Genomic DNA, 57671 nt, shown 5'->3' on the forward strand with positions numbered 1-57671 from the left:
TTTTTGATCGTTTTTAGAGAAGGTTTGGTTTTCAAATATTTATAGAAAAACTTTTTTTGTTTTTTTATGTAATGGATGATTTTTCTTGAGGATTTGTAGTTTTTGGTGTGTTTGATTTCTTTTATACTATAATATATATAAGGTAGGTTTGGCTTCGGCTACGCTCAACTACCGTTTTTTGTTTACTTATATTATGTAGTGAGTGATTTTTGTAAATGTTAGCTTCGGCTACGCTCAGCTACCTTTAGATTTATACATTGAAACTAAGCATCAATTATAATTCACTTCTAATAAATATTTAAGTTTAATAGAAAAAACACTGATTAACTTTTGTAAATAAATATCTTGAAAACCTATTTAATATATTATTCTTCAATTTTAAAATCAATTGCGTGTCTACTTTGCCAACCTGTTTTATCTGTTAAGCGAACTTCAAAATGATAATCGCCTATATCTATATCATCAGGAATTGAAATCTCTATAGTTGGTTCCAATTCCTTTACATTTCCTTCAATAGTGAAATTTTGCATATAAATAAAAGGTTTCACAGGTATTTTAATTGGGTCCATATCACATTGTACTTCATAATTATCATGTGTATGGTGATCAAAATTATGGTGAATATCTATAGCATATGAACCTAAGATATCATTATCAGAAAACTTTGCGTGAAAATTTAAAGATGTTCCTCTTTTGATTTTTGAACAAGGTTTAGGAAATGAAGAGTTAAAATTAAAATCAATTGTAGGATTTGTTTTATCTACATTATCTTCATCTTTTGAACAGGCCGTTAGAAATATTATTAATACAAAAAATATTGTTGCAAATTTTATATTTTTCATCTTTAGATTACTTTTTATTATTAAAAAAATTGAAATGATTAAAGAAGCTTTCTTCAATAAAAATATTTAAAGAAAGCTCTTTAAGTTTTAAAAGAATGATTTTTTATTTTTTAATGATTATGCCCATCATGTTCATCTTCATGATTATGACCTTCTACATGCTCTAAAATTTTTAATTCTGCTTCTTCTTCAGCTTGATTTCCTGATAAATCTTTTACAACTAAATGAAAATGATAATCTCCAGGAACAGCATCTTCAGGAATTAAAATATGCTCATGAAATTCTGTATTAATTGCATTTACATATTTCCCTGTAAAATCTTGTTCTAATTCCCAAGTTCCTCCATTTTCACTGTGTAATTCAACAATAATCATCGCAACCTTATCAGAGGCATAAACTTTAGCAGCAATATGTAAATCTCCTCCAGCTTCAACTTCCACTACTTCTTCTGCATGATCATGACCTTCATGACTTTCTTCTTCGTTATGATGTCCAGAACCTCCAAGTTCTAATTCTGTAATTTCAATTTTAGCTGCTGCTGTAGCATCATCATCATTGCTACAAGATGCCAAAGAAAATAATGTAAATACGATAGCTGAGATATAAGTTAGTTGTTTCATTTTAAATATGTTTTTTAATTTTTTTAATAGAAAGTTATTAGTTAATGTTTTGTTTGATGTTTTTTATTTAAATAAAAAATAACTTAAAGGAGGCGCTCTAGAATTAAAAATTGAGGATTCCTTTAAAATGTATTTTAATTCAAATTCAATTGGTATATATTTATTGAAAACAAATCCTATGAATTCTTTAGATTCTCCTTTAAATTGACTAAAAAGTTTTAAATCGTAGAAGCAATACAAACATTTTTCAAGAAGATTATTATCATTCCAATAATCCGTATTCTGTTCTTGATTTGATAATTCATTTTTAGTATTTGAAACATGAAACAATGAAGTATGACCAATCCTTAGCACTAAACCAAGCATTAGTATAATCATATAGATTGATTTTCTATTTATATGTCTCCAAATTGTTTTCAATATCTTAAGTTTAGAAAGGAATTCGAATTTCTAATGAAAAGTTTCTACCAGGTTCTGGTACTTCAATAATTCTATAAAAACTAGTGTGGTTAAAATATTTAGTGTCTAGAATATTATTTACTCTGAAGTATAAATCCGCAAACCTTTTATCATTTCTAAACAAAGAAGTCGAAAAAGTAAAATTCCCAACAGTATATCCATCAGTAGGACTTTCAGGTGGAACAATTTCATTTTGTTTATTCGTAAAACGCCAATCAAGTTCAAACTTTGTATTTTTAAAACTTTTATAATTCTTTAAAGAATAAGTAGCTCCAATTGTTCCAGAAAGTGGCGGAGAAAATGGTAATGTAAATCCTTTTTTATCTCCACTTAATTGTCTACCATAAATATATTCTCCAGATAGATTTAAGGAAAGTTTTTCAGATAGTAGAAAGGAAGAAGTAATTTCTCCTCCAAAACGAAAAACCTCAGCTTCTTGAAATTTATAAATTTGCAAAGCTTCGTAATAATCTGAAGTTGGATTTAAGTAAATATAATTTGGAAAATAGTTAACAAAAGGACTTACTGAAACATTAAATTTTGGTTTGAAATAAGAATATTCTAAATCTATTTGATAAGATTCTTCTGCTTTTAAGTTTGCATTCCCTAATTCATATCTGTACATATGATAATTTACACCATCGGATGTCAATTCATTTGCCAATGGCATACGGAAACTTTTTCCAAGATTGAATTTAAACATATGCGTATCCAAATCGTACACTCCTCCGAAAGAAGCGCTAAAATCACCAAATTCAAAATCTTTCGCGGTAGCTCTAATTAAATATTCTTCAGTGATTATTCCATTTTCATTTACAGGAGATAAAAACCAATCTTGGTATTGTTCTGTTTTTAAAGTTCCATAATCATATCGTAAACCTGTGTGTAAATATAATTTAGGAGAAATTTCAATTTTATCATACACAAAAGCACCAACAGAAAATCGATGATACGCTGGAATAATATATCCCCAACCACCAATAGAATTATCTTGAAATTCAGATTTCACTCCAAATTTAAACGTGTGTTTATTTTTTGTGTATAAATCAATAAAAACATTCAAAGAATAGGTGTTTTTATTAAATTCTCTTTCTAAACTACTCGTAGGTTTTGGCATATAACCATGTTCTGATGGTTCAGAAAGTTCTTGTCTTGCATTATTTTGAAATCCAGCATTAATTCTTAGAGTAAAATTTTCTTTATGAATTTCTGTTTCATTTGTAATTTTAAAATGATTTAATTTATGCTTAGGTAAATCAATATCTCTACTACTTTTATCATAATCTATTTGAGAAACACGAATTTCTAAACCATGAGCATTTGCGAAAAATCCATTTTCCTCATTCACATTACTTATGATTGTACGATTTAAAAAATCTTCTTTTGTATAACCAATCGTTCCTGAAATATTTAAAACTCTACCAGCAGTATTTCTTAATTGATTATTATGTAAATCGAAAACATAACCATTATATAAAATTTTATCTGTTGGCACTTTATAATCTCCATAGCTACTTGCTGTAATTGTATTTTTAAAGAACCAATTCTCTTTTCTTCCATTTAAAAAAGTAGAAACTCCAAGTAAATCATTATTTGTTCTACCTAATAAACTCACATTTCCTCCAAAAGAATTCTTTTTAGGAATAGAAACTTCTTTAATATTTATAACACCTCCAATAGCGTCCGATCCAACTAATAAAGACAATGGACCTTTATAAACTTCAATATGTTCTACAGCATTTTGATCAATCTCCAAACCATGATCTGCTCCCCATTGCTGTGCTTCATGTTTGATTCCATTTTGAACTACAACTACCCTATTAAATCCAAATCCTCTAATTGTAGGTTTTGCTTGACCAGAACCGATACTTATAGTGCTTACTCCAGCAACATGTTCTAAAGATTTTGCTAAACTTGTTTCCTTATGTTGTTGTAAAACATCTTGATTGATAACTGTTGTAGATAAAGCTGATTTTTTCTGAAAAGCTTTTCTTTTATTTCCAGTGATTTCAACTTTTTCAAGTTCTTCAATGGAATGTTCTAATTCGAAAACTTTTTGAATATTTTGTTGATTAATTGTTATTTCATTTGTCAATGGTTTACATTCAAAATGAAAAACTGTAACTGTATAAGTTCCTGGACAAAGATTTTTAAATATAAATTCTCCTTGTGGATTGGTAGAAACTGTTTTATTAATTTCTTTAATATAAACGGAAGCTTCTAATAAAATGGAAGAATCTTCTGCATTAATCACCTTTCCAGAAAAGGTTTGATGACAGTTTTGACTAAAGCTTAAAATATTGCTTAAGCATAGCAAAACGAATAGATAAGTTCGCATGTACTCGTCTTTAATAGTAAATAATTGGGTGAAAATAAATTTGATTCTGTTTTTGTAGAATTAAAGCAATTATGAAAAGTAAAATTCTTAATTATAAACAACAGAATATTAAGGATAAATCGTATTCGTATGAAGATTTAATAAAAAACATTAGACACAATGCTTCCTATCAAAAAGAAAATAACAAATTGATTTATAAATTAAGATAATACGGGAGGGGCTCTGAGTTGGCCTGAATCTATTTTGTAAGAAAAATATACAAAATCAAAAAGAATTTGAGGCTTTGTATTAAAATTTTGAGGAGGAATTTCCTCTAAAGAAGCAATATTAGAACTTTCTAAATATTCCGATTGTGAAATATTTAAATGACAAATAAAACAAGATTCTATTTCTAGTTCACTTGCATATTTTTTGAATTGTGTTCCTTGAAAATTATCGCTTATGGATTCTTCAATATTTGTAGAATTATGATGGTGATTATGAAAAGAAGAAATTAAAATAGGAAATACAATCAACATTGTAAGAAACAATGCGACGATTGAATTAATTCTATTTTTATTTACTGTATTCTTCATTTTTAAATCTTAATTAATTGCTAAAATCAACTAATTATTCAGTCGGCTAATTTAGATAAATTTTAAATAAAAACACAAAGCTTTTCGATTTTAAATTTCCTGAAAATTGTAAAATATTTAATTTGAATCATTTAGTTAGATTTTTCTAAAACTTTTTTGTTAAGAAAATAAAAGGTTTTGAAAAACAAATTTGCGTTAGGGATTGAAGTGAAAAGCTTTTGGTTTTGCAAAAAATAGAATTCTAGGAAACGGAGGCGACAAGAAGAAGCCCACGGATGACGTAGAAATTCTTTTTTACAAAATCAAAACTTGCAACGAAAAGCCCGACCCGAAGTTATAACGAAGGGAAACGCCCAAAAAGAATAATAATTAAAAGTAGGATTACACTTTGTTTTGGTTTCTAAAAAATTTAATTTCACAAAAAGAAAACAATTGACAGATGGGACTAAATGTAAGTTATATACAAACTTCGATTTTTTGGGAAGATAAGGAGAAGAATTTGGAATTATATTCTGAAAAAATTGATTCGATTGGTAAAAAAACAGATGTAATTATTTTACCAGAAATGTTTACAACAGGTTTTTCGATGGATCCAGATTATTTTGCAGAAGAAATGAATGGAAATTCAGTTTCTTGGATGCGAGAGCAAGCTGCAAAAAAAGATGCTTTAATCATTGGAAGTTTAATTATTAAAGAAGAATTTAAATATTACAATCGATTATTAGCAGTTTTTCCAAATGGAGATATTTTGCATTATGATAAAAGACATTTGTTTACATTGGCTGGGGAACATAGAGTTTATAGTGATGGAAAAAAGCGATTGGTTTTTGATTTTAGAGGATGGAAAATTTGTCCGTTGATTTGTTATGATTTGAGATTTCCTGTTTGGAGTAGAAATACAGAAAATTTTGATTTATTAATATTTGTGGCGAATTGGCCAGAAAGAAGACGATTTGCTTGGAATCAACTTTTGATTGCAAGAGCGATTGAAAATATGTGTTATACGATTGGTGTAAATAGAATTGGATATGATGGAAATAAAGTGAATCATTCTGGTGATTCTGTCGTATTGGATTATTTCGGTCATTCGATGACAGAAAATAACTCGAATAAAGAAGAAGTTCGAACGATTACTTTATTAAAAGATCCGATGAAAAAAGCTAGGAATAAACTGCAATTTTTGAATGATCAAGATAATTTTACTGTTTAAAAAATGAAATCAGAAAAAGAAATTTTAAAAGCTATTTTAGATAAAGTTATAAATCCGAAGAGAGAATATCGAAATCAGGCAGCGGAAGAAATTATGAGTCAGCCAAAATTATTTTCGAGTTTAATTTCGTTGGTTTATGAAAATCATAAAAAATATAGTAAAAAGGCAGCTTGGTCATTAGAATGGATTAGTAAGGAGCGATTGGATTTTGTTTATGAAAATATCGATCTATTTTTAGAAAAGATTCAAGAGCCAAAAGAAGATTCGATTGTTCGACCTTTGGCAAAGGTTTGTGAACTTTTAGCATTTGATTATTATAAGAAAAAAGGAAAAACAGAATTAAAAGAAGAACAAATTGAAAAAATTGTAGAGGCTTGTTTTGATTGGTTGATTTCAGATCGAAAAGTTGCTGTAGAAGCCTATTCTATGCAGACTTTATTTATTTTTAGAAAAAAAGCAGATTGGATTGAAGAAGAATTGGTGAATATTTTAGAAAAAAATATGCCAACTGGTTCCGCAGGATATAAAGCAAGAGGACGAAGAATTTTAGAACAAATTGAAATAGAGAAAGAGTTGCAATAGTGTGACTCTTTTTATTTTATATATTTTTTAAGGAAGTTTTTTAAAAAATTATAAATTTTGAAAAGATTTTCAATACTTTATCTATTTAATTAAATTTAAAATTATAATCTTCCTAAATTATTTTTTTCATGGTCTTTTACGCTTTGGCATTTCTTTTGTTAAAGGAAGGTTAATTTGTATAAAACTTATATATTTACAAACCATTTAAATTAACAATAATCATGAGAAAAACAATTACTCGTATTTCAATACTTTCATTAGTTATAGCATCATTTGCATCTTGTAAATCTACTCCAACAGCAGTAAATCAACCAGGAGAAGTAGAAATTATCGTACACTGTTCAGGACCAGAATATTACTCAACAAATCAAATGATTAGAGGAAATTCAATTGGAGAAAGTTCAGACATGACACTTTCAAAAAAGAAGTCTAGAAACAATACTTTACAAGAGTTATCTTCTAAAATTTCGACTACAGTAAAAGCTGTAATTGATAATTATGAAAAATCAGTTGAAACTGCTTCAGGAGAAGATATTGAAAAAAGATATGAAGCTTTAACAAGAGAAGTTATCAATCAACAAATTAGCGGTTATAGAACAATTTGTGAGAAAGTAACGAAAACAAAAGAAGGTAGATATAAGACGTATTTAGCTTATGAAATTTCTGTTGATAATTTAATCAATCCATTAGTTAAGAAATTAAATAGTGATGATAAAATCAAAGTGGATTATGATTATGAGAAATTCAAGCAAACTTTTGAAGAAGAATTAAAGAAAACAGAAAGAAACTAATTTCATACTATTTTCTAAACAAAATTTACAAGTGAGGTTGCTAATTTAGCATCCTCATTTTGTATAAAAGAATTTCTATTAAATAAAAAACTTCTTTACTTTTAGCCAAAAATTACTTTTATAATGAATCAAAAATACTTTTTTAAAACTTCCTCAATTCTTATCATTTTTATTTCCTTTTTTTTACTAACGGGATGTGCAGCAAAACGCTATCGAAAACAAGCAATGGAATTAGAAAAAGCTGGATTAGTTGAAGATGCTGCTGAACTTTATAGAAAATCGCTTACAAAACAACCAGATAATATTGAAGCTAAATTAGGTTTAAGAAAAAACGGTCAAATTGTTTTAGATAGAAAAACCGATGTTTTTTTGAAAGCTTATAATACTGGAACAAACAGAGAAGCAGTTTATACTTTTAAAGAAGTTGAAGATTATTATGATGCAGTTAAATCGGTTGGAATTACTTTAGATTTTCCAACGGAAAACAATGCATATTATGAAGAAAAGAAAGAATTGTATTTAAATGAGTTATATGTAGAAGGAAAAAATTTATTTGATAAAGATAATTTTAAACATGCAGAATTAAAATTTAGTGAAATTGTAAAAATTGATGCAAATTTTAGAGATAGTAAAATTCAAGTAAATAAAGCGAAAGCAGAACCGATTTATAGAGGAGGAATTGAAGCTTTAAATAATGAATTACCAAGAAAAGCATATTATCGTTTTACTTCGGTAGAAGGTTATATTTCAGATTATAAAGATGTTGCACAATTAAAAAGTGAAGCTTTAGAAAAAGCTACTATTAATATTGTCGTGATTCCTTTTAAAAGTGAAGGAAGAAATTCTTATAAGAATATTTCAAAATTAGAAGCAATTGTAAAAAATGATTTAAAATCGATTAATTCCCCATTTTATAAAATAATTGATGGAAGTTCCATCGCTTATAATGATCATAAAAAATTAGAAAAAGCTAGAAAATTAGGTGGTCATGCTATTTTTTCAGGAATAATTTCTAAGAATACTTATAGAACAGGACAATTATATCGAAATTCTAAAAAAGGATATTTAAAGAAAAAATATAAGCATAAGAAAAAAGACGGAACTACAGAAACGATTACAAAATATGAAAAGATTGAATATTATGAATATTCAATGACAAATCAGGCTTCTTTGGAAGTTCGTTATCAATTAATTGCTACAAAAAATAATGAAATCTGGGTTTCAGATGAAATTTCTATTTCTGCCCAAGATGCAATTCGTTATGCAAAAAGTGATCATAATTATAAAAATATTGTAAAAGGTTATTGGAAACATTCGAAGAAAAAATCAGAATCTGATAAAGTTTATGATAATTATGATAGCAATCGAGAGATTAAAAATTTATTTACTTCTTCAAGAGAAATTACGGCTGCAACAAGTTTATTAAAAAATTTAATGGAAAATGCAGGAGAAGAAATTAAGCAAAAAATAGAATCTTTTAATCCAGAAAAATAATCTTATGAAATTCAAAAACTACTTTCTATTTTTTATTAGTATTTCCTTATTTATTTCTTGTGGTTCTCCAAAAGAAGTTGAAACACCACTTCCTACTTGGATACAACAAAAACCAATTGATGAAGCTTATTTTTATGGAATTGGAAAAAGTAACAAATTTGGAGATGCGACGCGATATATTGCAAAAGCAAGAAGAGAAGCTTTGAATGATTTGGCTCAAGAAGTTTCTGTAAATATTTCTTCTAAAAGTGTTTTGTATAAATTTGAAAATGAAGCTGGAATTTCAGAATATTATCAAGATCGAATTAAGACAAGTTCACAGGAATATTTAGAAGGTTTTACGCCGATTGATTCTCATGAGAATCAAACTTCTTATTGGACGCTTTATAAAATTAAAAAAACAACTTATTATAAAATTAAAGAAGAAAGAAAAAGAAAATCACTTTCAGATGCTTATAATTTATATTTAGAAGGAAAAAATGAGGAGAAAAGTAACGCTTATATCAAAGCTTTAAAAAATTATATTCTAGCTTTTGAAGGAATAAAATATTATTTAGGAGACGATACAACTTTTGATTTAGAAGGAAATGAGTTTGATATTTCAAAGGAAATTATGTTGGCAATTCAAGAATGTTTGAATAACATGAAATTGCATATTGTTCATTCAAACGTACAAAGAAATCGAGGAGATCAAATTGAATTAAATACGCATTATTTTACTTTAAAAAATAAAGCAGGAAAAATTTTAAAAGAATATCCAATTATATTGAATTCAAAAGCTTTAGAGGTTTATGATTTTGCTTTTCAAACAAATGAAAAAGGAAGTTCTACTTATGAAGTGATATTAAATTCTACAAATTCTTCTGAAAAATTAGAGATTGCTTTAAACTGGAAAAATATAGTAAATTCTACAACAAAAGATTTATTAATTCGAAAGATTTTAAGTTCGATTAAATATCCAAAAGAAACTATTAATTTTAAGATTGTGCAACCTTCAATCAGTTTAAAATCTAAATATTCTTCTTCTTTAAATAAAAAAATCGAAGAAAGTATAGTAGCTTATTTTGGAAAGAAAAAAATTAAAGAATCTTCTAATTCAAAGAATTTATATCGTATTAATTATTCTGTAAAAGAAAAGAAATCTAGAGAAAATATCGTTTTTGAAATAGTGTATTCTGTAAAACAAAAAAGCAAAATTATTTTAGAAAAAACTTTCCGAAAGGATTTTGACAATAATATGTATGGGACTTATAGTTCGGAAGAATTATGGAAAAAAGTAAAAAATGAATTTGAACGAAAGCATTTAAATTCTATTTATAAAAAAATCACACAGCAATAAAAAAAGACCACTTTAAAGTGGTCTTTTTAGTTTTATATTTTTCTTACTTATGATAAAGTAGAAGCGTATTCTAATAAGTCAACGATTTTTGTTGCATATCCATATTCATTATCATACCAAGAGATAATTTTGAAGAAATTTGGATTTAATTCCAATCCAGCTCCAGCATCAACTACAGAAGTTCTTGGCTCAGACAAGAAGTCTTGACTAACAACTTCATCTTCTGTATAACCTAAAATTCCTTTCATTTCATTTTCAGAAGCGTCTTTCATCACTTGCATGATTTCTGCATAAGTTGTAGGTTTTTCAAGACGAACAGAAAAATCAACTACAGAAACATCTGGAGAAGGAATACGGAAAGCCATTCCTGTCATTTTTCCTTCCAATTCTGGAATAACTTTCGTAACTGCTTTTGTAGCTCCTGTTGTTGTAGGAATAATATTATTTAAAGCAGAACGTCCTCTTCTTCTATTTCCAAGTGGAGCATCTACTGTATTTTGAGAAGCAGTTGCAGCGTGCACTGTTGTCATAAATCCTTCGATGATTCCAAAATGATCATGTAATAATTTAGCAACTGGCGCTAAACAATTTGTAGTACAAGATGCATTTGAGAAAATAGTTGTATCTGCTTTTAATTCTTTATGGTTAACTCCCATTACGAACATAGGAGCATCTTTAGAAGGAGCAGAAATAATTACTTTTTTTGCTCCAGCTTTTATATGTGCATTTGCTTTTTCTGTTTTTGTAAATAAACCTGTTGCTTCAATTACAAAATCAACATCAAGCTCTCCCCAATTAATATCTTCAGGATTTCTTTCGGCTGTTACACGTATTTTATTTCCATTTACGATTAATGCTCCATCAACTACATCCACAGTTCCATCAAAACGACCATGAACAGAATCGTATTTTAATAAATACGCCAAATAATCTACATCTAATAAATCATTAATAGCTACTACTGTTACATTTTCTCTTTTCACTATTGATCTGAAAGCTAATCTACCGATTCTTCCAAATCCGTTAATCCCGATTTTAATCATTTGTTGTTTAATTTATATTAGTATCATTTTACAATGACATTATTTCACTAACCTTTAATAATTCTTTATTAATATTTGTATGTTCTTTTATTGCTTTTTCAAGATTTGTTGTTTGAACGATATTATTGATTAAACCAACCATTAAGTTTGTTTTACCATCCAAAGCAACTTCCACAGCTCGCATTCCAAGGCGACTTGCTAATACTCTATCAAAACAAGTAGGTGAACCACCTCTTTGCATATGTCCTAAAACAGAAACTCTCACATCATATTCTGGTAAGTTTTCTTCCACATAATCTGCTAATTCAAAAACATTTTTACCAGTTTTATCTCCTTCAGCAACAATTACAATACTAGAAGATTTTCCACTTCTTTTACTTCTTTGAAGTGATTCCAACATTCTATCTAAACCTAAATCTTCTTCAGGAATCAAAATTTCCTCTGCTCCTGCTCCAATTCCAGCATTTAAAGCGATATGACCTGCATCACGTCCCATCACTTCTACAAAAAATAAGCGATTATGAGAACTTGCAGTATCACGAATTTTATCCACAGCTTCAACAACTGTATTTAATGCTGTATCATAACCAATTGTGAAATCTGTTCCGTATATATCATTATCAATAGTTCCAGGAATTCCGATACATGGATATCCAAATTCTTTATTGAAAATCATACCTCCAGTAAAAGTTCCATCACCTCCAATTAAAATAAGCGCATCAATTTTTGCATTTTTTAATTCTTGGTAAGCTTTTTCTCTTCCTTCTTTTGTCTTAAATTCTTCTGAGCGAGCAGATTTTAAAATCGTTCCTCCTTTATTTATGATATTATTTACAGTTCTTGGCCCAAGTAATACATAATCTCCTTCGATTAATCCTTGGTAACCTCTATAAATTCCATAACATTCAATTCTATAATGTGAACAAGCACGAACAACTGCACGAATTGCTGCGTTCATTCCTGGTGAATCTCCACCTGATGTTAAGACTCCAATTCTTTTAATTTTTTTTCCCATATTTTATTAATACAATACTTGAAATTTCTATTATTGAAAATCAATTTAACCAAACGAATTCTTTTTAAAAAAGAGGATTTTAGAGGAAGTAAGAACTAAAATAAATATCATTTTTTAGATACAATAAAAATACAAATCTTTCCGCTTTTTTCACATGATTTTTCTCATAAGAATCACATCAAAAACCATTTTTAAATTGTCTTTCAAAAAAACATAATTAAAATATAATTATATTAAAAAAATAGATATTTCGTCAATAATTTAGAATAAAAATCCACTTATATTTAGCAAAACACAAGTGGACTTCTTTATTCATTTTTAAATCGTTTTTTAGTTCTTAGAAGGCCAAATCGGAATCTCTTCATCTTGCCATTGAACTCCAAGTTGAATCTCGGTCAATTCATCATTTGTAAACCAAAAAAACATATTGCTTTCATCAACATCAAACAATTCATGATTTGGTAATTCTTCCGATGAAAAGTCTTCATATTCTACTTCTCCTAATTCTAATTGTGCAATTAATTTAGCAACTTCTTCTTTGCTTTTTCCTATGAAAGTTCTTCCTTGAATTTGGAAAAAATCAGAATACACTGTAATGGTTTCTAATTTCCAATCTTCTTCTTCATCAAATGTGAATGAAATTCCAATTTCATCATAATCCCAAGTTTCAGTAGCATCTCCTCCATCTTCTGAATGTTCTTCTAATTCTTTGTGTGAAGGCTCTCCTAATAAAAGTTTTATTTCGTTTTTAAGAAATCCAAATTTGATAATTCCAACTCCTTGTCCTACTACGATATCTCGAATTCGTTCCATTTTTTTCAAAATTATTACCAAAGATACTTCTTTAATTTTAGATAAAAGACGTTCTTTATTCAGTTATATTTATTTTTTAACATTTAGTTTTCAAATTTCTCATAATCATTTCTTGCTTTTTGTGTTTTAATTTTTCATATTTATTTTTTAATTTAATACATATGAACTTAAAAATCAATTTGTTACATGAGAAGATCAATAATCGATTATGGAAAAATGACACCTGAAATTTTCAAGGTTTTGCAAAAAAAATATCCTGATGGATATGGAGATAAAGACATTGTATATTTCAAAAATGCTAAGAATACGTTAATTGAAGCATTAGAAGTAAAGACGAAAGAAATTATTTATTTAATTAAAGTTTGTCCACTATTGGAACAAAAATTAAATATGTCAAATTAAAGGCTAACCGAATTTGTTAGCCTTTATATTTTTTAAGCTAATTGCTTTAATTTTTTTATGGTTTCAGATGGATTTTCACTATTGAAAACAAAGCTTCCAGCAACAAAAGCATTTGCTCCAGCTTCTCCAAGTTTTTCAATATTCTGATCTGTAACTCCACCATCTACCTCAATGATTAATTCTGGGTTGAATTCTTTACGCATCGCGTCTAATTGACGAACTTTTTTATAAGTTGTCTCAATAAAAGACTGACCTCCAAATCCAGGATTTACACTCATGATTAAAACTAAATCAATATCCGCAAGAATATCTTCTAAAACAGAAACTGGTGTATGTGGATTTAAAGAAATTCCAACTTTCATTCCTTCAGCTCTAATCGCTTGAACTGTTCTATGTAAATGTGGACAAGTTTCGTAGTGAACAGTTAAGATATCTGCTCCTACTTCTTTAAATTGTTTAATATATCTATCTGGATCTACAATCATTAAATGTACATCCATTGTTTTTTTAGCATGTTTATTAATTGCTTTAATCACAGGCATTCCAAAAGAAATATTTGGAACAAAAACGCCATCCATTACATCAATGTGAAACCAATCTGCATCACTGTTATTTACCATTTCAATATCTTTTTGCAAATTGGCAAAATCAGCTGATAATAAAGACGGTGCAATATATTTTTTCATAAATTTTAAATTGTTGTGTTGTTTTGGCAAAAATAATTTAAATCCACTTAATTCTATAAAAAAACTCCCGAAAAATCGAGAGTTTTATTTTTTATCCTAAATATGTTTTCAAGATTTTACTTCTTGAAGTATGTTTTAATCTTCGGATTGCTTTTTCTTTAATTTGACGAACTCTTTCACGAGTTAAATCAAATGTTTCTCCAATTTCTTCTAAAGTCATTGGGTGATTTCCTCCTAATCCAAAATATAATTGAATTACATCTCCTTCTCTTGGAGTTAATGTTTCAAGAGCTCTTTCAATTTCCACTCTTAATGACTCATGTAATAAATCTCTATCAGGATTTGGTGATTCTCCAGAACGAAGAACATCGTATAAATTAGAATCTTCTCCTTCAATTAATGGAGCATCCATTGAAACGTGACGACCAGAATTTTTCATAGATTCTTTTACATCACTAATAGACATATCTAATTTTGCAGCAATTTCCTCAGCAGATGGCGGACGCTCATTTTCCTGCTCTAAGAATGCATACATTTTATTAATTTTATTAATAGAACCAATTTTATTTAATGGTAAACGTACAATTCTTGATTGTTCTGCTAAAGCTTGAAGAATCGATTGTCTAATCCACCATACAGCATAAGAAATAAATTTGAATCCACGAGTTTCATCGAATCTTTTTGCTGCTTTAATTAATCCTAAATTTCCCTCATTAATTAAATCTGGTAATGTTAATCCTTGATTTTGATATTGTTTAGCAACCGATACTACGAAACGTAAATTTGCTTTTGTCAATCTTTCCAAAGCCACTTGATCTCCAGCTTTGATACGTTGTGCCAGCTCCACCTCTTGTTCTGCCGTAATAAGATCTACTTTTCCAATTTCTTGTAAATACTTATCTAACGACGCAGTTTCTCTATTCGTTACCTGCTTAGTAATTTTAAGTTGTCTCATCTAAATTTATGAAGGATTTAATTTTTACTTTACTCTCTAGTGATATATACGTAACACTTTTAAAAAATGTTACAATAAGTTACATCTTTTTTTTATTTTTTTAAAATATTAACAGAAAATGACCGATTAGATATTGATTATTTTAAAATAATACGATTCATTTACTTTCATATTAATTTTATAAGTAACTAAAAATTAAATATTTCATAGAAAATAAATTAAAATTAAATAATAATTAAAATATTATTATGAGTGAAGTTAGTTCCATTTATTTCAAAAATAAAAGAGTAACTAAAACTTAGTTACTCTTTTATAATAATTATGTAGATTTCAATAAAATTCTATCCTTCATTCTCTACAAAAGCATCCATCACAGCTTGGCTAACTCCCATGTTAGAGAATCCTCCATCGTGATATAAGTTTTGTAAAGTAACTTTCTTTGTTAAATCAGAGAACATACTAATTGTATATTCTGCACAATCCGCAGCTGAAGCATTTCCAAGAGGAGACATTTTCTCAGCATAACTGATAAATCCGTCAAATCCTTTTACTCCTTTTCCTGCTGTTGTTGGTGTTGGAGATTGAGAAATTGTATTTACTCTTACTTTGTGTTCTTTTCCGAAGAAATAACCAAAACTACGAGCAATTGACTCTAAATAAGCTTTGTTATCTGCCATATCATTATAATCTGGGAAAACTCTTTGTGCAGCCATATAGCTTAATGCAACAATTGATCCCCATTCGTTCATGGCATTTTTCTTATATAAAACACTCATTACTTTGTGGAATGATAATGCTGAAACATCAAATCCTTTGTGAGTGAAATCATAGTTCTCATCTGTATAATGTCTTCCTTTTCTTACGTTTACAGACATTCCGATAGAGTGTAATACAAAATCAATTTTTCCTCCTAAAATCTCCATTGATTGCTCTACTAACTTCTCTAAATCTTCTACTGAAGTAGCGTCTGCAGGAATTATTTGAGAATTTGTTTTTTCTGCTAATTGGTTGATTGTTCCCATTCTCATCGCGATAGGAGCATTTGTTAAAACAAACTCTGCACCTTCTTCGTGTGCACGCTCTGCCACTTTCCAAGCGATAGAATTTTCATCTAAAGCTCCGAATATAATTCCTTTTTTTCCTTTAAGTAGGTTATACATAGTGTTCTTTATTTTAAAATTCTTCCATTCTATTTTCTGATAGAACAAAAATATAAATTTATTTAGTTTAGCTTACGAACTGTTTAATTATTTTAAATAATATTTCTTAAACAAATTCTGCTAATTTGTTAAATTTCAAATTAATAATTAATTCAGTAATTTTTTTGCGTGTGCTACTGCTGAATCCGACAAATCTTTTCCTCCTAACATCTCTGCAATTTCATGAATTCTTTCCGGTTTTGTCAGTTTTTTTAACCTTGAATATGTTTCTTCTAGAATGTCTTCTTTATATACTTTGTAATGATGATTTCCTTTGGCTGCAATTTGTGGTAAATGACTTATTGTAATCACTTGCATATTTTCACTCATCTTCTCCATAATTTCTCCCATTTTATTTGAAATTTCACCAGAAACTCCAGTATCAATTTCATCAAAAATAATCGTTGGAAGTTTTGTATAATTTGATAAAATCGCCTTTACAGAAAGCATAATTCTTGACATTTCTCCACCAGAAGCAACTTTTTTCAATTCACCATAATTTTCTCCTTTATTTGCAGAAAAAAGCAGCTTCAAAACATCTTTTCCATTTTCAGTATACGTATCTGAAAGTGTAATATCTATTTTGAATCGAGCATTTACCATTCCAAGTGTCGCAAGTTTTGTTTCCAATTTATCTTTTAACTCTTGTAATGTATTCTTTCTTTTTTCATGTAATTGTAAAGCCAATTCATTCAAAATTTGCTCTTTCGCTTCTATTTCTTCTTTTAATAAAGAAATATTTTCAGTTGAATGTGTTGCAGCATCTACTTTTTGCTCTAATTCTTCTTGAATTTTCAACAATTCAGAATTAGAATCTACATGATGTTTTTTCTGTAAAGAATAAATTATTTGTAATCGATCATTCAAATTTTCTAATTCTGTTGGTTCAAAAACAACATCATCTTGAAAACTTTCTAAATCTTGAATAATATCATTAAATTCAATAGAGATACTTTCCAAACGTTTCTGAATTTCACTATATTCATCAGAAAAATCAACAATTTTCATCAAATTTGAATTACATTCAGATAATAAATTTTGAATTCCAATTTCTTCATTAGAACCAATATCTATTGTTTGTGCTAAATGTAATTTAATTGATTCAACGTTATTTAATTTCTCTATTTTCTGTTCAATAATTTCCTGTTCTTCTTCTATCAATTCTGCTTTTTGCAATTCTTGAAGTAAATGCAAATTATAGTCCAACTGCAATTTTGATTCTCTATCAAAAGCTTCTAGTTTCTCTAATTTCTTCACTAAATTTTGATATGATTTCAGATGTAAACGATATTCTGAAACTATTTCTTGATTGGAAGAAAGTGCATCGATTATTTTAAATTGAAAATTAGTATTGGAAAGTTCTAAAGTTTGATATTGTGAATGAATATCAATAAGTTTTTCACTTAAAGCATTCAAAATATTCAACTTTGCAGGAGTGTCATTTATATAAGATCTAGATTTTCCACTTGGAAGAATTTCTCTACGAATAATCGTTTGATTTTCAAAATCTAAATCATTTTCCTCAAAGAAATTTTTTAAATCGTAATTTTTAATAGCAAATTCAGCTTCTATCACACATTTTTTTTCCTTATTCTTAAGAATAGATAAGTCTGCTCTTTTACCTAAGACCAGACCTAAAGCTCCAAGAAGGATTGATTTTCCTGCACCAGTTTCACCAGTTATAATAGAAAATCCATCTTTGAAATCCACATTTAATTGTTCAATTAATGCGTAATTTTTTATAAAAAGTGAATTTAACACAATAAAAAAATTAGATAGTTGATAACTATTTTATTTTATTCCATTTTTTAGAATTTGTAGGTGACATTTTTCCTAAAAATTCTTTTAATTCTACAACATCCGTACTCGGACCACCTGAAAAAATATTTGAAATTTCATCAGATTTTGCATCCATCATCATTCTTAAAACAGCTGCATTTGGTCTAGATGAATAGATATTTTTTAATCTCATTAAAGCGGTAACGATATTTTTTTTGGCTGTTTTTTTATCTTTTGCCATCATATCTAAACCTTTTAAATGATATCTATAAAGTGTATTTTTAAAAGCAATAAATGAAGTTGATAATAAATCATTGATGATTTTGTATCGAGTATTTCCATTTTCTAATGGACTCCATCCAGGATAACTACTTTGTTGTGCAAGATTTGCAACATTTTGCGCCTTTTTAAAATATTCTTTTCCTCCATTTTGCTTGAAAGTATCCGCATCCATTCCGATAATTAGATATGCATAATAAGCAATTACAGAAATTAGGTTTGAGTCAAAACTGTTAGGATTAAACTGTAAAACTTCAAATTCAGAATAGGTAAAATTAAAATCTTCATCTTTATGATTTACTACAGGACTCAAATATGAAGAATCATAAACAGGTCTTGAAGATTGGATTTGAATACTTCCTGAAAATTCATTTGAAGAAGTTTGTTCTTTAACAATTATAGTAATTGCACATTGAATTTTTTCGTTTTTCTTAAAAGTCTTATTCGTCCATTGTTTCTGATTAATAAACTCTGTTAAGTTCGTTTGTAAACTTTTAAAAACTTGTTTATTAGAACCAGGAACTTGGTCAGAATTTACATTGACAATACAATTTAATTCTTGTGCATTTACACCTAAGAATAGAAAAAAAGCTGCTATAAATAAAAGTAGTTTGTTCATCAATTATTTTTCTTCATTATTTCATTAAAAATGTCTATTGCTACTTCAGACTTAGATTTCAAGCTAAATTCTGAAATATTTTCGAATTTATCAATAATTGAGACTTTGTTTGTTGCATTTTTAAAACCAGCTCCTTTGTCATTTAAAGAGTTTAAAACAATCATGTCTAAATTTTTTCTCTTTAATTTTCCTTTTGCATTTTGAATTTCATCATTTGTTTCTAATGCAAAACCTACAAGAAATTGGTTTTTCTTTATTGCTCCAAGAGATGCTAAAACATCTTTTGTTTTTTCAAGTTCTATTACAAACTCTACATCTTTCTTTTTGATTTTCTGTGTAGCAACGTGTTTTGGACGATAATCTGCTACAGCTGCTGAAAGGATTGCAATATCCATCGAATCAAAAAGTTCCATTGCTGCTTTGTACATATCTTCTGCACTTACAACATCAATTCTCTCAATTAATTTATTTTGAACAACTTCCGAAGAAGGACCAGCAATTAAATAAACTTTTGCTCCAAGTGAAGCAGCTGTTTTTGCAAGCTCAAATCCCATCTTTCCAGAAGAATGATTACCAATAAAACGAACAGGATCAATAGCTTCGTATGTTGGACCTGCTGTAATTAAAACTTTTTTGTTTTTTAAAGGTAATTTTGACAGAATATCATTTTCAATAAATTCTACAATGGTTTCAGGTTCAGCCATTCTTCCCTCTCCTACTAATCCACTTGCTAATTCACCACTTTCTGCTGGAATACAAATATTTCCAAATCCGATAAGTTTATCAATATTGTCTTTTGTAGAACCATGTTTATACATATCTAAATCCATCGCTGGTGCAAAATATACTGGACATTTTGCAGAAAGATATGTTGCTAATAATAAATTATCACATGTTCCATGACACATTTTCGAAAGTGTGTTGGCTGTTGCAGGAGCAATTACCATATAATCTGCCCATAATCCTAGTTCTACATGGTTATTCCAGATTTCATTTTCTTCTGAATCTTTGTCATAAAAAGTAGAATAAACTGGATTTTTTGAAAGTGTAGAAAGCGTAAGAGGTGTGACAAAATCTTTAGAAGCAGGTGTCATGACTACTTTGACTTGAGCACCTGCTTTTATAAATTGTCTTACTAAATGAGCTGTTTTATAAGCAGCAATTCCTGCAGTAATTCCTAAAAGGATTTTTTTACCACGTAAAACTGTCATTTATTATTTTTTAGGTTCGTTTGGGTTTCTGAAGTAAACTCTGTTCTCTAACCATTCTTCTACTGCAATTGCAGTTGGCTTAGGAAGTTTTTCATAGAACTTAGAAACTTCAATTTGTTCTTTATTTTCAAAAACCTCATCAAGACTATCTGTATGCGTAGCAAACTCATCTAATTTATCAATTAGTTCCTTCTTCAAGTCACCATTGATTTGATCTGCTCTTCTTGCTAAAACTGAAATAGCCTCGTAAATGTTATTTGTTGGAGCTTCAATCGCTTCTCTATCATAAGTGATAGTTGTATCAGGTGCTTTTGTGTTCTTGTAGTCCATCTTTCTGTTATTTTTCTAATTGAGTAATTAAATCTAGCTCTTTGTTTATTTCGATTAATAATTCTTTCGCTTCTTCGATATATTTCGAGTCGTTAAAACTCTTTTCTAATTTTTCGTATGCTTTTACAGCCTCTCTAAGTCGTTCCTCTTTCTTTTTTGAAATACTTTGAACTGCTAAATCATGAGAAGCTTTTAATCTTAAATATAATGCTTCTTCTTTATATGAAGAACCTAAATAATCAGATAAAAATCCATCAAAAGCGATAATTGCAGCTGTATATTCTTCTAATTTATAATATTGTTTTGCAATTTCAAATGCTTTCTTCTCTAATTTATGCGTCAACTCTTTGATTATTTTATTTGCATCTTTGATTCGATCTGAATTTGGATAAGTATCGATAAAAACCTGCATTTTTGCAATTGCTTTATCTGTATCTGATTGATCTAAACTATATTTTGGTGATGCTAAATAATCACTATAAGCTGATAAATAAGCTGCTTCTTCTTTCTTAGAACTATTTGGGAAGTTCTTTGCAAACTTATCAAAATAGTAAGATGATAAAATATAATCTTCTAAATTATAATAGGATTGCGCAACCATGTATTGAATTCGCTCCATTTGAGGTTTCCCTTGATATGGAGTTATAATTTTTTCAAATAAATTTACAGCTTTGTTATATTTTCCTGAATTATACAATTCAGTTGCAAGCATATAACGTTCTTCCGCTGTACCTTTGTTTAATACTTTTGAATATCTACCACATGAACTTAAAACTAAGGCAGTGATAATAACGTATGATATTTTTTTGATTTTTTGCATTCGGCAAAAATAATTAATTATAATGGATTATTAAAATGATTTTTAAAGATATGATTATTTAAATATTTATCTTAACATTTAATTTAAAAACCTTGATAAATATGAAGAAAATAATCGTATTTAAAAGTGAAAACTATTTTTTTGTTTAATTATTATTTTCTCATTGGAATATTCACTGAAACTTCATTTTTAATTGGTTTAATGGATTTTAAATAATTGAAAATTTTAAAAACTTCTTCTTCCTAATAATTCTCTAAATTTATTAAACTTTCTAAGTTTTTACTTTAAAAGCTCTTGCAATAACAAAAATTTAAATCAGATTTTTTCTATAATTTTTGTTAAAAAGCTTTAACTTAAATCAAAAGTATCTAATTTCGTTTTATTATGAAAAAAACAGCAATAATCCTTGGTGCATCTGGCTTAACTGGAAATCTTTTACTTCATTTACTTTTAGAAGACCAACGTTATGAAAAAATAATTTCCTTTGGTCGAAAATCTTTAAATTTCACACACCAAAAGCTAAAAGAAGTAATTTGTGATTTATTTGATTTAGAATCACAAAAAGAAAAATTCAAAGCAGACGAGGTTTATTGTTGTATTGGAACAACTGCTAAAAAAACTCCAGATAAAGATACTTATAAAGATATCGATTTGGGAATTCCTTGGGATGCTTCTGTTCTTTGTAAAGAAAATCATATAGATACTTTTCTTGTAATTTCTGCTTTAGGAGCAAATTCAAATAGTTCTATTTTTTATAATAAAACAAAAGGTGACATGGAAAAATTGGTTTTAAAACAACAACTAAAACATACTTTTATTCTTCGTCCGTCTTTGATTTTAGGAAAAAGAAAAGAATCCAGATTTTTAGAAAATATTGGAATGACAATTTTTCCTTTATTTCATTTTTTAATGCAAGGAAAATGGAAAAAATATAGAGCAATTAAAGCTATTTCTATTGCAAAAGCAATGATTTACCTTGCAAATTCTTCAGAAAATTCAGGTATTATTAATTCCGACAAAATTCAAGAATTAAGCACAAAAACATGACAGAAAAAGAAAAAACACAACTTCAAAAATATTTAAATCGTTATGTCTTTTTTGAAAAAAATGAATTGGAAATTATTTTTAATTCTTTAGAAACTACTTCATTAAAGAAAAAAGATTTTATTTTAAAAAAAGGAGAAAAATGCCAACATCAATATTTTATCTTAAATGGAATGATTCGCTTTTTTTATGAAGATAAAGATGGAATTGCGCATACATTTCAATTTGGAATTGAGAATTGGTGGTTTACAAACTATGAGAGTTTCACCTTAAAAATTGCTTCGGAAGATTTTATCCAATGTATTGAAAACACAAAATTAGCACGAATTTCTAAAACAAATTTGGAACAACTTTTTGATAGAATTCCGAAATTAGAAAAAGTATTCCGAATAATTGCTGAAAATACTTTAATTGCTGTAAATCGTAGAAATCGCTTTTTTATGGACATGGATGGAAAAGAAAAATATGAATTTTTGATGCAATCTATTCCAGACATTTCACAAAGAATTCCACAATATATGATTGCTTCCTATCTTCAAATGACACCCGAATATTTAAGTAATTTACGTAAGAAATCTATTTCTTAAGATATCTTAAGAACTTTAGAAAATCCTGTATTTAATTTTGAAATCAGAATTAAAATGATTTAAAATTATGGAACGAATTACTTACAACAATATTCCAAAAGGAATGTTTGAACATTTAAGAACTATCGAAGAATTCACAAATAATTCTACACTTTCAATTTCTTTATTAGAATTAATTCGATTGCGAATTTCACAAATAAATAAATGTGCTTATTGTGTTGATATGCATTATAAGGAATTAAAAGCAATGGGAGAAACAGAATTACGACTTTCTACACTTTGTGTTTGGGAAGAAACGGAAATTTTCACTGAAAAAGAAAAAGCAACTTTGGAGTTTGCAGAACTTGTTACAAAAGTTGAAAAAATCCCAGAAATTCTTTTTGAAAAACTTCTGTCATTTTATACAAAAGAAGAAATTTCAATACTGACTTTATCTTGTACGCAAATCAATACTTGGAATCGTTTAATGCGAACTTTTGAATTTAAAGCTGGTCTTTATGAAGTTTCAAATCAATAATCTTTAACTAAAAAAGCATATTATTTCTAATATGCTTTTTTAAAATTTATTTGACCTATTTTTGAAATTAAAAATAAAGTCTTGATTTTTTTGGTTCTTTTTTTATCTTGATAAAAATGAACAATTTAATTCTTCCAATTTTGCAATCGATCTAAATACAAATAACTTTCTACAAATTTTCTATGTTCTTGATTCGTCATTTTTTCTAAAAGTTCTAATGCTGAAATATAACTTGCTAAATTTCCATTAGAAGAACTAAATTTCCCATCTTCTACAAAAGTGACCAAACTATCATTTTGCACTTTTAAATTCGGATAGTCTTTTTGCAATTGTTTCCCTCCTCCAATCCAAGTAACAATTTTATGTCCATCAGCAATTCCAGATTTCCCAATAAGTTGCGCACCTGCACAATTACTGACAATATATTTTGTTTCTTGATTTTTTTCTTTGATAAAATCGATGATTTTTTCATTATGAACTTGTGCATACATATCGTAAGCACTTGGAATAAATAAAGCAGTCAATTTTGGTGTATTTTCAAAAGTAAAATCAGGAACAAAATGCATTCCTTCTTCTGTAGTAATTGGTTGATTTGTTTCTGCAATTGTAATTACATTAAAAATTTGTTCACCATCTTTTGTCAATTTTGCAAAAACATCAGAAGTCGCTACAACTTCACCTTGTAACACTCCATCATACATTAAAAGTCCGATTGTTGGTAATTCTTTTTTAAAAGGTTTTAAATGTTTTGATTCTGTTACTTTTTTTTCTTCGAAAGAATTTTCATTTTCTGATTTTTCTATTGTACAACCTAAAAATATCATTGTAAAAAATAGCGCTAATATTTTTCTATTTTTATCCATTACTTTTTGTCTTTAATTTAAAGTAAAGGTAAAAAGGCGTTTTTCGATTTTCCTTAATCTTAATTAAGAAATTAAATTCTTTTAGCTTTTACTTTACTAACAAATTCTGGAGAAAGACCTAAATAAGAAGCAATCATATATTGTGGAACACGTTGTGTGAACTGCGGATTTTGTTCAATGAAATAATGAAACATTTCTTCACCCGACATACTATAAATAAATTCAATTCTTTTTTGTGAAGCGATATATGTTTTTTCCATAATCTTACGAAACAACTCATTAATTACAGGAATTTTCGCACTTAATTCATCAAATTTATCTTGAGGAAGTTTTAATAATTCTGTAGATTCGATTGCTTGAATATATAATTTTGAAGGAATTTGATTAATTAAACTTTCATAATCTGTAATCCACCAATTATCAATTCCAAAATGGATTATTTGTTCATTTCCTTTTTTATCAATATAAAATAGACGAACACAACCTTTCAGTATAAAATATCTGTATTTACAAATTTGTCCTTCTTTTAATAAAAATTCTTTCTTTTTTAATTTTTGAGAAGATACATAAGATTCCAAAATAGCAATTTCGCTTTCCGAAATCTTGACATAGCGCTTTATATATTCTACCAAATTTGGATTCATTTGCAAAAAAGAATTTAAAATTTTCATTTAAACAAAAGTAAAAATTCTAAATAAAAACATCAAATTAGATTATGAATTTCAGCTTACTTTAGGCGCTTTTAAAAGAAAAATAAATCGATTTCATTTTAATTATCTCTGTATTTTTATTCCTATCTTTCCAAAAAATTTTAAAAACTGTCACAACTCAAAAACACCAAAGTCTTTACTATAGAATTTCTAAAAAATGAAAGAATTAATAGCTAGGTGTAAAAAAGGAAATAAAGGAGCACAAATGGAAATATATAAAAAGTATTTTCATGCAATGTACAATACTTCTTATCGTATTTTAAACAATCAATACGAAGCGGAAGACGTTATGCAAGAAGCTTTTTTGGCTGCCTTTACAAAAATGGATTCCTATAAAGGAGAAGTGACTTTTGGAGCTTGGTTAAAGAGAATTGTTATTAATAAAAGTATTACTGCTTTAAAAAAATACAAACAAACAGAAACACATTCTTTAGAAATTGCATATGAATCTTCAGATGAAGAAATTGATAATTCGGTTTTTCTTTCAGATGATTTGAATGTAAAAGTTATTTTGGATTGCATTCAAAAATTAAAAGAAAATTATCGAATTGGAGTGACACTTCATTTGATAGAAGGATACGATTACGAAGAAATTTCTAGCATAATGAATATTTCTTATGACAATAGTAGAGCAATAGTTTCTAGAGCTAAAGGCAAACTACGAAAAATGTTAATAGATAATTCGGAAATTTCTTTGGATAACAGATTTAAACGTAAATAATTTTTAAACTTTTGAACCTCATGAATAACAAGTTTGACATACATGAACCTTCAGAATTTCATTTGGAAAGGTTTGAAAAAAAACTGAAAAACAGCTCAGAATTTTCTAAGAAAAATTCGTATACAAAATATTATTTAGCAGTAGCTGCTTCTTTGCTTCTTTTGATTGGAATTGGAATCGGAAAGTATTTCAATGTTTCCCCAAAAGTACAGGAAAATTCTGGAGTTGAACTTGGTTCCATTTCGCCGAAAATGGAAAAAACACAAATCTATTTTACAAGTGTTTTAAATGAAGAATTAAATAAAATTCGAAAACTTGAAAATCCTGAAAACAAGAAAGTCGTTGATGATTATTTAAAACAAATTGAAAAACTTGAAAATGATTATGTAAAACTTACTGTAGAATTAAAGAAAAATGGAAATCAGAAAATTGTTTATGCAATGATTTCAAATTATCAGAAAAGAATTGAAATTCTTCAAAATTTAATTTTACAACTTGAAAACTTAAACTCTCATAAACTTACGAACGATGAAAACTTCTCTTAAATTAACTTTATTATTTTTCCTTTGTGCGCAGATGGTCGTCTTTGCACAAAAGTATGAGAAATCGGATATTATTGAAAGGAAGTTCAATGTATCAGAGAACAATATTTTAGATGTAACAAATTCTTATGGAAATATTACATTAAACACTTGGGATAAAAGTGAAATTTACATCAAAATCATCAAAACAATCAAAGGTGATTCTGAAAAAAGAGTAAATTCTTATTTCAAAGGAATATCATTCGATTTTGATCATAGAGACAATAAAGTAAAAGCAGAAACTGTAATCAATAATACAGGAAATTGGTTCAGTTCTGGAAAAATCAGTATGCAAATTGATTATATAATTCAAGCACCGAAATCTATAATTGCAGATTTGGAAAATGAATATGGAAATATTTTAATTGGCGAATTAAATAACAATACAAAAATTCAATGTGCATACGGAAATGTTTCCGCAGAAAATTTGAATGGTACATTAAATAAAATTAAATTAGAATACAGTAACGGATCAACAATTGATTTTGTAAATGAACTGGAACTACACACAGATTATTCGAATATTTCTGTGGAGAAAGCGAATTTTATCAATTTAAATTCTGATTATTCAAACATTAAAATTGATGAAATAAAAGATATTGATTTTAATATTGACTATGGAAATCTTGTGATTAAGGATTTAAGAATTGCAAAAGGAAATAGTGAATATACGAATCTTGGAATTGGAAATGTAAATAAATCTTTGAATGTTGTTTTAAGTTATGGAGCGATTAAAGTAAAAAATATTTCGAAAGACTTTTTAAATGTTAATTTAAGAACAGAATATTCTGGTGTAAAACTAGAATTCCCAGAAGATATTTCATTTGCTTTTGATCTTTTCACAGAATATGCAAATATTACAGAACTTGATAAAATGATTTTACATGAGAATTTTAAAGAAAGTTATTCTCATAAATTGAAAGGAATTTATAATGCATCAGAAGCAAACGGATTACCGACAATTACAGTAAAATCAAGTTATAATGCAATTCGTTTAAAAACTAAATAAATCAATACGATGAAACAATTATTATGTGTACTAATTTTATTCATTTCAGTTACAAATGTAAATGCACAATGGAAAAAAATTAAAGGAAATAAAAATCTTATAACTGCAACAAGAGAAATCAGTTATTTTCAAGAAATTAAAAGTAAAGGTTCTTTTAAAGTGATTTTAACGGATGGAAAACAAGGTGAGATTGAAATCACAGCAGAAGAAAATTTGATGGAATATATTATCACAGAAGTTACAGATAATAAATTATCAATTCATTATAAAAAAGGAAAGAATATTCAGCCTAGAAAAGAAATAATAATTAAAGTTCCAATTAAATTCATCAACCATTTAACGCTTTCTGGTTCTGGAGAAATTATTTCTGAAGTTCCTATTGAAAATAAAGAGTTTTCTATTGTAGTTACTGGTTCAGGTGATATTTCTTTAGAAGAAGTAGAAAGTAAAAATATTACAGCAACTTTATCAGGTTCAGGAAATCTTGATATTGCTGGTGAAACAAATAAATTAAAAGTTCGAATTTCTGGTTCAGCAGATTTTGAAGGAAAAAAATTGGAAAGTGATAAAGTAGATATTACAATTTCGGGTTCAGGAAATGCTACTGTTTACGCAAATAATTCTTTGAAAGCAAGAGTTTCTGGTTCGGGTGATATTTATTACAAAGGAAATCCAAAAAATATTGATGTAAAATCTAGTGGTTCAGGAAACGCACAGAAATTATAATCAATCATTGTATAATTTGGAAAAAGCTACTTCAATGAAGTAGCTTTTTTTTATGGATTAATTTTATTGAAATCTATTTTTATTTTTTAGTAATTCAAAAATAATTTTATAGAATACGGAAAGCCGTAATTTTCAACTATTTAAATACAGTATATTTAGTATCAATAATAAAAACATATTGATGAATTATTTAAAAAAGAAAGTTATGATACTAAAAAATTTAAAATTATTTGCTCTAATAGGCATTGCTTTTTGTTTTTGTTCTTGCTCTGAAGAAGATTCTCAACAACAATTTCAAGAAAACTCTGAAAGAATTTCTACCTCAATTTCTACAGGAAATCTTGATAAAATATTAAAAGAGATGAGAGAAATTGGAAATAAAACTGGGAAAATGGTTACTTTTCAATTAAAATATTTAAATGAAAAAGATTATAGAAAGTATTTTAAATTGACTAGAACTTCTAAAAAAAAGCTTGCATTCATAAAAGGAAAAGATATAAATCATAGACTATTTTCTAATGAATTATATACAATAACTTGTTATTATGGTCAAGAAGAAGTGATACTTTATGAAGGAGAAAATGTTGGAGAAGCTGGAAAAGCTGCAAGGGAATGTTTAAATGATGGAGGTTGTGTAACGACATGCTTATCAAATATGAGTTTTGCTCCAATTAGTCAATAATTTTAAAAAATGAAAAATGAGATATTTAAAATTCCTTTTAATATTTGTATTAATAAGTTGCACAAAAGATAAAGAAACAACAACTACAAATAAAACAATTGTTAGTGAAAGAAATAATTCAAACTTTATCACTTTAACCGAAATTTTCGAAGAAATTCAAGAAATTTCGATTAAAAACAATAATGCTTCCATCGAGTTTCAAATAGAATATGGTAAAAATAGTAAACCATCTCTTCTTAATTATAAAATTTATACAGGAATTCATCCAATAGAACAAGGATTTCAAGTAGATTGCTGGAATGGTGATGGATCTGAAATATTATGGATGGAAACTTATGAAACAATGATTGATGCTTTAGGTGCAGCATATGATTGTATGGAATTAGATGGAGGTTGTTCAGAAGTATGCAATCTCTACGCTCGATATTATAACCAAAAAATAATAATCAAAAAATAAAACAAAAATAGCCAAGATTAACTTGGCTATTTTTTTATAATACTGTGTAAAATTTTATTTATCAAATACCAAATTTAATTGACTCTCCTCTCCTACTTTATCTGCCAAAGAAATAGTTGCAGCAACAGCACCAAGAGGAACAGAAATTAAAAATCCGAAAAATGGAATCATCGTTAAAAGAAGAAAAACACCACCATTTCCGATTGCTTTCCATTTATTTCCTCTTACAAAAAGAATACTTGCTTTGTATTTATAAAATCTTTCTAGTGTAAAATCCATATTTCCAAAACCTGCATAATAAGCTTGAATTAAAAAGATTAAAACCGTAAAAACAAGTCCAACAGCTGGAATAAATGTCAAAAATAACAAAGGAACTACCATTCCTAATTCAAAAAAAAGATTTCGAATATTAATTCGGATTCCACGCGATAAACTTTCCGAAAATGTAATATTTTGTTCTGAAGCTTTAATTTCTGGATTTAAATGATTTAGAACTTTTTCAGCAACTGGACTCATAAATGGCGCAGAAAATGCCATAACAATATGTTTATATACAATTAAACCAAGCATTAAAACAATCATTCCTCCTAGAAAATTACTAACACTTTGAAAAATATCTTTTCCTGTTTCCCAAATCCAAGCTTTTCCAATCCAAGCACCAATATTATCTGAAAAACCGTAAGCTGAAAAAAGAATTAATGTTCCAACAATAAAGCTAATTAATACTGGAACCATCAATGCTCCAAGAAGATTTAGCTTAAAAATTATTGAAATTGCTTTGAAATAGGAATTTATTGACTTAATCATTTTCTTTATTTTTTAATTGAAACACAATAGTATAGATTTTTTCTAAAATTCTAAAATTCTTTTGTGAATATTTTATATTAAGAAATCGTTGTTTAAATTTGGAAAAATCTAAATTAAAATTGATATGAAACCACTTTATTCTATTTCTTTTATTCTTACTTTATTTCTTTTTTTAAGTTGTCATAAAGAATCAAAAATTGAAAAAAAAGGATTTTCTGTTTCAAGTTCGACAATGAATACAGAGAATCAAACAACTGAAAATAATGAAAAAGAGCCTGATACAAATAAATTTGAAACAAGACCAAAGAAAGTTCTTTTAACGTATCATCAAAAGCATCGACTTACACCAATTTTTAAGGTAAACTATCAAAAAATTGAAAAGAAAATTTATAGTTCAGGTGAACCAAAAATCAGACGTTGGGTTGGAAATATTGGTCATCATTTGACTTATGATTACAATGAAAATGACGGAAATCAATGGAATCAAAACTTTATGCCAGGAATGGCAGCTGCATATGGATATAATTTTGTCAATATTTCGCATTTTAATTTTGAAACAAAAAAGCAACATAAATTATTTAAAAATCCAGTTTTAATCAAAACATTTTATTATCCAGCTTATTCTCAAGACACATTGAATAGTCAGCCAATTCATAGGAATTTTTATATGGTTTCTGTGTATGATGAAGACACAAATAAAGACGGGAAATTAAACACAAAAGATTTAAGAAGAATCTATTCATTTGATTTAGAAGGAAAAAATAAGAAAGCTTTAGTTCCTAAAGATTATTCAATTTTAAGTTCTCAGTATGATTCTGGTCTAGATTATATGTATATTTATACTATCAAGGATGAAAATAAAAATGGAAAAAAAGATACATCCGAAGCCAGAGAAATATTTTGGGTTGACATGAAAAACCCAGAGAACAACGGAAAACTTTATGAATGATATCAATATACATTTTCAACTTAAAGAATCAGATTTTTTAGCATATCAAATGTATGAATCATCCATTTCTAAACTTCAAAAAAGGAAAAGGATGATTTCTCGGTATGCAATTACTTTAGTTTATATTGTATTTGCTTTATTTTCCATGATGCATTATCAAAAACCTGTTTTGGTGATTGCAATTGTAATTGTTGCGTTTATTTGGTTTCTTTTTTATCCGACTTATTCTCGATATCAATACAAAAATCATTTTCAAAAACATATAGAAGCACATTTTCAAAAAAGAATTAATCAAGATGTGGAAATTCAAGTAAACGAAGAAGGAATTTATACAAAAGATTATTCTTTTGAAGGAAAAATTAATAAAAGGCAAATCAAAGAATTAATCGAAACTAAAGATCATTTTTTTGTACGTTTAACAACAGAATTATCTTTAATTATTCCTAAAAGAGCTGTGGAAAACAAACGTGAATTTGCAGATACAATTGTGAATGAATTTCATGCAATTTACACAAACGCAATTAATTGGAAATGGAGTTAAAAAAAACCTATTCTTCGCAATATTTGCTCAAAATAGGTATTCTAGATAGCTAATGTGAATTTTCTAATGTTATATATTTTCACCTTTTCTTTTTTGTCTTAGATGTAAGTTTTGGTCAATTTTAAAACCAAAATTGATCCAATCAAATTTAAATTATACATTTTAGTTAAAATTGTAAAAAATGGACATTATATAAATTCAAACAAAATTTTTTCTTTGGAGATATAAGAGATATTTTTAAAAAAATCTTTTGGTTGTTTTTGTGTTAATTCTTTAAAAAAGTTGCTAAAATGAGCTTGATCAAAGAAACCTAAAGCATAAGCAATTTCAGTTAAATTTTCTTCATTTGATTTCTTTTCCATATTCTCAATTGCATTTCTTAAACGAATAACTTGAAACAAAGAATTTGGTGAAGTTCCACAAATATTTTTAAATGCTCGATACATTGTTTTATAAGAAACTTCTTTGAAAAAAAGTTCTTTTATGTCATTTTCCAACATTCCTTCCACACATTCTATAATATTTTCTGTGTACTTTTTAGGTTTATAATTGGAAAGAAAAAAATCTTCAATTAAGCTGATTTTTTCTGGATATTTTTTGTCATTAAAATTCGGATTCGTTTGAAAAAAGTCAAACATAAAATCAGAATAATCCATCACAATATTTGCATCATAATTGGAAAAATCTTTTAAAAACTGCGAAAAACCATAAGGTTTAAAAATAATATTAAACGTCTTAAATTCTCCATGAAATTTAATCAAAACTGGTTTTTTATACACATTTATAGAATAATACTTTTGATCATAATTTTCATCTTTTACAATTTCTACAGCATCATTTTCGTAATAAATTCTTCCATTTTGCACCAAACAAGTAGGAATTAAAGCATTCGGGAAAGCGATATAATGTTCATTTTTAATAGAGGCTTCATAGTAGCAGCGAATGTATTTTTTTAAAATAGCATCTTTAGGGTATTCAATATTTATTTCCATCACATTTTTATTTGATTCATTTAATAACGAGAAATGTTATTCATAAATTTCCTAAATGTAATCTATATTGTTTTTAAAAGATAATTTTTCACTAATATTTCAATCAAAAAATAAAAATTCATTCCTATTTGATATCATTTTCTATAAGAAATCATTTTTTATATTCATTTTTTCAAAAAATTAATATTTATAAGTATAAAAGTTAGTTTTCACAGTTGAAATGCATTTAAAAACGGATTATTTAATCAAATACTTGAAATTCTATATCTTCTTTTATAAATTCATCTAATTTTAATTCAAAAAAATGTAAGCTTAAAATCAAAAAAAACAACTAATTAAAATCATTTAAATACTTTATTTAAAAAATTAAAATTGATTTCCCTTAATTTCATTTATTTTATTTTTCATCAAAAATTATTTAATTTTTTATTGATTTTTCAAAAACTTAGAGATAAATTCACTAAAAATCAAATTAATTATTATGAAAAAACTATTAGTCTTATTTCTATTCGTTTTAATAACGAATAATTTAGTTGCACAATATGATGTGAAATCCATCAATTATGTTGAATATTTTGGCGATGAAAATGTTCAATTTAATTCTGATGACAAATTTTCTGATGACATACCATTGCCGTTTGATTTTAATTTCTATGGAACTGATTTCAATGAAGTTATGGTTGGTACCAATGGAAGAGTTTCATTTTATACTAGCTTATCTGGATTTTTTAGTCATTGGAAAATTGAAGTAAATTATACCTTACCTAATGTTTCTAGTACTTTCGGAATTGCAAATACAATTTATGGTTTATATCATGATATGGATAATTTTACGACAGATGAACCAGGAGCAATTACTACTGCCGTATTTGGTGAAGCACCTTTTCGTAAATTTATTGTGACTTATGATGATATTCCTCATTTTCATCATAATTGTACAGAAATTAAATCTACTTTTCAAGTTATACTTTTTGAAGGATTAAATTTTATTGATGTTCATATCAAAAATAAAGGTGTATGTTCTGAATGGAATGATGGTCGAGCAATAATTGGGATTCAAGATGAAGAAGGAATTAATTATAGTTCGCCAGAAGGTAGAAATAATTTTATTGAAGAATTAGAAGAAGAATCTTGGAGATTTATTTATTATAATGGAACATATGAAGCTTTTATTTGTGGAAATTCTGCAACAACTATCTCTTTGGAAGATTTTCAAAGTTTGACTTCTGTATATCAATTAAACGATACAGAATTTTATGTTTATACTTCTGAAGCAGACGCTTTAGCAAATACAAATCCTATTGCTTTTCCTTTTGAAATTATGTATCCTTTACAAGAGCTTTTTGTAAATGTAAATGGAAGTGTCTTTAATGTGATGATTAACTCTGTTGATTGTTCAAATTTGGATAATGATGATGATGGACTTTCTGCGGAAGAAGAAGATCTTAATGGAAATGGAATTTTATCTGATGATGATACTGACAATGATGGAATTCCTAATTTCTTAGATTCTGATGATGACAATGATTATATTTTAACAAATCAGGAATTGGTTTTCCCAGAAGGAATTACAACTACAGAAGTTACAATTTTAGACACAGATAATGATGGTATTCCAAATCATATTGACACAGATGATGATAATGATGGTATTCCAACGATGCATGAAGATGTAAACGGAAATGGAAATTATGAAGATGATGATGAAGATGAAGATGGAATTCCAAACTATTTAGATAATAATGCTTTAAATATTGAAAATGTAACTATTTCAAATCATCGTATTTTTCCAAATCCTTTTAAGGATAAATTATTCTTAAATCAATCTTTTGAAAATGCTACAATTAAAATTATAAACACAGATGGACAAATTATTTTAGAAAAAAGAATCAATAATTCTGTTTCTTCAATTAATACAGAAAAATTACCAACTGGAATTTATCAAATCATTTTGATTACAGATAAAGAAACTGAAAGCTACAAAATGCTAAAAATCAAATAAAAATAGAAAGCTCCTTCTTCAAGGAGCTTTTTTCTTTAAATCTTAATTACATTAAATTCCATCCATTGATGTACAATTTGAATCCAAAATTTCAGAAATTCTTCACTTAAAAAATGATTCGAAAAATCGTCAAACCGTTCCACATGAATTCCTGTATAATGAAGCCAAATTGCCAAACCACCAAGTGGAATTAACCTTTTTTCTTCTTCTGTAATTTTTAATACAGATTCATATCCATTATAAAATGCTTCTCTTTTATCTTCAAAAGAAGTTTTATTAGATTCATTTTTAAAAAGCAACATTAAAGCATAAGATAAATCTAGAAACAGCCAACCATTTCCACAATTATCAAAATCAAAAAAAGTAAAATCTCCATGTTCATTTTTCTTCATATTTTGATACCATAAATCTAAATGCACAATTCCAGATTTTAAGTCATTCTGCTTTGCTTTTCTAAATTCTTCTGTAATTTTTTCATTTGCTCTTTTAAAATAATTCATTTCAGAAAGTTCTTCTGAAAACATTTCTTTTGATTTTTCATAAGCCCAACCGATTAGATTTTCTGCTGTATATGTTTTTCTTTTTAAAGACTTATTTTCTACCAATTGATGCATTTTCCCGATTGTTTCTCCTAATTTAAAACAATCATTTTCGTTTGGATTTCTTACAAATTCTCCTTCTGCATATGAAAATAAAACAGTAAAACGATTTCCTTCTGGAGCTTCTATTTCTTGTATAAAATTTTCATTTTTATCTGAAATTGGAACTGAAACTAAAATTCCATTTTCTTTTAAATAATTCAAAAGTTTTAACTCTTCTTCAATCTCAAAATTTGTTCGCCAATTTTTAAAATAAACTCTAAAAACAAATTTCTTTTCATTGATAGAAATTAAATAATTATGACTTATTCCTGTCTTTAAAATAGATGCTTTTACAGTTTCTTTTATATCGAATGTTTCTTTTACAAATTCAGAAATAAACGAAGGAGCTAAAATTGAACTGGCAATTTGATAATTTTTCATTTTACAATAAGCTTTTATTAATCTTTAAGTTACGTTTCCTTTTTAATTTGAGAAAACGGATGCGAATGTACTAATTATTAGATATTTACCAATGAATTTCCTAAATTTGAAAAAAAATAAAAAAATGAGAGAAGATTTTGTCGAAATTGAAGAAGAAATTCATTCTAATTCAAGACCTATAATGGCTTGGACACCTAAATTTAAAGAAAAAAGAAAAATTCAAATCGATTTAGAAATTTTCAAAGAAATTGTACCAATTATTGCAGAACAAATTGATTTTGATTTTAAATCTGAAGAAGAAAATTGCTTTACATATACTCGTAAAGATCGATATGATAATCTTACCGAATTAATTGAAATCACACATTCAGAAGAATTTATTTTATGTAAAAGCACGTCTTTACGTGAAGATATTGATGATTATGGACAAAATGAAACAAGAGTTCGTTTATTTTTTCACGCTTTTGAAATCATTGGAAGTGAATTGTATTTGGATGAAAATTTTATTCCTGAACAACCTAAATCTTTCATTGAAATATTTATTGAAAAAATGAAAGGATTATTCCAAAAGTAATTTCTATTTTTACACAAATATTGCTATCAATTTTTATTACCTATGAAAAGGTCTATTTTATTATTATTAGTTATCATTACGAATGTTTCTTGCGCAAGTTATCAGGGAGGAACAAAGCCAAAACTAAAATTATCGAAAGATAAAATTTTAGTAAAACGAACTTCAATTCACAACGATTTCCTTTCGGGAAATTTTACAGAATTAAAATTTTCTTACAATAATGAAGTCGAAAAAGTTATTTTTTCAAAAAAAGGAGTTTTTGACAAATTTGGTAAATGGGATAAAGATTTTTATCTAAATAACACCTCTGTTTATCTTTGGGATAATGTCAAATTATTTCCAAATTCTGATGAGATTTTTTCGATTTTAGCTTTCGGAACAGATAGTCCAAATTTCTACACAAGTTCTATCATTATTTTCGATTCAAAAGGTCAAGATGTTATCAAAACACATCCAAAATGGAAAAACAAAATTATTGATTTCTATGTAGACTTAGTTAACAATATGGATTATTCCAACAGAAAATTTAATAATGTGAATAGAAGAGCAATTCAAAGTACATTGAATTAAAAAATAAGAGATAGAATAAAAATTATTTTCAGCTTTGTTCTGTCTCTTTTACTTTAATAGAGTTTAAAATTTCATTAATTTCGCCATCTCAAAATTTATCACATGAAATTCATTAAATCTTTATTAATTGTATTCGCTTTATGTCTTGGTTCTGTTTATATTTTTTATTGGGATATTGGCGACAGATTACTTTTAGATAAACTAGACAAAACAGAGCAATTAAAACTTGCCAAACCTAGAAATACAATTAAAGAGAATTATAAAAAGGAATTCAATAATCCAAAATTTAATTTTCCTAATAAAGAAGTTTCAGAAGTAAAAATCTATAAAAACACACCTGTTATAAGTCGTTTTTCAGCAGAAACTTTAAATAAAAAACAACAAAAGGAAATTATTCAATTCTTTAATAATCCAGAGAATTTTAGTTTTGAAAAAACTTCATGGAAAATTCCAGATGCAGAATATATTATCCGATTTTTTGATAAAAAAGAAGAAGAAATTGGTAAAGTTTGGCTTTGTTTAAATAATTGTGGAGCTGTAAAATCTATTCCTTTTTCTGCTAAGATGAAATTTGGTAGTTTGAGTGAAGTTGGGAAAGAGAGGATTGAAATGATTCTAGAAGAAAAATAAACTTTTATTTATGAGCAAAATAATGAATATTGGAAAATTCCAAGCCTTTATATTTTCAGTTTTTTTAAACATATTAATAAAACCACCTTTTCCTCTTTATTTAATTTCTGGATTATTATTAATTCTATTTATGTTTTTAATAATGTATTATTCATTTGATGAAAAAACGCAAAACTTAAAGTTATTTGGACTTTTATTAAAAAACCACATAATTATTGCTGTTTTATCTTTTATTATTGCAGTATTAGGTTCTCTATTTATTAGTGAATATTTTGAATATTTTTCGGTAATTCTAATTTTTGAATATTTTTATTTCGCGTATAGAGTTGTCAAAATTCATTATTCTAATTTATCTAAAATTCTCAAATTTCTCATTGTTTGTATATCACCAATAACATCCATATTTGTGTTATTTTTACCTTTAGATAAAAATAAATAATATATTACAAAAAATAAAAAATGGCTTTAATTCGCTTTGAAATCGAAAATGATTTTCTTGTAATTTTAGATGAAAAGAAAACCATCATAAAATTAGAAGATATTAATTATGTTGCAATTGAAAAAAAATATAACTTCAAATATTTATACTATTATTTATTAATTTCAATAGGTATTATGCTATTAATAAGTTTTATACCAAAAATAATACTCTTAATCATAATAAACACAGTTATTCATCTATTAATTTTGTTAGATAGCAAAAAAGAAAAATTGGTTATAAAATACAAAAAGGAAATTTTAAAAATTCCAACAGAACTAATTTTCCCTATTCAACAAGAACACATATTCAATTTAATTTTAAATCAAAAAAACGTAGAAATAAATTCATAAAAAAATCCTCTTTAAAAAAGAGGATTTTTCATTTTATAATATCTTAAGTCTTATTGACCATATTCTTTTACTGCATCTACGAATGCTTTAGCATTATCTACAGGAATATTTGGTAAAATACCGTGACCAAGATTCGCAACATATCTGTCTTTTCCGAATCCGTCAATCATTTCAGTTACCATTTTCTTTAACTCAGGAATTGGTGTTAATAATCTTGAAGGATCAAAGTTTCCTTGTAAAGTAATATTCCCTCCAGTTAATTTTCTTGCATTTTCTGGTGTGATTGTCCAATCAACTCCTAAAGCAGCAGCTCCAGATTTTGACATTTCTTCTAAAGCAAACCAACATCCTTTTCCGAAAGCGATAACTTCTGTTTCGTCTTTTAAAGCATCGATAATTTGTTGGATATATTTCCAAGAAAATTCTTGATAATCTACTGGTGATAACATTCCTCCCCAGCTATCAAAAACTTGCACAGCATTTACTCCAGCAACTACTTTTGCTTTTAAATAAGCAATTGTTGTATCTGTGATTTTTTGTAATAATTGGTGTGCTGCAACAGGATTTGTATAACAGAATTCTTTTGCTTTATCAAAGTTTTTCGAACCTTGACCTTGCACAGCATAACAAAGAATTGTCCATGGAGATCCAGCAAAACCAATCAATGGAACCTCATCATTCAACATTTCTTTTGTCATCTTAATTCCATCCATCACATAATCTAAAGCAACATTTGGATCAGGAACAATTACATTATCCACATCTTTTTGCGTACGAATTGGATTTGGTAAATAAGGTCCAAAATTTGGCTTCATTTCCACTTCAATATTCATCGCTTGTGGTACTACTAAAATATCCGAGAATAAAATTGCAGCATCCGTTCCTACTTGGTGAATTGGCATAACAGTAATTTCTGCTGCTAATTCTGGAGTACGACAACGAGTAAAAAAGTCATACTTCTCTTTCAACTTCATAAAATCTGGAAGGTAACGTCCAGCTTGACGCATCATCCACACTGGAGGACGTTCTACTTCTTCTCCTTTTAGTGCTCTTAAAAATAAATCGTTCTTCAACATATATCTGGTTCGAATTTCTTCGATTGTTTTTTAATTAATAAATTCTTACGTAAAAACTAAGCTTCTACTTTTGACTTTTGAAACTCTGCTACTTTTTCCATTGCTTTATGAATTGCTTTAGAAGTTTTTTCTAAATCTTTTTCAGATAAAGCAGTAGATAAGAACCATGCTTCAAATTGCGATGGTGGAATAAATAATCCTTGTTTGATTAATTCCCAAAAGAAAACACCAAAACTTTCCGTATCACTTGTTTGAGCAGAAGGGAAATCTGTAACTTTTACATCTGTAAAGAAAGGATTAATCATTGATCCAAATCTATTTACAGTTAAAGGTACATTATGAATTTTTGCAGCTCCTAATAAAATCTTCTCGATTTTCTCTGCTAAAATATCAAATCCTTTATATGGGTTTTCTTTCTTTAATTGTGTTAATGTAGAAATTCCAGCAGCCATTGCAATTGGGTTTCCAGAAAGTGTTCCTGCTTGGTACATTCCTCCAAGTGGCGCAACCATTTCCATGATTTCATTTCTAGCTCCATAAGCTCCAACAGGGAAACCTCCACCAATTACTTTTCCTAAACAAGTAATATCAGCTTCTACTCCTAAAACTTCCTGTGCCCCACCAAACTTAGAACGGAATCCTGTCATTACCTCATCTACAATTAATAAAGCTCCTTTTGATTCTAAATAAGCTTTTAATTCTTGTAAAAATCCATTTTGAGGAACAACAACTCCCATATTTCCAGCAACTGGTTCTAAAATAACTCCAGCAATATCATCTGAATCTTCGAAGTGTTTCTTTACACTTTCTAAATTATTATATTCTGCAATTAAAGTATTTTCAACTGCTTTTTCTGGAACACCTTTACTTCCTGGTAAACTTAAAGTCGCTAAACCAGAACCTGCTGCAACTAATAATGCATCAGAATGTCCGTGATAACATCCAGAGAATTTGATGATTTTATTTTTTCCTGTATAAGCTCTTGCTAAACGAATTGCACTTAAAACTGCTTCTGTTCCAGAGTTTACAAAACGAACTTTATCCATTCCTGGAAAAGCTTTACAAATAATCTTTGCAAGTTTTAATTCTCCTTCTGAAGTTGCTCCGAATGAATATCCATTTTTTAACGCTTTTTTGATTGCTTTTTCAACTTTCTTGTGACGGTGACCTAAAATCATTGGTCCATAAGAAAGAACGTAATCTACATAAGAATTTCCATCAACATCTTTGATTTTTGATCCTTTTGCTTTTTTAATAAATAATGGATTTCCTCCAACAGATTGAAATGCTCTAACTGGAGAGTTTACCGCACCTACTAAATGCACTAAACCTTTATTGTATAATATTTCTGATTTTTCGAATGTCATTTGGAATAGTTTTAAAGTGACTATTGGTCTTTTAATAATTTCGCTACTTCTTTTGCAAAATAAGTAATGATTATGTCTGCTCCTGCTCTCTTCATAGAAAGTAAAGACTCCATCATCACTCGTTCTCCATCAATCCAACCTTTTTCAGCAGCAGCTTTCACCATTGCATATTCTCCACTTACATTGTAGCAAGCTATTGGTCTATCAAAATTATTTTTTAAATCTCTAATAATATCTAGATAAGATAAAGCTGGTTTTACCATTAAAATATCTGCTCCTTCTTCATCATCAAAAGTTGCTTCTCTTAAACCTTCATCTCTATTTGATGGATCCATTTGATACGTTCTTCTATCTCCAAAACTTGGTGCAGAATCAGCTGCATCACGGAAAGGCCCGTAAAAAGCAGAAGCATATTTTACAGAATATCCCATAATTGGAATTTGGTAAAAACCTGTATTATCTAAAGCTTCACGAATTGTTTGAATTGTTCCATCCATCATTCCAGAAGGTGCTACCATGTCCACACCTGCTTTTGCATGAGAAATTACTTGTTTTGCAAGATTCACTAAAGTTTCATCATTATCCACATCATTATCGTGAATAATTCCACAATGTCCATGATCTGTATATTCGCAAAAACAAACATCTGTGATTACATATAAACTTGGATAATTTTTCTTGATATAACGAATTGCTTGTTGCATGATTCCATCATCATTCCAAGTTTCTGTTCCTTTACAATCTTTGTTTGCAGGAATTCCGAAAAGTAAAACTGCTGGAATATTTAAAGCAACAACCTCATCCAACTCTTTGTGTAACGTATCTAATGAAAAACGTTTAATTCCTGGCATGGAAGGAATTTCAGTTTCAATATTCTCTCCTTCTTCAATAAATAAAGGGTAAATCAAATCATTCACTGAAAGAGAATTCTCTCTAACTAAACGGCGAATGTTTTCTGTCTTTCTTAAACGTCTTGTTCTATTTAACATGGCTAAAATGTGCGTTCGTTATTTTAATCACCTCTTCCACTGTTGGTTTTTCAGCAACATAAATTTCATCAAAGTAAAAAGTTGCAGCAACAGCAGTTGTATTTCCAATACAAAATACGGGTATATTTATCTTATTTTCAGCTAAAATATAACTTTTTATTGCAGAAGGGCTAAAAAAAAGTACAGCATCAAATACTGTATTTAGCTTTATTTTTTCTAAAATAGTTTCGTAAACAATTACCTCATTTACTTTGATTTCATTTTCCTCTAAAATCTTAGAAAGTTCTTGTCTTCTTAAGTTTCCACAAAAGAAAGTAACTTCTGTTGGTTTTACTTCTTCTACCAAATACTCAGCTAATTCTTTTGCTCCGAAAAACATGGCTTTTACTTCGATATGTTGTTCTTGAAGCAAAGCTCTCGTTTTTTCTCCAACACAAAATACATTTTTAGTTTCAAAATGTATTTCTTCTTTTTTTTGCAAAACAGCTTTTACAGCATTTTGACTTGTAAAAATTAAAGTATCTGTTAGAGAATCCGAGTTAAAATCTCCCTTCACTTCCACTCGAATAAAAGAATAATCTTCCACTTCTACGTTTTCAAAAAGTTGCTTTTGGTTTGTAGTCAACAATTTTGTAGAAATTATTTGGAAAGGAGATTTCATTTCGGCATTTATTTTTTCATTTCTGCTTTAATTTCAATCATCAATTCTTTTCCTCCATCAGCAAGAAGTTCTTTTGCACAAGTTCCTCCAAAATTTTCAAAGTCAGAAATCATTCCTTTTTTCTCCACTCTAATTTCTCTTGAACCATCTATTGCGCTTAATACTCCAACAAAATGAATTTCTTCGTTTTCGATTGTTGCATTTCCACCGATTGGCGCAGTGCAACCACCTTCAAGAACTTTCATGAATTGACGCTCTACAAAAACAGCAATTTCTGTATTTCTATGATTTAATTTCTCACAAGCTTCCAACGCAGCTTTGTCAGCTTCTAAAGCTGTAACCATAATAGCTCCTTGTGCTGGCGCAGGAATCATCCAATCTAAATATTGGTGATTTTCTGGTAAAAGATTAATTCTTTCTAAACCTGCTGCTGCGAAAATTGCTCCGTTCCAATCATTGTCTTCTAGTTTTTGTAACCGAGTATTTACATTTCCTCTTAAACCAGTAATTGTATGATTTGGATATTTATGCAACCATTGCGCTCTTCTTCTCAAGCTTCCAGTTGCAATTGTTGCAGAATTTTCTTTTAAAAACTCTGTGTTATTTTTAAATACTAAAACATCTAAAATATTTGCTCTTTCCAAAACTGCTGCTTGCACAATTTTTTCTGGCAAATCCGTAGGGACATCTTTAAGAGAATGCACAGCAATATCGATTTCTCCTCGTAACATTGCATTGTCTAAAGTTCTTGTAAAAAGCCCCATTCCTCCGATTTGATGTAAAGGTTTGTCTAAAACCTCATCTCCTGTTGAAGAAACCTCTACAATTTCTGTTTCGTATCCTAATTCGTTTAATTTATTTTCTACTAAATGTGCTTGCCATAAAGCTAATTCACTTGCTCTAGTTCCAATTCGGATTTTATTTTTCATCAATACTAATCGTATTAAAATTAAATACTTTTTGCATTACATCTATACTCATATCCATCGAAGTATCCTCATCTTTTAGATGTTTTACAAATTGTGTAGTTATTTTTTGAATAAGGCGTGAAGTAATAATTTCTGCGTGTTCTAAGTTAAAATCTTTAATTTTCTTACGATGAAAATCTAATTCATCATTTTGAATTGATTGTAAAGATTCTTTTAAAGCATTGACAGCTGGAGTGAATTTTCTATGCTCTAACCAATCTAAAAATTCTGTTTTATGCTCTTCGATAATTCCTTCTGCAACAGGAATATCTTTTCTTCTTTTTTCAATAGTTCTATCTGTAATTTTAGAAAGTTCATCTACATTAATTAATGTAATATTTTCTAATTCTTTTACAGCAATATCTACATTTTCAGGCATCGATAAATCCATTACTAAAATTTCTTTATGACCTTCTAAATGTTGTTTTGTAATGGTTGGCTTATCAGCTCCTGTAGAAACAATTAAAATATCTGTATCTTTAATATCTTCGGCTAAATCGTGGTAGTTTCCTTTAGAAATCTCAGGATGTTCTGCTACGAAAGCTTCTGTTTTAGATTCTGTTCTATTGATTAATTTGATTTTACGGTTTAAGGTGTACTCTAAAATATTTTTACAAGTACTTTTTCCCATATCACCTAAACCAAAAACTGTTATATTTTTATTTGCAAGATCCGTTACATTTTCTAAAATATACTGAACAGCAGCATAAGCAACAGATGTTGTTCCAGAACTAATTTGCGTATTATTCTTTACATTTTTGCTTGCTTGTAAAACAGAATTCAGTAATCTTTCTAAATAAGCATTCGTTGTTCCAACTTCTTTTGCAGTCATGAATGATTGTTTTAATTGAGAAACAATCTCATAATCTCCAAGAATCTGACTATCCAAACCTGTTCCAATACGGAATAAATGATCAATAGCTTCACCATCTTTATAGACATTAGAAAATTTTGCAAAATCTTCTACAGATCCTTCTGAAAACTCACATAAAAGTTGGATTAATTCAAATGGGTGTTTTGCAAATCCTGTAATTTCTGTTCTATTACAAGTAGAGATAACGAAGATTCCGTCAATTCCTCTTTCCTTTGCTGCTTGTAGTAAAGCGATTTGATTTGGTTTTGAGATGCTGAAAGCTCCTCTAGTTTGAACGTCTGCTTTTTTGTAACTTAGCCCTATATTATATAATTTCCTTGTCATATCTTCAATACGCATAAACTTATTACTCCTTCCAATAAGTATCGACAAAAGTACCACCTATTTGATAATAAAAACGTCGCTAAAAGAACTTTAAATTACGTCATAAGTGATTTTCGTTAATTTATAATGATTTTAAATAGAGTAAATCTCACTTAAAATCAACCATTTAAAGAGTTTTCAATTAATTCACTATTCAAATTACAAAAAATCATTTAACCTACAAAAGATTTAAAAACCCTGCATATTCGTATTAATTTTTATTGTAATTTTGCCCTAATAATTGATAACAATACAGGAAATTATTCATGAAAGTTCAACAAGGAAAATATAAAAATATCGACAAAAGTTCTTGTTTTTTATTAGATGATTCTGAGAAATTTTCGGTTTTATCTTTAGAAAACGACACAAACGAAGTAAAACATTATCAATATGTTTTGCCTAAAAGTTGCTTACAATTATATTTCTGTTTGCATCAGGAAAGTAAAATTGCTTTCCAAATGGAACATTGTCAGATAAAATTAGAACCAAAAGAATCTGGAATGGTTTATTTTGAACAAGAAAATATGCCACTTTTATTCGAATTGCAACCTAATTCGCAAATAATCACAATTCTTATTTCTGTAAATTATCTCCATTCTTTATTTTCTTCAGAACAAAATTATATCATCAATTTTGACGATTTCAAAAGTGGAAAACCAATTATTGAAACAAAAGCAACAAATCCTTTAATTCAAACTGTTCTACATCAACTTTGTATTACAAAAATGGATGGAACATTACATTCTTTATATGTTAAAGGTAAAATTTACGAGTTGCTAAGTTTATATTTTAACTCGGCAGAAGAAAGTGATATTGAGCGTTGTCCTTTTATGGCAAATGAAGAAACCGTTGCACAAATTAAAAGAGCAAAAGACATCATTATAGAAAATATGGCAAATCCTCCTTCTCTGGAAGAATTGTCAAAAATGGTCGGTTTAAATATCAAAAAATTGAAAATGGGATTTAAAGAATTCTATGGTCTTCCTGTTTTTACTTTTTTATTAAACTACAAAATGGAACATTCCAAAAAGCTTTTATCAGAAAGTAATATGAATGTTAATGAAATCGCTTTGCAAGTTGGATACAGTACTTCAAGTCATTTTATTGCAGCATTTAAAAAGAAATTTGGAATTACTCCAAAACAATTTATGAAACAAGATTAATATTTTTAATTAAATAATATTCTTAGGTTAAGTAAACTATGCGTGATTTTTCAACTTTCATTCATTTTTTACTTGTCTAAAAAACAAATCAAAAAAGGACACTTTTATAAAAGGTGTTTTTTTGACAACAAGATCAAAAAACCATATTTTAATTACTAAAATTCTTCCAAGGCTTCAGAATTTTATAACGTAATTAAAATATTATACTAATTATAAAAGAAGTAAAAATTAAAGATTTTTATTTTAATCAACTATTAATAATTTCTATTCTGTAATCAACAAACAAAAGTAATTTTAATGCTTTTTCATAAATTAAATAGTATTTTTGAAACTCTATTTAAACACTCTCTTTTTTAAGAGAAACTATTATTAAATAAACCAAAAACAAGCATAAACACTATGAAAGGTGTACTACTTATAAATTTAGGTTCTCCAGATAGCACTTCCCCAAAAGATGTGAAAAAATATTTAGGAGAATTTTTAATGGATAAATATGTAATTGATATTCCAATTATTCCAAGAACTTTATTAGTGAAAGGAATTATTTTAAATACAAGACCTAAAAAATCTGCTGCTGCGTATCAAAAAATTTGGTGGGAAGAAGGTTCTCCATTGATTGTTCTTTCTGAAAGATTTAAAGAAAAAGTAGCAAAAAATTGTTCTATTCCAGTTGCTTTAGGAATGCGTTATGGAAGTATGTCTATTCAAAAAGGAATGCAAGAATTGGTAGATCAAGGTGTGACAGAAATTTTGGCTGTTCCTCTTTATCCACATTATGCAATGTCTACAACTAAAACAGTAGAAGAAAAAGTAAAAGAGGTTCAAAATAAATATTTTTCTTCTGTAAAAGTTGATTTTCTAGAAGCTTTTTATAATAAAGAAGAATACATTGAAGTTTTAAGTAAATCTGTTGCTGATAAACTTTATTTTGAAGAATTTGATCATATACTTTTTTCTTATCATGGAGTTCCTGAAAGACATATTTTAAAGACAGATCCAACTAAATCGCATTGTAAAATCGATGGAAATTGTTGTAATCAAAAATCGGAAGCTCATAAATTTTGTTATAGACATCAATGTTTTGAAACAACAAAATTAGTTGCAAAAAAATTAGGTTTAAAAGAAGGAACTTATAGCGATTCATTCCAGTCAAGATTAGGAAGAGATCCTTGGTTACAACCTTATACAGATGCAGAAATAGAACGTTTTGCAAAAGAAGGAAAAACAAAATTAGCTGTTGTAACTCCAGCATTTGTTGCTGATTGTTTAGAAACTCTGGAAGAAATTGCAATGGAAGGAAAAGAAGAATTTTTCGAAGCTGGAGGAAAAGAATTTATGCATATTCCTTGTTTAAATGACAATGATGATTGGGTTTCTGTGATGAAAAAATGGATTGAAAACTGGATTTCTAAAAATTAAAAATTATGTATTTAGACGTAAAAGCATTACATATAATTTTTATTGTTACTTGGTTTGCTGGATTATTTTATATCGTTCGTTTGTTTATTTATCATTCTGAAACAAAAGAAATGGATGAGCCAAAACGTAGCATTTTACAAGAGCAATATAAATTGATGAGTTACAGACTTTGGTATATTATCACATGGCCTTCTGCAATTATTACTTTGATTTTGGCAAGTATTCTTTTGTATTTAAATCCAGCTTGGTTAACGCAAAAATGGATGTTAATTAAACTCGTTTTTGTGTTTTTCCTTTATGTTTATCATTTTGTTTGTCATAAAATTTACAAGCAATTACAAAATGATGAAATCAAATATTCTTCAACAAAATTGCGAATTTGGAATGAAGTTTCTACAATTATTCTTTTTGCTGTAGTGTTTTTAGTCGTTCTTAAAAATGCAATTAGTTGGGTTTGGGGAGTAATCGGAATTGTTTTATTCTCTGTTATAATAATGATGGGAATCAAACTCTACAAACGAATTCGAATGAGAAACGGTGAAAAATAAAATATCAAAATCCATAAGTTAAATCTTATGGATTTTTTATTTTTTCTACTCTTTAAATGCCTTTCTATTTTTAAAAACACAAAACATTTTCTAGCTTTGATAAAATAGAAAATTCTAAAATAGTATATGGAAATTATAGATAAAATTGTTTCACTAATAGAAAAAAGTAAAAAAGATGAAGATTGTATTTATGAAGTAAATGCAAAAATAAATCCACCTGTAAAAGAAGAATCAATTGAAAAATTAGAAGAACTAATTCAATTTTCTTTACCAGAAGATTTGAAAAATATATATCGAAAACACAATGGAATTCAGATAGAATTTAAACATAAAGAATTTGGTTTTAATTCCTCAAAAATGAAAATAGCTTCGATTGATGAAAATATTGAAATGTATCAAAACAAAGAAAAATATGCTTTTTTTCTTTCAAAATTAAAGGAAAACCAAGTATTTTTAATCTTTTATCAAAGAAAACCTGAATTATATTATGGTTATTTAATAGATGACAACTTTGATTCTTCGAAAATTTACACATATGATCTTGAAGAATTTCAATTTAATGGAGATACAATAAATTCTGTTTTAAATAATATTTTAGATCGAGTTGCTTATTACTCAAACTAAATTCTGAAAATGTTAAAAATGCAAGCTTTTCTTTTATTTTTAAATAATTAATCTATATTTGTTGCAGGACTAATAAATATGACAAAAAACTTATATAATAGCGACTTCTTTAATAATTTGAATAAATATAATTTATTCGAACAAGAGGAAGATTTTATATAAGTAGGAAAATAATAAAATGATATCTACAGAAAGTCTTCCTCCTTTGGAAGACTTTTTTTTTACAATAATTTTTCAATTATAATCAAATGCCAATTTTGAACTTAAATAATAATAACAATAATTATAAATCTCCTTCTGGGTAGGTTCATAACTTATTACGTTATATTTAAGTAAAGCCTGCTCTCGAGCGGGCTTTTTTTATGCCTAAAAATTAAAAATCTAAATATTTACACTTATGAAATCAGAAATTTTAAAAACAGAAGAAGCTTTAGGATTTGTAAAGCAAACATTTGAAACAAAGCTAAAAAAACAATTAAGTTTGACACGTGTTTCTGCACCAATTGCAGTATTAAAAGGAACTGGAATTAACGATGATTTAAATGGATTTGAACGAACGGTAGATTTTCCAGTAAAATCTCTAGATGATCAAAAAGCTGTAGTTGTAAATTCTCTAGCTAAGTGGAAACGACTTCGTTTAAAAGAATTAGAAGTTGAAAAAGAACATGGAATTATTACAGACATGCGTGCAATTCGCCCAGATGAAGATTATAGTAAAATTCATTCGATTTATGTAGATCAATGGGATTGGGAAAAACGAATTTGTGAATCAAAAAGGACACTTTCTTATTTAAAAGAACAAGTAGAGAAAATTTATCAAGCTTTAAAAGAGACTGAAAAAGCAATTCATTCAGAATATGAGGAAATCACTCCGATTTTACCAGAAAAAATTATATTTATACAAAGCGAAGAATTATTACAAATGTATCCTACTTTAAGTCCAAAAGAAAGAGAAAACAAAATTACTGAAAAATTTGGTGCCGTATTTTTAATGGGAATTGGACACGAATTAAGTCATGGAGAAAAACATGATGGAAGAGCTCCAGATTACGATGATTGGAGTACAAAAAACGAAGAAGGATTTTTAGGATTAAACGGAGATATTTTAGTTTGGCATCCAGAATTAAAAGCAAGTTTTGAACTTTCTTCAATGGGAATTCGAGTAGATAAAAAAGCTTTAAAATATCAATTAGAAACAACTAAAAACTCCTATCGAAAAGAATTATTTTTCCATAAAATGCTTTTACAAGAAAAATTACCGCAAAGTATTGGAGGTGGAATTGGACAATCTAGAATTTGTATGTTTTTACTTAGAAAAAAACACATTGGAGAAGTACAAGTTGGAATTTGGTCAGAAAGTATAAAAAAAGAAGTTAGAAATTATGGAGTGCAATTATTATAATGATTTTAAAGTATTTATAAAACAAAAAAACATATTTCTAAGTCGAAATATGTTTTTTTGTTTCTATTTTAAATACCTTCTTTTTACTCTTCCAATACTCGTATCAGAAGTTCCGTAATCCGCAGCAATTTTCTTTAAGGTATCACCTTTTTTAATTCTATCAATGATTACTGGAATGTCTTCGCTGGATATTTTACTTAGCTTACTTCTCACTAATTTGTTCTCGCCTCGTTTTCCCCAATATAGATTTCTATAATGATCATCCGTAAAGCAATATTTATGCTTTGCAATCATTTTTTCATCTTCGGGTAAACCATTCCATGCTTCACAAACCAACTTTGCAACGGTGTATGATTTCCTGTTAACACTCACCATTCTCATTGGTCTATCTTTTTTGTCGTATTCGAAAATTCTTAGAACTTTTTCATTATAAATTATATTAGTTCCATCTGAGTTAATTTTCAAGTTTTTGATAATAGGGTGATCTCTAAATTCCTCTAAATTCTCAAAATCTTCTTTTTTCATAAAGGGCTATATGATTTATTTTTCAGCTAAAAAAACTCCTCTTTCTAGGTGAAAACTGTTCGTATTTGGGTCTTTATTGAATCAAATATAAAAAATAATAACGATTTTTTTGTTTAGATAAATCGTTTTTAATTACTGATTATCAATTTAATTACTTTCAAAATTAATTAAAAAAAGATAAAAATATATTTTATTCATTTTTTTAATTCTCATAATAAATTTTAACTAATAAACTACGCTTTAAATATTTTTTTAATATTTTTTTAACATTTTATAAAAACATATAATTTGACGAAAAAAATGAAGATAATTACATTTTTTTTTAATTTATTCTCTTAATTGTGCTTACTTAATTGTCTTTTTTTTATATTTTGACGAAAAATAATCAATCTAATAATTACCTATTTTTTTAGTACTTTCGGAGCTCAAATTCCTAGAAAATTAAATTATGATGAAAAAAATACTATTCACCCTAATTATCCTATTCAGTTCTCTAGTTTATTCTCAAAATATCATTGAAAAAAACATTGAATCTTATGAATTAAATACTACTCGTAAAATTCAAATTTACATTCCAGATTCTTATCAACAAGACACCTTACGTTCTTATCCGTTAGCTGTAATTTTGGACGGAAATTTACTTTTTGACACTTATGTCGGAAATGCCAGATTATTTTCAAAATCTGATAAAGCTCCTGAACAAATTATTGTAGGAATTAACCAAGATAATCCGACACAAAGGCAAATTGATTGCTCTTATGAAGCTTCCAATAATTTACCGACAAGTGATGGAGATAATTTTTATCGTTTTATCCGTGGTGAATTGTTAGATTATATGGAATTAAACTATCGTGTTTCCCCATTTAAAACAATTGTTGGAAATAAATTGACAGGAAATTTTTTAAATTATTTCTTAATTGAAGATACACCAGGTTTTAATGCTTTTATTTGTATAAATCCCGATTTTGCTCCTGAAATTGCAGGTTATTTAAGCGCAAAAGGACAAAAAATTAAAGAAGAAACTTTTTATTATTTAGCAACAGGTGATTATGATTCTAAAAAGAAACAAACCGAAATTACTTATGTAAGTGATTTTTTAAGTCAAGTTCAAAATAAAAAATTCAATTATAAATTTCAATATTTTGAAAATATAACAACAACAACTTCTTTAGGACAATCGATTCCGCAAGCGCTTTCTTTTATTTTCGATATTTATTCGGCAGTTTCTGAAGGTGAGTTTGCTAAAAAATTAAAAGATTTAACACCTGTTGAAGCAATTGCTTATTTAGAAACAAAATATGTAGAAATTGATTATTTATTTGGTTCCGATTTAAAAATTCGTGAGAAAGATATTTACGCAATTGAAAGTATTGTAATCGAAAAAGAAAATGGTGACTACCTAAAAGATTTTGGTAAAATGTTGAACAAACTTTACGAAGAATCTCCTTTAGGAAATTATTATTTAGGTATGTATTATGAAAAGAAAAATAAACTTAAAAAAGCACTTCGTTATTACAAAGATGGTTACATGAAAGTTCCAAATGATCATGAAAGTGCTGTAGGTTATTATAGAAATGTAGAGAGAGTTTTAGAAAAAATGGATGCCAAAGGTTTCGATACAGAGGAATTCATGGATGCTAATGAATTTGATACAGAAGAAGATTCGGAAGAAGATACTGAATCTGGAGAAGATTCTAACTCAGAAGAAGAAAATACGGAAGAAGAAAGTTCAGATGAATAAATAAAAAAAGCCGATTGTCATTTAACAATCGGCTTTTTAATTCTAAAATTTATTTTTTAAATAACCAAAACGGTCATCAAAATCTGCTCTTAATTCATCTACATTTTGATACCATTCAATTAACGTTTCTGGTTCTTTATATTTTTGTAAATGCAGAGGAATTTCCTTTTCAACATATTCCATATTTTTATTTAAAATCGTAGAAAAAGATTCTCTTGAAAATTTCGGATTATTGTAAATTTCTTCCAACCTTTCATCAAATTGTTGTTTAAATTCTGCATCATTATCATATAAAACATTAAACATATCAATAATTGGGCTTGAATTTCCGTTTCGTATTGATTTTAAAGGATGATTAGCAATATCAATTTCATTTACATAATCTAAATCATATAAAACAAAACGAAATTTTGAATCTTCAATCGCATAAAAACGAACATTATTATTTGGCCAATCAAAGTTTGTAATTAATGATTCAAAAGCCATATAATCAATAAAACTATTCAAATCAATTTCTTGTTTGATATGCGCAACATCTCCATCAGCAATTTTTTGCATTAGAGTATAAACTCTCGCTTCATCTCCATCTTTAATATCAATTACTCCAGGAGAATCCACTTTTACCATCGTTAAATGCTTTTTCTTTTTATCAAAAAGTCTCGAAATTCCATTCGAATTTGTTTCTGTTCGAATATTCAACATTCCATAAAACTCATTATTTATAAACACAAAAGCTGGCTCATAATAAGAAACTTCAAAATCCAAACCAAGTTCAATTGCCAATTCAGAATAAGTTGCGTCTTTCAACATTGTATCAAAAAAATCGTTTCCTGAATTTCGTAAACGGAAAGATTTTATTTTATCTAAACTATGATTTGGAAGTATTTTCTCTGGATTAATAATTTGTCTTTGCGAATTATCTTGTGTATCGTCAAATTTAATTCCTAAAGATTTCAACTCAAAAGTTGCAGACTTTCCTCCTTTTATTTCCAATTCTACAAGTTCACGATCTACTTGTAATTCATGATTTCTATATAAATCCATTCGTGCTTCAATTTCAATTTCTGCACGATAATTTTCAAACATTTTTTCAACCTGTTCTTCATTTGCAATTAAATTAATCACAGGAAAAGGAGTTTCTAAATTTTCAATAGTTACATCCTTATAAGACGGAACATCAAACTTTAATTCTTCATCAAAATCACTACAAGAAATTAGAAGAATTAAGAAAGTAAAACTTATTATAATTTTTTTCATTTGGTTTTATTTTAAAGCATAAGAAATTCCAACAGAAATAGTTGTTCTTGGTTCATTCAATAAAAATAAATCTGGAGTTGTTCTTAAATTTCTTTGAAAAAGTGCAACAATCTGCCATTTTTTATGAAAAGCATACCCTCCTTTTATCAGAAAATTTACACGAACATTGTTTTCTTTACTGATATTAAGTTCATTAAAATCACGATTATTACTCAAAGAAAAACCAGAAGAAATTCTATATTTTTCCAGAAAATGATAACCAAGTAAAAATGGAATATCCAAACGTAAAGTTTTGGCATTGTAAGATGAATTTCGAACTTCACCTTCTGCAAAATATAACTTTCCATATATTCCTGTTTCACCATAAATACCTTTGTAAATTGGAATTTGAACATTTGCACCAAGTTGTGTCATCAAAACAGTATTTGAGGAAATTTTTTCTTGGTTCATGTATAAATCATTGTTGAAAGCGTAACCTAAATGCGCTTCCACATTAAATTTTGTTTGTGCATTCATTCCAAAAAATGCAAAAACGAATAAAATAAACAGTAGTTTCTTCATGAATTCTTTTATATCATTCTCATGAAATCTTACACTTCTATTTTTTAATCTTAAATTTTATATTATTTAAAAAATACAAGTATAAATTTCATTTTACTTAAAATAAGATTGCAAAATTACAAAATGATTTTTAATTCTATATTTATTATTCTTTCATAAGAAAAAGAATGAAACCAATTTCTACACATTTTTTTTATTATTTTTTTGACAACTCAAAAATATCTTCACTTTTTTTATACATATTTTTCTTTTTATATACATTTCTTTATCGAATTAAAATTCCCTTAAACTTTCCATTAAAATGATAATCTTTTGATAAACAAATCATACACTAAGCTTTACAAAAAAGAAGTCAAGAAAATTAATTTTGACATAAATAAAAATCTTAACAACACAATTAAAATGAACCCTCAAAAATTATTTCTATTCGTATTAATTTTAAACATTACAATTAGCTATAGTCAAACTGAATTCAAAGAATTTTATGAAAATGGACAACTTGCACAAGTTGGAAACAAAAAAGATGGTTATGCACAAGGAGATTTTAAAGAATATTATGAAAATGGACAAATAGCAAAAATTGGAAATTATGAAGAAGGTTTTGCTGAAGGAGAATTCAAAGAATTTTATGAAAACGGACAATTAGCACAAGTTGGAAAATATCATAAAGGTTTTGCAGAGGGAGAATGGAAATATTTTCATGAAAACGGAAAATTAAAAGCAATTGGAAAAAGAGAAAAAGGAAAAGCTATTGGAAAATGGGAAATTTATTATGATAACAAGCAACTTTCTGAAGAAGGAATTTATGAAAAAGGATTAAAAAATAGTGAGTTTAAAACATTTCATAAAAATGGACAAATAATGCATGTTGGAGCTTTTGAAAAAGGATTAAAAGTTGGACTATGGAAAGCTTATAATGCAAAAGGGATTTTAATAAGTGAAGGAGTTTATAAATCAGACGGTAAAGATTCCATTTGGAAATATTATTTCAATGATGGAAAATTAAATTTTAAACAGAATTTTAAAAATGGGGAAAGAAAAGGAAAATGGGAAGCTTTTTATCCGAGTGGAGAAAAAATGAGTATAGGAAATTTTGAAGATAATGAACGAAATGGAGAACAAAAAGATTTCTATAAAAATGGACAATTGAAAGCAGTAAAACTTTTTAAAAACAACAAGTTAATGGATGTGTATCAATTATACGATAATACAGGAAATTTACTTCAAAAAGGAAGTTTAATCAATGGAAATGGAACTTTACACATCTATAATAATCAAGGAAAATTAGAAAAAACAGAAATGTACAAAAAAGGCGAATTAGTTTCTGTAAATTAATCTTTGGTTTGCGTGTTTATCTCAAAAAAACTCCTCAAATTGAGGAGTTTTTAATTCATTTGTATTTCTTCAACACTTCCTGCATCTAAACCTTCAATAGTAATATCACCAATTCGAACACGAACCAAACGTAATGTTGGAAAACCAACAACAGAAGTCATTTTTCTAACTTGTCGAAATTTCCCTTCCGAAACTGTAATCGAAGCCCAAGAAGTTGGTCCATGTCTTTCGTCTCTGATTTTTTTGGCTCTTTTTGGCAATATTGGAATTTCAATTTTAGAAGCTTTACAAGGTTTTGTTTTGTATTTTTCTTTGTTTACAGTAATTTCTACACCTTCACAAAGTTGCAGAATTGCTTCTTCTGTAATTATTCCATCTACTTGAACATAATATTCTTTTTCTACCTTTTTACTTCGAATATCATTGCTTATTTTTCCATCTGTTGTTAATAATAGTAATCCTTCCGAATCCTCATCTAAACGTCCGATTGCCATTGTTCCTTCTGGAAAATCATGTAATTCACCAAGTAATTTTTTCTTTCTTTTTAACTCGTATTTAAATTGACTTAAAAAGCCGTATGGTTTAAATATTTTAAAGTGTTTATGTTCTTTCATCATTCTATCTAAAAAAGACTGCGAATTTAAAAAACATATAATTCATCCCAAACTAAATTATTAGGTAAAAATTCTGTACAAAATTCTAAGTGAATCACTCTTCTTCGCTTATTTTCTTCCGATTTTAAAGAACTATGCAAAATTAAAGGTTTCATCAATTGAACTCCTCCAGCTTTTATTTTGCATTCATAAGGAATACTATTTTGTGTGATTGCTTTTACTTCAGCATCTTCCAAACGAGTTTTATGCGAACCTGGAATCACTTTTAAAACACCATTTGTTTCATCAACATCATCCAAATGAATTCGAATGGTAAAGGTATTTTGTAAAATATGTTCAGGCGGACAAACGCTGATTACATCACCTTTTTTTGTCCAACCAAAAAATCCATCGGTTTCTTTTTTAAATTTTAAATTAATCATCGCGTCCTGATGCCAAGGCACAATCCAATTGAATTTTTCCGATTTATCAAAATAAATTGCTTTGGTTAAAACTGCCCTTTCATCAATTCGTTCTAAAATATTTCTTAGATTTCTATTAAAAAGAATTCCTTTTAAATTTGGAACTTTTTGAAGTAATTTTCGCTCCGCATATACTTTTCGATGTTTGGTGATATTTTCTTTTTCTAAAACTCCAATAATTCTTCGAATTTCTTTCGTAGTATATACATTTTCTAAAATACTAAAACCTTTATGCTCTAATTGAAAATTTGCTTTTCTATAAGATTTTTCATGAATCATTCCTTGATAAGTTTCTACAGCATTTAGCAAACGATCTTTTATGTTTTTCCTTAATCTTTCTGGTTTAATCACACGAATTGCTTCTCCAAATGCAAGAATTTCTTTTTCTAATTCATAATTATGTTGCACATCTAAAGAAATCGTAATTCCAAAACGATCTTGATCAATCATTTTCTGTGAACTATGTAAAGGTTTTGTCAACACATATGGAGCATGTTTTCTTGTCACATAAAGAATCACTTTTTCCGCAGGTAAATTCGGACTAACAGTTACACCAATAACATCTTTAAAATGTTTTTCTGGATCAAAATTATGTGCTTCTCGAAAAGGCAAATCACTTTTAGAAATATTTAAAATTCTATCCAAAGCCAAATTTAAAACACCTTCTCTTTTTTTTCTTTGTCCAAGAATAAACCAACGATTTCTAAATTCTTTTAATAAATAAGGATAAATTGTAAATGTTTCTTCTTTTCTAGCTTTAAAAGATTTATAAGTAATATCAATTGATTGTTTTTGAATAATCGATTTATACAAAACATCTAAATATTTCAAACCACGTAAATTTTCATTTTTTTCAAAATCAATTACAGGTTTTTTCTGGGTTTTTGCTGCATAAATTTGATCTTCTAACTTTCGTACCATCGTACTTAAATCTTGAAAATGTGAAAAACCTTGAAACTGTTTCATAAATTCTACAGCTTCTGTCAGTTTATCTAAATCTTGATTTGAAATTGGAATATTTGTAATACTATAATCTTCTTCTTCATAAGTATAATATTTACGTTCTAAAACAACAATTGGCGCATTATATCCTAATTTATCACTTCGCATTGTCTGAATATCACCTTGCACTGTTCTTTTACTTACACCTTTATCGATTCCTTCATATTCATACAAAGCATCAGAACATGCATCTACCAAATCATCGATTGTCCACTTTCGAAATCTATTTTGTAAACACTGATCGATAGTTTTATATCGAATCAATGCATTTCTATTTACAGGCATTTTATTTTTTTTGCTACAATAATAGCAATTTATTAACTTAAAGTAACTTTTAGAGAAATAAAAATGGAAATTTTAGAGATTCTTGAACAGTTTAAAGCAAAAGCAAATCCGGAAATTGCAGCACAACAAAAAGCTTATATGAAAGATTTATTTACATTTTATGGTGTAAAATCTCCTGAAAGAAAAGAAATTCAAAAATATTTTTTTGCGAAAGAAAATT

At 27.5% G+C, this 57671-nt stretch carries 61 protein-coding genes (1 of these 61 running past the window's edge); 29 read left to right on the forward strand and 32 right to left on the reverse strand.

The annotated features are described in order from the left end of the window. Window positions 1-365: 365 nt before the first annotated feature. The 5 genes from I1A51_RS16530 to I1A51_RS16550 all read right to left on the reverse strand — a co-directional run bounded on the left by I1A51_RS16530 (window position 366) and on the right by I1A51_RS16550 (window position 4834). Entirely contained in the window at window positions 366-842 is a 477-nt protein-coding gene (locus I1A51_RS16530) for a DUF4625 domain-containing protein (protein ID WP_196895937.1), read from the reverse strand. Between the two features lie 110 nt (window positions 843-952). After that, window positions 953-1462, reverse strand: coding sequence for a DUF4625 domain-containing protein (locus I1A51_RS16535; RefSeq protein WP_196895939.1), 510 nt, complete (start codon window positions 1460-1462; stop codon window positions 953-955). A 63-nt stretch (window positions 1463-1525) separates the two neighbouring features. Then, the gene (locus I1A51_RS16540; protein WP_196895940.1) at window positions 1526-1840 is read right to left on the reverse strand and encodes a hypothetical protein; all 315 of its coding nucleotides are present in this window, start codon (window positions 1838-1840) and stop codon (window positions 1526-1528) included. A 52-nt stretch (window positions 1841-1892) separates the two neighbouring features. Next, window positions 1893-4259, reverse strand: coding sequence for a TonB-dependent receptor (locus I1A51_RS16545; protein WP_196895942.1), 2367 nt, complete (start codon window positions 4257-4259; stop codon window positions 1893-1895). Between the two features lie 200 nt (window positions 4260-4459). Then, the gene (locus I1A51_RS16550; RefSeq protein ID WP_196895943.1) at window positions 4460-4834 is read right to left on the reverse strand and encodes a hypothetical protein; all 375 of its coding nucleotides are present in this window, start codon (window positions 4832-4834) and stop codon (window positions 4460-4462) included. A 439-nt stretch (window positions 4835-5273) separates the two neighbouring features. Between I1A51_RS16550 and I1A51_RS16555 the strand changes: the two genes are divergently transcribed. The 5 genes from I1A51_RS16555 to I1A51_RS16575 all read left to right on the forward strand — a co-directional run bounded on the left by I1A51_RS16555 (window position 5274) and on the right by I1A51_RS16575 (window position 10250). Further along, on the forward strand, window positions 5274-6044 hold the full coding sequence (locus I1A51_RS16555) for an amidohydrolase (RefSeq protein ID WP_196895944.1): 771 nt from the start codon (window positions 5274-5276) through the stop codon (window positions 6042-6044). Window positions 6045-6047: 3 nt separating this feature from the next. After that, complete coding sequence (locus tag I1A51_RS16560; protein ID WP_196895945.1) at window positions 6048-6626, forward strand: adenylosuccinate lyase; 579 nt, start codon at window positions 6048-6050, stop codon at window positions 6624-6626. A gap of 221 nt (window positions 6627-6847) precedes the next feature. Continuing rightward, complete coding sequence (locus I1A51_RS16565) at window positions 6848-7417, forward strand: hypothetical protein (protein ID WP_196895946.1); 570 nt, start codon at window positions 6848-6850, stop codon at window positions 7415-7417. Window positions 7418-7540: 123 nt separating this feature from the next. Further along, window positions 7541-8911, forward strand: coding sequence for a hypothetical protein (locus I1A51_RS16570; protein WP_196895947.1), 1371 nt, complete (start codon window positions 7541-7543; stop codon window positions 8909-8911). Window positions 8912-8915: 4 nt separating this feature from the next. Then, on the forward strand, window positions 8916-10250 hold the full coding sequence (locus I1A51_RS16575; RefSeq protein WP_196895948.1) for an LPP20 family lipoprotein: 1335 nt from the start codon (window positions 8916-8918) through the stop codon (window positions 10248-10250). A 47-nt stretch (window positions 10251-10297) separates the two neighbouring features. On the opposite strand, the gene gap is transcribed toward I1A51_RS16575, so the two are convergent. The 3 genes from gap to I1A51_RS16590 all read right to left on the reverse strand — a co-directional run bounded on the left by gap (window position 10298) and on the right by I1A51_RS16590 (window position 13121). Continuing rightward, a complete protein-coding gene (gap, locus tag I1A51_RS16580) occupies window positions 10298-11293 on the reverse strand; it encodes a type I glyceraldehyde-3-phosphate dehydrogenase (RefSeq protein ID WP_196895955.1) in 996 nt (331 codons plus the stop codon). Window positions 11294-11321: 28 nt separating this feature from the next. Further along, window positions 11322-12308 carry a 6-phosphofructokinase gene (gene pfkA, locus I1A51_RS16585; RefSeq protein WP_196895956.1) on the reverse strand — a complete coding sequence of 329 codons (987 nt, stop codon included), beginning with the start codon at window positions 12306-12308 and terminating at the stop codon, window positions 11322-11324. 330 nt (window positions 12309-12638) lie between these two features. Next, window positions 12639-13121 carry a hypothetical protein gene (locus I1A51_RS16590; protein ID WP_196895957.1) on the reverse strand — a complete coding sequence of 161 codons (483 nt, stop codon included), beginning with the start codon at window positions 13119-13121 and terminating at the stop codon, window positions 12639-12641. Between the two features lie 186 nt (window positions 13122-13307). On the opposite strand from I1A51_RS16590, the gene I1A51_RS16595 reads away from it, so the two are divergent. Next, complete coding sequence (locus I1A51_RS16595; RefSeq protein WP_196895958.1) at window positions 13308-13523, forward strand: hypothetical protein; 216 nt, start codon at window positions 13308-13310, stop codon at window positions 13521-13523. A gap of 32 nt (window positions 13524-13555) precedes the next feature. Here I1A51_RS16595 and rpe read toward each other — a convergent pair whose 3' ends face one another. From rpe to I1A51_RS16635, 8 genes are all read right to left on the reverse strand, one after another. Next, a complete protein-coding gene (gene rpe, locus I1A51_RS16600; protein ID WP_196895959.1) occupies window positions 13556-14209 on the reverse strand; it encodes a ribulose-phosphate 3-epimerase in 654 nt (217 codons plus the stop codon). Between the two features lie 91 nt (window positions 14210-14300). After that, a complete protein-coding gene (locus I1A51_RS16605; protein ID WP_196895960.1) occupies window positions 14301-15164 on the reverse strand; it encodes a sigma-70 family RNA polymerase sigma factor in 864 nt (287 codons plus the stop codon). Window positions 15165-15505: 341 nt separating this feature from the next. Next, on the reverse strand, window positions 15506-16324 hold the full coding sequence (locus I1A51_RS16610) for an enoyl-ACP reductase FabI (RefSeq protein WP_196895962.1): 819 nt from the start codon (window positions 16322-16324) through the stop codon (window positions 15506-15508). A 147-nt stretch (window positions 16325-16471) separates the two neighbouring features. After that, window positions 16472-18124: a DNA repair protein RecN gene (gene recN / locus I1A51_RS16615; RefSeq protein ID WP_196895964.1), complete on the reverse strand. Its 1653-nt coding sequence runs from the start codon at window positions 18122-18124 to the stop codon at window positions 16472-16474. Between the two features lie 25 nt (window positions 18125-18149). Further along, window positions 18150-19040, reverse strand: a complete 891-nt coding sequence (porD, locus tag I1A51_RS16620; RefSeq protein ID WP_196895965.1) for a type IX secretion system protein PorD — start codon at window positions 19038-19040, stop codon at window positions 18150-18152. Beyond that, window positions 19040-20251, reverse strand: a complete 1212-nt coding sequence (gene coaBC, locus I1A51_RS16625) for a bifunctional phosphopantothenoylcysteine decarboxylase/phosphopantothenate--cysteine ligase CoaBC (protein ID WP_196895966.1) — start codon at window positions 20249-20251, stop codon at window positions 19040-19042. Before coaBC ends, porD begins: the two co-directional genes overlap by 1 nt. A 3-nt stretch (window positions 20252-20254) precedes the next feature. Beyond that, window positions 20255-20581 carry a DNA-directed RNA polymerase subunit omega gene (locus tag I1A51_RS16630; RefSeq protein WP_196895967.1) on the reverse strand — a complete coding sequence of 109 codons (327 nt, stop codon included), beginning with the start codon at window positions 20579-20581 and terminating at the stop codon, window positions 20255-20257. A gap of 7 nt (window positions 20582-20588) precedes the next feature. After that, window positions 20589-21401, reverse strand: a complete 813-nt coding sequence (locus tag I1A51_RS16635; protein WP_196895968.1) for an outer membrane protein assembly factor BamD — start codon at window positions 21399-21401, stop codon at window positions 20589-20591. 384 nt (window positions 21402-21785) lie between these two features. Here I1A51_RS16635 and I1A51_RS16640 point away from each other — a divergent pair, with 384 nt between their 5' ends. From I1A51_RS16640 to I1A51_RS16650, 3 genes are all read left to right on the forward strand, one after another. Continuing rightward, a complete protein-coding gene (locus I1A51_RS16640; protein WP_196895969.1) occupies window positions 21786-22448 on the forward strand; it encodes an NAD-dependent epimerase/dehydratase family protein in 663 nt (220 codons plus the stop codon). After that, window positions 22445-23032, forward strand: a complete 588-nt coding sequence (locus I1A51_RS16645) for a Crp/Fnr family transcriptional regulator (RefSeq protein ID WP_196895970.1) — start codon at window positions 22445-22447, stop codon at window positions 23030-23032. Before I1A51_RS16640 ends, I1A51_RS16645 begins: the two co-directional genes overlap by 4 nt. 67 nt (window positions 23033-23099) lie before the next feature. Then, the gene (locus I1A51_RS16650; protein ID WP_196895972.1) at window positions 23100-23549 is read left to right on the forward strand and encodes a carboxymuconolactone decarboxylase family protein; all 450 of its coding nucleotides are present in this window, start codon (window positions 23100-23102) and stop codon (window positions 23547-23549) included. Between the two features lie 125 nt (window positions 23550-23674). Here I1A51_RS16650 and I1A51_RS16655 read toward each other — a convergent pair whose 3' ends face one another. Together I1A51_RS16655 and I1A51_RS16660 are read right to left on the reverse strand one after the other, a co-directional pair. Then, complete coding sequence (locus I1A51_RS16655; RefSeq protein WP_196895973.1) at window positions 23675-24412, reverse strand: DJ-1/PfpI family protein; 738 nt, start codon at window positions 24410-24412, stop codon at window positions 23675-23677. Window positions 24413-24483: 71 nt separating this feature from the next. Beyond that, window positions 24484-25056, reverse strand: a complete 573-nt coding sequence (locus tag I1A51_RS16660; protein ID WP_196895974.1) for a Crp/Fnr family transcriptional regulator — start codon at window positions 25054-25056, stop codon at window positions 24484-24486. A 223-nt stretch (window positions 25057-25279) separates the two neighbouring features. Here I1A51_RS16660 and I1A51_RS16665 point away from each other — a divergent pair, with 223 nt between their 5' ends. From I1A51_RS16665 to I1A51_RS16690, 6 genes are all read left to right on the forward strand, one after another. Beyond that, entirely contained in the window at window positions 25280-25843 is a 564-nt protein-coding gene (locus I1A51_RS16665; protein WP_196895975.1) for an RNA polymerase sigma factor, read from the forward strand. 20 nt (window positions 25844-25863) lie between these two features. Continuing rightward, complete coding sequence (locus I1A51_RS16670) at window positions 25864-26388, forward strand: hypothetical protein (RefSeq protein ID WP_196895976.1); 525 nt, start codon at window positions 25864-25866, stop codon at window positions 26386-26388. Continuing rightward, window positions 26372-27433, forward strand: a complete 1062-nt coding sequence (locus I1A51_RS16675) for a DUF4097 family beta strand repeat-containing protein (RefSeq protein ID WP_196895977.1) — start codon at window positions 26372-26374, stop codon at window positions 27431-27433. The genes I1A51_RS16670 and I1A51_RS16675 overlap by 17 nt, the downstream gene beginning before the upstream one ends. Before the next feature lie 9 nt (window positions 27434-27442). After that, window positions 27443-28159, forward strand: coding sequence for a head GIN domain-containing protein (locus I1A51_RS16680; RefSeq protein WP_196895978.1), 717 nt, complete (start codon window positions 27443-27445; stop codon window positions 28157-28159). A 205-nt stretch (window positions 28160-28364) separates the two neighbouring features. Beyond that, window positions 28365-28841: a hypothetical protein gene (locus I1A51_RS16685; protein ID WP_196895979.1), complete on the forward strand. Its 477-nt coding sequence runs from the start codon at window positions 28365-28367 to the stop codon at window positions 28839-28841. A 16-nt stretch (window positions 28842-28857) separates the two neighbouring features. Continuing rightward, window positions 28858-29298 (forward strand): hypothetical protein, encoded by a 441-nt coding sequence (locus tag I1A51_RS16690; protein ID WP_196895980.1) that lies wholly within the window; start codon window positions 28858-28860, stop codon window positions 29296-29298. Between the two features lie 54 nt (window positions 29299-29352). On the opposite strand, the gene I1A51_RS16695 is transcribed toward I1A51_RS16690, so the two are convergent. After that, a complete protein-coding gene (locus tag I1A51_RS16695; protein ID WP_196895981.1) occupies window positions 29353-30105 on the reverse strand; it encodes an EI24 domain-containing protein in 753 nt (250 codons plus the stop codon). Window positions 30106-30229: 124 nt separating this feature from the next. Between I1A51_RS16695 and I1A51_RS16700 the strand changes: the two genes are divergently transcribed. Both I1A51_RS16700 and I1A51_RS16705 read left to right on the forward strand, forming a co-directional pair. Beyond that, a complete protein-coding gene (locus I1A51_RS16700) occupies window positions 30230-31054 on the forward strand; it encodes a hypothetical protein (RefSeq protein WP_196895982.1) in 825 nt (274 codons plus the stop codon). After that, window positions 31047-31595 (forward strand): YcxB family protein, encoded by a 549-nt coding sequence (locus I1A51_RS16705; protein ID WP_196895983.1) that lies wholly within the window; start codon window positions 31047-31049, stop codon window positions 31593-31595. The genes I1A51_RS16700 and I1A51_RS16705 overlap by 8 nt, the downstream gene beginning before the upstream one ends. 188 nt (window positions 31596-31783) lie before the next feature. Here the strand turns inward: I1A51_RS16705 and I1A51_RS16710 are convergent, their stop codons facing one another. Beyond that, complete coding sequence (locus tag I1A51_RS16710) at window positions 31784-32587, reverse strand: helix-turn-helix domain-containing protein (RefSeq protein ID WP_196895984.1); 804 nt, start codon at window positions 32585-32587, stop codon at window positions 31784-31786. 481 nt (window positions 32588-33068) lie between these two features. Here I1A51_RS16710 and I1A51_RS16715 point away from each other — a divergent pair, with 481 nt between their 5' ends. Beyond that, window positions 33069-34589, forward strand: coding sequence for a T9SS type A sorting domain-containing protein (locus tag I1A51_RS16715; RefSeq protein WP_196895985.1), 1521 nt, complete (start codon window positions 33069-33071; stop codon window positions 34587-34589). A 35-nt stretch (window positions 34590-34624) separates the two neighbouring features. Here I1A51_RS16715 and I1A51_RS16720 read toward each other — a convergent pair whose 3' ends face one another. Further along, window positions 34625-35611 (reverse strand): phosphotransferase, encoded by a 987-nt coding sequence (locus I1A51_RS16720; protein WP_196895986.1) that lies wholly within the window; start codon window positions 35609-35611, stop codon window positions 34625-34627. Between the two features lie 124 nt (window positions 35612-35735). Here I1A51_RS16720 and I1A51_RS16725 point away from each other — a divergent pair, with 124 nt between their 5' ends. From I1A51_RS16725 to I1A51_RS16735, 3 genes are all read left to right on the forward strand, one after another. After that, a complete protein-coding gene (locus tag I1A51_RS16725) occupies window positions 35736-36185 on the forward strand; it encodes a hypothetical protein (protein ID WP_196895987.1) in 450 nt (149 codons plus the stop codon). Between the two features lie 42 nt (window positions 36186-36227). Continuing rightward, a complete protein-coding gene (locus I1A51_RS16730) occupies window positions 36228-36755 on the forward strand; it encodes a hypothetical protein (protein ID WP_196895988.1) in 528 nt (175 codons plus the stop codon). Between the two features lie 102 nt (window positions 36756-36857). After that, window positions 36858-37385 (forward strand): hypothetical protein, encoded by a 528-nt coding sequence (locus I1A51_RS16735; protein WP_196895989.1) that lies wholly within the window; start codon window positions 36858-36860, stop codon window positions 37383-37385. Between the two features lie 881 nt (window positions 37386-38266). On the opposite strand, the gene hemE is transcribed toward I1A51_RS16735, so the two are convergent. Genes hemE through hemA form a run of 6 tightly spaced genes read right to left on the reverse strand, consistent with a single transcriptional unit; the run spans window position 38267 to window position 44490 of the window. After that, entirely contained in the window at window positions 38267-39292 is a 1026-nt protein-coding gene (gene hemE / locus I1A51_RS16740) for a uroporphyrinogen decarboxylase (protein ID WP_196886837.1), read from the reverse strand. Between the two features lie 56 nt (window positions 39293-39348). Next, window positions 39349-40659, reverse strand: coding sequence for a glutamate-1-semialdehyde 2,1-aminomutase (hemL, locus tag I1A51_RS16745; RefSeq protein WP_196895990.1), 1311 nt, complete (start codon window positions 40657-40659; stop codon window positions 39349-39351). Between the two features lie 20 nt (window positions 40660-40679). Next, window positions 40680-41648 carry a porphobilinogen synthase gene (gene hemB, locus I1A51_RS16750; protein WP_196895991.1) on the reverse strand — a complete coding sequence of 323 codons (969 nt, stop codon included), beginning with the start codon at window positions 41646-41648 and terminating at the stop codon, window positions 40680-40682. Further along, window positions 41638-42309 (reverse strand): uroporphyrinogen-III synthase, encoded by a 672-nt coding sequence (locus tag I1A51_RS16755; protein ID WP_196895992.1) that lies wholly within the window; start codon window positions 42307-42309, stop codon window positions 41638-41640. Before I1A51_RS16755 ends, hemB begins: the two co-directional genes overlap by 11 nt. A gap of 8 nt (window positions 42310-42317) precedes the next feature. Continuing rightward, complete coding sequence (gene hemC / locus I1A51_RS16760; RefSeq protein ID WP_196895993.1) at window positions 42318-43238, reverse strand: hydroxymethylbilane synthase; 921 nt, start codon at window positions 43236-43238, stop codon at window positions 42318-42320. After that, the gene (gene hemA, locus I1A51_RS16765) at window positions 43228-44490 is read right to left on the reverse strand and encodes a glutamyl-tRNA reductase (protein ID WP_196896071.1); all 1263 of its coding nucleotides are present in this window, start codon (window positions 44488-44490) and stop codon (window positions 43228-43230) included. The genes hemC and hemA overlap by 11 nt, the downstream gene beginning before the upstream one ends. Before the next feature lie 290 nt (window positions 44491-44780). Between hemA and I1A51_RS16770 the strand changes: the two genes are divergently transcribed. From I1A51_RS16770 to asnA, 5 genes are all read left to right on the forward strand, one after another. Next, window positions 44781-45677, forward strand: a complete 897-nt coding sequence (locus tag I1A51_RS16770; RefSeq protein WP_196895994.1) for a helix-turn-helix domain-containing protein — start codon at window positions 44781-44783, stop codon at window positions 45675-45677. A 399-nt stretch (window positions 45678-46076) separates the two neighbouring features. Further along, a complete protein-coding gene (gene hemH, locus I1A51_RS16775) occupies window positions 46077-47096 on the forward strand; it encodes a ferrochelatase (RefSeq protein ID WP_196895995.1) in 1020 nt (339 codons plus the stop codon). A 5-nt stretch (window positions 47097-47101) separates the two neighbouring features. Beyond that, on the forward strand, window positions 47102-47644 hold the full coding sequence (locus I1A51_RS16780) for a CopD family protein (protein ID WP_196895996.1): 543 nt from the start codon (window positions 47102-47104) through the stop codon (window positions 47642-47644). 126 nt (window positions 47645-47770) lie between these two features. Then, on the forward strand, window positions 47771-48268 hold the full coding sequence (locus I1A51_RS16785) for an SMI1/KNR4 family protein (protein WP_196895997.1): 498 nt from the start codon (window positions 47771-47773) through the stop codon (window positions 48266-48268). A 397-nt stretch (window positions 48269-48665) separates the two neighbouring features. After that, on the forward strand, window positions 48666-49670 hold the full coding sequence (gene asnA / locus I1A51_RS16790) for an aspartate--ammonia ligase (protein ID WP_196895998.1): 1005 nt from the start codon (window positions 48666-48668) through the stop codon (window positions 49668-49670). Between the two features lie 63 nt (window positions 49671-49733). Here the strand turns inward: asnA and I1A51_RS16795 are convergent, their stop codons facing one another. Beyond that, a complete protein-coding gene (locus tag I1A51_RS16795) occupies window positions 49734-50135 on the reverse strand; it encodes a LysM peptidoglycan-binding domain-containing protein (RefSeq protein ID WP_196895999.1) in 402 nt (133 codons plus the stop codon). 511 nt (window positions 50136-50646) lie between these two features. Here I1A51_RS16795 and I1A51_RS16800 point away from each other — a divergent pair. Then, a complete protein-coding gene (locus I1A51_RS16800; RefSeq protein ID WP_196896000.1) occupies window positions 50647-51936 on the forward strand; it encodes an alpha/beta hydrolase in 1290 nt (429 codons plus the stop codon). A 42-nt stretch (window positions 51937-51978) separates the two neighbouring features. Here I1A51_RS16800 and I1A51_RS16805 read toward each other — a convergent pair whose 3' ends face one another. Together I1A51_RS16805 and I1A51_RS16810 are read right to left on the reverse strand one after the other, a co-directional pair. Next, complete coding sequence (locus I1A51_RS16805; RefSeq protein WP_196896003.1) at window positions 51979-53193, reverse strand: CotH kinase family protein; 1215 nt, start codon at window positions 53191-53193, stop codon at window positions 51979-51981. Window positions 53194-53199: 6 nt separating this feature from the next. Then, window positions 53200-53754: a hypothetical protein gene (locus I1A51_RS16810; protein ID WP_196896005.1), complete on the reverse strand. Its 555-nt coding sequence runs from the start codon at window positions 53752-53754 to the stop codon at window positions 53200-53202. Window positions 53755-54156: 402 nt separating this feature from the next. On the opposite strand from I1A51_RS16810, the gene I1A51_RS16815 reads away from it, so the two are divergent. After that, window positions 54157-55089 (forward strand): toxin-antitoxin system YwqK family antitoxin, encoded by a 933-nt coding sequence (locus I1A51_RS16815; RefSeq protein WP_196896007.1) that lies wholly within the window; start codon window positions 54157-54159, stop codon window positions 55087-55089. Between the two features lie 50 nt (window positions 55090-55139). On the opposite strand, the gene I1A51_RS16820 is transcribed toward I1A51_RS16815, so the two are convergent. Both I1A51_RS16820 and I1A51_RS17750 read right to left on the reverse strand, forming a co-directional pair. After that, window positions 55140-55703 (reverse strand): pseudouridine synthase, encoded by a 564-nt coding sequence (locus tag I1A51_RS16820; protein WP_196896009.1) that lies wholly within the window; start codon window positions 55701-55703, stop codon window positions 55140-55142. Window positions 55704-55729: 26 nt separating this feature from the next. Beyond that, a complete protein-coding gene (locus I1A51_RS17750) occupies window positions 55730-57451 on the reverse strand; it encodes a WYL domain-containing protein (RefSeq protein WP_196896011.1) in 1722 nt (573 codons plus the stop codon). A 63-nt stretch (window positions 57452-57514) separates the two neighbouring features. Between I1A51_RS17750 and I1A51_RS16830 the strand changes: the two genes are divergently transcribed. Further along, on the forward strand, window positions 57515-57671 hold the 5' end (the start) of the coding sequence (locus I1A51_RS16830; protein WP_196896013.1) for a DNA alkylation repair protein. The gene runs 503 nt beyond the window's last position; 157 of the gene's 660 nt are visible here — the first part of the coding sequence; it begins with the start codon at window positions 57515-57517; the stop codon falls past the right edge of the window.

The sequence above is a fragment of the Aureivirga marina genome, from assembly GCF_015767265.1.
Taxonomy (GTDB): Bacteria; Bacteroidota; Bacteroidia; order Flavobacteriales; family Flavobacteriaceae; genus Aureivirga; species Aureivirga marina.

Coding starts and splice junctions, on each gene's coding strand:
- I1A51_RS16560 (WP_196895945.1), top strand. CDS start 6,048: ATGAAATCAGAAAAAGAAATTTTAAAAGCTATTTTAGATAAAGTTATA.
- I1A51_RS16550 (WP_196895943.1), bottom strand. CDS start 4,834: ATGAAGAATACAGTAAATAAAAATAGAATTAATTCAATCGTCGCATTG.
- I1A51_RS16725 (WP_196895987.1), top strand. CDS start 35,736: ATGAGAGAAGATTTTGTCGAAATTGAAGAAGAAATTCATTCTAATTCA.
- I1A51_RS16695 (WP_196895981.1), bottom strand. CDS start 30,105: ATGATTAAGTCAATAAATTCCTATTTCAAAGCAATTTCAATAATTTTT.
- I1A51_RS16635 (WP_196895968.1), bottom strand. CDS start 21,401: ATGCAAAAAATCAAAAAAATATCATACGTTATTATCACTGCCTTAGTT.
- I1A51_RS16650 (WP_196895972.1), top strand. CDS start 23,100: ATGGAACGAATTACTTACAACAATATTCCAAAAGGAATGTTTGAACAT.
- I1A51_RS16810 (WP_196896005.1), bottom strand. CDS start 53,754: ATGAAGAAACTACTGTTTATTTTATTCGTTTTTGCATTTTTTGGAATG.
- I1A51_RS16575 (WP_196895948.1), top strand. CDS start 8,916: ATGAAATTCAAAAACTACTTTCTATTTTTTATTAGTATTTCCTTATTT.
- I1A51_RS16770 (WP_196895994.1), top strand. CDS start 44,781: ATGAAAGTTCAACAAGGAAAATATAAAAATATCGACAAAAGTTCTTGT.
- I1A51_RS16545 (WP_196895942.1), bottom strand. CDS start 4,259: ATGCGAACTTATCTATTCGTTTTGCTATGCTTAAGCAATATTTTAAGC.
- hemH (WP_196895995.1), top strand. CDS start 46,077: ATGAAAGGTGTACTACTTATAAATTTAGGTTCTCCAGATAGCACTTCC.
- I1A51_RS16590 (WP_196895957.1), bottom strand. CDS start 13,121: ATGGAACGAATTCGAGATATCGTAGTAGGACAAGGAGTTGGAATTATC.
- asnA (WP_196895998.1), top strand. CDS start 48,666: ATGAAATCAGAAATTTTAAAAACAGAAGAAGCTTTAGGATTTGTAAAG.
- I1A51_RS16815 (WP_196896007.1), top strand. CDS start 54,157: ATGAACCCTCAAAAATTATTTCTATTCGTATTAATTTTAAACATTACA.
- I1A51_RS16610 (WP_196895962.1), bottom strand. CDS start 16,324: ATGTATAACCTACTTAAAGGAAAAAAAGGAATTATATTCGGAGCTTTA.
- hemC (WP_196895993.1), bottom strand. CDS start 43,238: ATGAAAAATAAAATCCGAATTGGAACTAGAGCAAGTGAATTAGCTTTA.
- I1A51_RS16785 (WP_196895997.1), top strand. CDS start 47,771: ATGGAAATTATAGATAAAATTGTTTCACTAATAGAAAAAAGTAAAAAA.
- hemL (WP_196895990.1), bottom strand. CDS start 40,659: ATGACATTCGAAAAATCAGAAATATTATACAATAAAGGTTTAGTGCAT.
- I1A51_RS16800 (WP_196896000.1), top strand. CDS start 50,647: ATGAAAAAAATACTATTCACCCTAATTATCCTATTCAGTTCTCTAGTT.
- I1A51_RS16530 (WP_196895937.1), bottom strand. CDS start 842: ATGAAAAATATAAAATTTGCAACAATATTTTTTGTATTAATAATATTT.
- I1A51_RS16730 (WP_196895988.1), top strand. CDS start 36,228: ATGAAAAGGTCTATTTTATTATTATTAGTTATCATTACGAATGTTTCT.
- I1A51_RS16605 (WP_196895960.1), bottom strand. CDS start 15,164: ATGAGACAACTTAAAATTACTAAGCAGGTAACGAATAGAGAAACTGCG.
- I1A51_RS16630 (WP_196895967.1), bottom strand. CDS start 20,581: ATGGACTACAAGAACACAAAAGCACCTGATACAACTATCACTTATGAT.
- I1A51_RS16805 (WP_196896003.1), bottom strand. CDS start 53,193: ATGAAAAAAATTATAATAAGTTTTACTTTCTTAATTCTTCTAATTTCT.
- I1A51_RS16570 (WP_196895947.1), top strand. CDS start 7,541: ATGAATCAAAAATACTTTTTTAAAACTTCCTCAATTCTTATCATTTTT.
- hemA (WP_196896071.1), bottom strand. CDS start 44,490: ATGCGTATTGAAGATATGACAAGGAAATTATATAATATAGGGCTAAGT.
- I1A51_RS16820 (WP_196896009.1), bottom strand. CDS start 55,703: ATGAAAGAACATAAACACTTTAAAATATTTAAACCATACGGCTTTTTA.
- I1A51_RS16710 (WP_196895984.1), bottom strand. CDS start 32,587: ATGGAAATAAATATTGAATACCCTAAAGATGCTATTTTAAAAAAATAC.
- I1A51_RS16555 (WP_196895944.1), top strand. CDS start 5,274: ATGGGACTAAATGTAAGTTATATACAAACTTCGATTTTTTGGGAAGAT.
- I1A51_RS16660 (WP_196895974.1), bottom strand. CDS start 25,056: ATGAATCCAAATTTGGTAGAATATATAAAGCGCTATGTCAAGATTTCG.
- I1A51_RS16595 (WP_196895958.1), top strand. CDS start 13,308: ATGAGAAGATCAATAATCGATTATGGAAAAATGACACCTGAAATTTTC.
- hemB (WP_196895991.1), bottom strand. CDS start 41,648: ATGTTAAATAGAACAAGACGTTTAAGAAAGACAGAAAACATTCGCCGT.
- I1A51_RS16640 (WP_196895969.1), top strand. CDS start 21,786: ATGAAAAAAACAGCAATAATCCTTGGTGCATCTGGCTTAACTGGAAAT.
- I1A51_RS16735 (WP_196895989.1), top strand. CDS start 36,858: ATGAAATTCATTAAATCTTTATTAATTGTATTCGCTTTATGTCTTGGT.
- I1A51_RS16780 (WP_196895996.1), top strand. CDS start 47,102: ATGTATTTAGACGTAAAAGCATTACATATAATTTTTATTGTTACTTGG.
- I1A51_RS16675 (WP_196895977.1), top strand. CDS start 26,372: ATGAAAACTTCTCTTAAATTAACTTTATTATTTTTCCTTTGTGCGCAG.
- I1A51_RS16565 (WP_196895946.1), top strand. CDS start 6,848: ATGAGAAAAACAATTACTCGTATTTCAATACTTTCATTAGTTATAGCA.
- I1A51_RS16680 (WP_196895978.1), top strand. CDS start 27,443: ATGAAACAATTATTATGTGTACTAATTTTATTCATTTCAGTTACAAAT.
- gap (WP_196895955.1), bottom strand. CDS start 11,293: ATGATTAAAATCGGGATTAACGGATTTGGAAGAATCGGTAGATTAGCT.
- I1A51_RS16645 (WP_196895970.1), top strand. CDS start 22,445: ATGACAGAAAAAGAAAAAACACAACTTCAAAAATATTTAAATCGTTAT.
- I1A51_RS16755 (WP_196895992.1), bottom strand. CDS start 42,309: ATGAAATCTCCTTTCCAAATAATTTCTACAAAATTGTTGACTACAAAC.
- hemE (WP_196886837.1), bottom strand. CDS start 39,292: ATGTTGAAGAACGATTTATTTTTAAGAGCACTAAAAGGAGAAGAAGTA.
- I1A51_RS16535 (WP_196895939.1), bottom strand. CDS start 1,462: ATGAAACAACTAACTTATATCTCAGCTATCGTATTTACATTATTTTCT.
- I1A51_RS16720 (WP_196895986.1), bottom strand. CDS start 35,611: ATGAAAAATTATCAAATTGCCAGTTCAATTTTAGCTCCTTCGTTTATT.
- I1A51_RS16705 (WP_196895983.1), top strand. CDS start 31,047: ATGAATGATATCAATATACATTTTCAACTTAAAGAATCAGATTTTTTA.
- I1A51_RS16685 (WP_196895979.1), top strand. CDS start 28,365: ATGATACTAAAAAATTTAAAATTATTTGCTCTAATAGGCATTGCTTTT.
- coaBC (WP_196895966.1), bottom strand. CDS start 20,251: ATGACAGTTTTACGTGGTAAAAAAATCCTTTTAGGAATTACTGCAGGA.
- I1A51_RS16700 (WP_196895982.1), top strand. CDS start 30,230: ATGAAACCACTTTATTCTATTTCTTTTATTCTTACTTTATTTCTTTTT.
- I1A51_RS17750 (WP_196896011.1), bottom strand. CDS start 57,451: ATGCCTGTAAATAGAAATGCATTGATTCGATATAAAACTATCGATCAG.
- I1A51_RS16665 (WP_196895975.1), top strand. CDS start 25,280: ATGAAAGAATTAATAGCTAGGTGTAAAAAAGGAAATAAAGGAGCACAA.
- I1A51_RS16655 (WP_196895973.1), bottom strand. CDS start 24,412: ATGGATAAAAATAGAAAAATATTAGCGCTATTTTTTACAATGATATTT.
- I1A51_RS16540 (WP_196895940.1), bottom strand. CDS start 1,840: ATGATTATACTAATGCTTGGTTTAGTGCTAAGGATTGGTCATACTTCA.
- I1A51_RS16670 (WP_196895976.1), top strand. CDS start 25,864: ATGAATAACAAGTTTGACATACATGAACCTTCAGAATTTCATTTGGAA.
- I1A51_RS16715 (WP_196895985.1), top strand. CDS start 33,069: ATGAAAAAACTATTAGTCTTATTTCTATTCGTTTTAATAACGAATAAT.
- I1A51_RS16690 (WP_196895980.1), top strand. CDS start 28,858: ATGAGATATTTAAAATTCCTTTTAATATTTGTATTAATAAGTTGCACA.
- rpe (WP_196895959.1), bottom strand. CDS start 14,209: ATGAAAAAATATATTGCACCGTCTTTATTATCAGCTGATTTTGCCAAT.
- porD (WP_196895965.1), bottom strand. CDS start 19,040: ATGAACAAACTACTTTTATTTATAGCAGCTTTTTTTCTATTCTTAGGT.
- pfkA (WP_196895956.1), bottom strand. CDS start 12,308: ATGGGAAAAAAAATTAAAAGAATTGGAGTCTTAACATCAGGTGGAGAT.